We start from the raw sequence: 55,706 nt of genomic DNA, 5'->3' as shown, positions 1-55,706 counted from the left end.
GACATGGACGGCCTGTCGTCCGTCCTGGCCGGTGCCCGGATCCGTGGGGTGCGGACCGCGATCCTCAGCAACGATCCCGGTGGTCCCGGCGCGCAGTGGCTGCGGGAACTCGGTGACGGCCGGCTGGTCGATCAGGTCGTGCTGTCCGGGGATGTCGGTGTCGCCAAGCCTGATCCGCGGATCTACCGGATGACGGCCGACGCGCTCGGTCTGACCCCGGGGGACTGTATCTTCGTCGACGACCTGTCGGTCAATGTCCGGGGTGCGGTGGCCGTCGGGATGGTGGGTATCCACCACGTCGACGGCGGCGCCACCGCGGACGAGATAGCGATACTTCTCGAGGTCGATCGAGACGGGATGCAAGGGGGACAGGCGCCGACATGGTGACGAGACTGACTACGCAGGACGCGTCGTTCTATTTTCTCGAGGCGAGCAGTACGCCGATGCACGTGGGGTCGCTCGCGATCTTCCGCAAGCCGCGAAACGGGTTGTCCTACGAGGAATTACTGAGCCTCGTCGAGGAACGGCTGAGCCTGGTGCCGCGCTACCGGCAGAAGGTGCGGGAGGTGGCGCTGGGACTGTCGCGGCCGGTGTGGGTGGACGACCAGGACTTCGACATCGAATACCACGTCCGGCGGTCGGCGCTGCCGAAGCCCGGATCGGATGCCCAGTTGCACGATCTGGTCGCGCGGCTCACGTCCCGGCCACTCGACAACACGCGACCGCTGTGGGAGATGTACCTGGTGGAGGGGTTGTCGAACAACCGCTTCGCCATCTTCACGAAGTCCCATTCCTCGCTGGTCGACGGCGAGACGGCGCTCGAGATCGGTCAGGTGATCCTGGACCCGGCGAAGACCCGGCGGCCCATGGCCGAGGAACTGTGGATGCCGAGCCCCGCCCCCAGTGAGTCCACTCTCATCGCCGGGGCACTGGCGGAGATGGTGGCGAGGCCGGGCGAAGGGTTGGCGGCGCTGCGGATGACGTTGGGTGACATGGCGTCTGCGCTCGGCGAGACAGTGCGCGCCGTCGGCAAGGTCGCCGCCGTCGTGCGCACCGCCACGCAGGTGGCGCCGGCGAGTCCGCTGAACGCGACCATTTCGCGCAATCGACGCTTCGCGGTGGTCAAGACCGAACTGGGTGACTACCGGAAGATCCGCGCGCAGTACGGGTGCGAGGTCAACGACGTCATCCTCGCCGTCGTATCGGGCGCGATGCGGTACTGGCTGCTCTCGCGCGGCGAACCGGTGGCCGAGTCGACCACGGTCCGGGCCATGGTCCCGATGTCCGTGTACGCGACGGATCCCGAGGCCGACGACGAGGCGTCACGCCGCGGTGAGTGGGCGGATCCGCGAAGCATGGTGTCGTCGTTCCTCATCGACCTGCCGGTCGGGGAACCGAATGCCGTGGTGCGGCTGTCTCACGTGGCGCACGCCATGGAGGCGCACGCCAAACAGAGTCAGCGGGTCACCGCGGAGACCCTGGTGCGTTTGTCGGGTTTCGCGCCCGCCACGCTGCACGCGATGAGTGCCCGTGTCGCGAGCAGTTTCTCGCAGCGGATGTTCAACCTGATGATCACCAACGCACCGGGCCCGCAGCTGCCGCTGTATGTCGGAGGAGCGCGGATGCTCGAGATGTATCCGGTGTCGCCCCTGCTGAAAAACCAGACTTTGAGCATCGGCCTGACGTCCTACGACGGCAACGTCTACTACGGTTTGAATGCAGACCGTGACGCCATGGCCGACGTGGACGTGGTGGCGGCGCTGCTGTACGAATCTCTCGAGGAGTTGTTGGATGCCAGCCGGTGAGAAGTCCGCGGTGCGAATGACGGGTGACGCATGACGAGGGTGTACGTTCCCGCGACGATCGAGATCCTCCACCGGCTCGTCACCGACCGGGAGTTCGATCCAATGAGCCGTACCGCCTTCGCCGTCACCCCCACGCTCCGCGAGGCGTACTCGTCGGGCGACGACGAAGAACTGGCCGAGGTCGCGATGGCCGAGGCGGCCCGGGCCTCGCTGCGACTGATCGCCGGCCGGGTGGGGGAGAGCGGGAGCGACGGGGTTCGCTTCCGTCGCGCCGTGGTCGCGGCGGACGTAGACGACGTGACGCCGCGGCCGGACCTCGACGACGCCGTGGTCCGGTTGCCCGGTCCCGTGACGATCGGCACGGTCGCGTCGGTGCACGTGGACCTCGCGGAGGCGGAGCCGGACATCGAACGAGCCGTGTCGGCGATCGACGAGGCCGATCTCGGGGACCCGGACGCCGAGTTCGTTCTCGGTGACGCGGAGGATCATGTGCTGGCGTGGTACGCCACCCAGGAGCTTCCGTTCCTGCTCGAACTGCTCTGACCGGCACGTCCTCTTACTTCGGGGTAACCTACGGTACCGTAACTTGATAACCTACGGTAGCGTAGGTCGTGACGGAAAAGGTGGAGGTCGGATGGGTCTGAAGGATTGGATCGAGGCGCCCGCAGCAGCGGTCGTGCCCGCCAAGCGGTCCAAGCTCAATTGGTTGCGGGGCGCGGCGGCACGGCTCACGACGCCGTTGCTGCCCGACGACTACCTGCATCTGGCCAACCCGCTGTGGTCGGCTCGTGAACTGCGTGGGCAGATCGTGGAGGTGCGCGCGGAGACCGCGGACTCGGCCACGATCGTCATCAAGCCGGGCTGGGGATTCGACTTCGACTACGAGCCCGGCCAGTACATCGGCATCGGTCTGCACATCGACGGACGCTGGCACTGGCGCTCGTACTCGCTCACCTCGCCGCCGAACTGGGACGACAAGCTCATCTCCATCGCCGTCAAGGCGATGCCCGAGGGATTCCTGTCGAGTCACCTCGTCAACGGTGTGCCCTCGGGAACGATCGTGCGGCTCGCGACCCCCACGGGCAACTTCGCGCTGCCCGACCCGCCGCCGGAGCGGATCCTGTTCCTCACCGCGGGCAGCGGCATCACGCCTGTCATGGCGATGCTGCGCACGATGAACCGGCGCGGTCAGCTCCCCGACGTCTTCCACGTCCACTCGGCACCCACCGACGCCGACGTGATGTTCGCCGACGAGCTGATCCAGCTCCACGAGGAGCACGACGACTTCCGGTGCAAGATCCAGCTCACCCGCAGCCAGGGCAAGTTCGCGTTGTCCTCGCTCGACGAGGTGTGTCCCGACTGGCGTGAACGGCAGACGTGGGCCTGCGGGCCGCTGCCGATGCTCGACGAGATCGAGACGCTGTGGCGCGACGAGGGCATCGAGGGCAAGTTGCACCTCGAGCGGTTCGCCGTCTCCCGCGCGGACACGTCCGGCGAGGGCGGGACCGTCACGTTCGCCAAGGCAGACAAGACCGTGACGATCGACGGCGCCACCACTCTCCTCGAGGCCGGTGAGCAGGTTGGTGCACTGATGCCGTTCGGCTGCCGGATGGGTATCTGCCAGACCTGTGTCGTGCCGATTCTTGCCGGGCACGCCATCGACCTGAGGTCCGGCAAGCAGCACGCCGAAGGTGACCGAGTCCAGACTTGTATCTCCGCGGCGGCAGGGGACTGCACGCTCGACGCGTGAGCGTGAGCGTGTTGTTCACCTGACTCCGCTATTCTCGGACTCTCACCAGACGGAGGAGCACGGTGGCGATCACCGACATCAAAGAGTTCGCGCATCTGACCGAAGCGGACATCGAATCGCTCGGGCGTGAGTTGGATGCGATCCGGCTCGACGTGGAGGATTCGCGGGGCGTTCGCGATGCCCGCTACATCCGCCGGGCCATCAGGGCGCAACGGCTGTTGGAGCTCGGTGGCCGGCTTGCGTTGTTCGGAAGCCGCTACCGCCCGGTGTGGCTTGCGGGCACCGCCTTGCTTTCCCTCTCGAAGATCATCGAGAACATGGAACTCGGTCACAACGTGATGCACGGCCAGTGGGACTGGATGAACGATCCGGAGATCCACTCCATGTCGTGGGAGTGGGATCAGACGGGCCCCTCGGAGCATTGGAAGCGGGCGCACAACTACTCCCACCACACGTTCACCAACATTGTGGGAATGGACTCCGACGTCGGATTCGGCATCCTCAGGATGACCCGCGACGAGGAGTGGCGGCCGATCAATCTGCTGCAACCCGTCGCCAACGTCATCCTGGCCGCCACGTTCGAGTGGGGGATCGCGCTCCACGACCTCACCTTCGCCGCCGAACTCGAGGGTGCCGAGAAGGGGCAGCTCAATTCTCAGGCCAACAAGGATTTCGCTCGCAAGATCTTCCGCCAGGTCGGCAAGGACTTCCTCCTGTTCCCGGTGCTCGCGGGGCCTGCGTGGAAGTCGACGTTGTCGGCCAACGCCACCGCCAACCTCGTGCGGAATCTGTGGGCCTATGTGGTGATTTTCTGCGGGCACTTCCCGGACGGTGCCGAGAAGTTCACAGTGGACGAATACGAGAACGAGACCCAGCACGAGTGGTATCTCCGGCAGATGCTCGGTAGCGCCAATTTCGACTCCGGCAAGATCATGGGATTCATGAGCGGCAATCTCAGCTACCAGATCGAGCATCACCTGTTCCCGGACCTGCCGAGCAACCGGTACCCGGAGATCGCGGTGAAGGTCCGGGCGCTGTGCGAGAAGTACGACCTGCCGTACACGACGGGGTCACTCGCCAAGCAGTACCTGCTGGCTCTGCGCACGATCCACAAGCTCGCCCTGCCCGACCGGTTCCTGCGGGCGACGGCGGACGACGCCCCGGAGACGTCCTCGGAACGCAAATTCCGCGACGCCCGTGATGCGGGTGCCGCCATGGTCGAGACGTTGCGCACGGATCCCGTCACGGGGCAGCGGCGGGGTCTGCTGTCGGCGTTGCGCGCCCGCGCGGAGGCCAAGATTCCTCGACGCCGACGGTGATTTCACTCACACCTACACTCAGGTAACCTACGGTGTCGTAACTTACGGTACGGTAGGTCGAGTCAGCGCCTATCGGGTGTGAACTGTCGACCCAGCCAGGAGGAGGTCCCCCATGGCGATTGCAGACGTCAAGGAATACGCACATCTCACCGAAGCCGACATCGAGTCGCTCGGACGCGAGCTCGATGCGATCCGGCGCGATATCGAAGAGTCCCGCGGGGAGCGTGACGCGCGCTACGTGCGAAACACGATCAGACTGCAGCGTTCCCTCGAAATCGGTGGCCGAGCCGTCCTCTTCGCGAGCAAGCGGCGTCCCGCCTGGCTGGCGGGCACGGCCTTGCTTTCCCTCTCGAAGATCATCGAGAACATGGAGCTCGGCCACAACGTCATGCACGGCCAGTGGGACTGGATGAACGATCCCGAGATCCACTCCACCTCGTGGGAGTGGGACGTCACGGGACCGTCCGCTCACTGGAAGCAGACGCACAATTACATTCACCACAAGTACACCAACGTCCTCGGCATGGACGACGACGTGGGATACGGGCTGCTGCGCGTCACGCGGGACCAGCGGTGGAAGCCGTTCAACGCCGGCAATCTCCTGTACAACACCCTGCTTGCGCTGTTCTTCGAGTACGGAATCGCGGCGCAGCATCTCGAACTCGGCAAGGTCGCCAAGGGGCGCGTGCCGAGCGAGGAGACCCAGCGCAAGCTCCGCGAGGTGGGCGAGAAGGTCGGCAAGCAGATCCTCAAGGACTATGTCATCCACCCCGCGGTCACGGGTCCCGCGTGGAAGAGCACGCTCACTGCCAACATCGCCGCGAACATGATCCGCAACGTGTGGACCAACGCGATCATCTTCTGCGGGCACTTCCCGGACGGCGCCGAGAAGTTCACCAAGGCGGACATCGACAAGGAAACGCCGGCCCAGTGGTACCTGCGGCAGATGCTCGGTAGCGCGAACATCGAGGGCGGCAAGCTCATGGACTTCATGTCCGGCAACCTCAGCTACCAGATCGAGCATCACCTGTTCCCCGACCTGCCGAGCAACCGCTACGCGGGGATCGCCGTGCGGGTGCGGGAACTGTGCGACAAGTACGACCTGCCGTACACGACCGGGCCCTTCCTCGTGCAGTACGGGAAGTCGTGGCGCACCATCGCCAAGCTGTCGTTGCCGAACAAGTACCTCAAGGCGACCGCGGACGACGCACCGGAGACGGCGTCGGAGCGCAAGTTCGGTGGAAACACCACGGCGACAATCGATCCCGTGACCGGCCGCCGTCAGGGTCTGAGTACCGCGATCAAGCGCACCCGCAAGCGCCGCGGTCTGCGCGCGCTGCTGTCGCGCTAGAAAGTTCCGCTACAGACGCGGTTCGTCCCTCACCAGGCTTCGTTGGACGCGATGGCCGTGAGGAGGTGACGGACCGCGTCGACGCGTTTGGCGGCCTTGCCCTCCAGTTGGTCGAGCGCGCATTCGGGGTCCGCGGGCGGGCCGAGGTGGGTACATCCTCTCGGGCAGTCCTCGATGGCCGCGGCCAGATCGGAGAACGCGGCCACCACGTTCTCCGGGGAGATGTGGGCCAGTCCGAACGACCGGATGCCGGGAGTGTCGATCGCCCAGCCGCCCGTCGGAAGCGGCAGCGCGACCGATTGCGTGGACGTGTGGCGGCCCTTGCCGACGCCGGAGACCACGCCGACAGCCCGGTCGGCATCGGGCACGAGGCGGTTGACGAGAGTCGACTTCCCGACCCCCGAATGGCCGATCAGCGCAGTGAGTCGGCCCGACAGCATCGACAGGACCTCTTCGACCGGATCGTCGCGACCGGCCACGATGACGGGGACGTCGAGGTCGGCGAACGCGCTCGCGAACTCCTCGGGCGGTTCGAGATCGCTCTTCGTCAGGCACACGATGGGACTCAACCCACCCGCGTACGCGGCGACGAGCGCACGTTCGACGAATCCGGTCCGTGGCGGCGGGTCGGCGAGCGCCACGACGATCAGCAGCTGCTGGGCGTTGGCTACGACGATCCGCTCGTACGGATCGGTGTCGTCGGCGGTGCGTCGCAGCACCGTGGAGCGTTCGGCGACCCGCACGATCCGTGCCAGGGTGTCGGGCTTGCCGGACAGATCACCGACGACGCTCACCTCGTCGCCGACCACGATCGGGGTGCGGCCCAGTTCCCGGGCGCGCATGGTGACGAGGGGACGCTCTGGGTCGCCGCCCAGCACGCAACCCCACCGGCCGCGGTCGACCGAGACGACCATCGCCGACTCCGCGGCGAGGTGCTCCGGCCGGGTCTTCGTGCGCGGGCGCGTTCCTCTGCCCGGGCGTACCCGGACGTCGGACTCGTCGTACTGCCTGCGACTCAGAAGCTCGCCTTCCGCTCGGTGCCCGAAGCTGCGGACAGCATTGTGGCCCAAAGGTTCTCGAAGCCGGGCAGGGTCTTGGCCGTGGTGCCGACATCCTCGATCTCGATGCCGTCGACCCGCAGCCCGACGATGGCACCCGCGGTCGCCATGCGGTGGTCGGCGTAGGAGCGCCACGTCCCGCCGTGCAGCTCTGCCGGGACGATCGTGAGGCCGTCCTCGGTCTCGGTGACGTTTCCGCCGAGCGAGTTGATCTCGTGTGCGAGTGCGGCCAGCCGGTCGGTCTCGTGACCGCGCAGATGCGCGATGCCCCGCAGGTGCGACGGCCCGTCCGCCAATGCGGCGAGCGCCGCGACGGTCGGCGTGAGTTCGCCCACGTCGTGCAGGTCGATGTCGATGCCGGTCAGCTGCTGCGGGCCGCGGACGGTGAGGTTCGCGCCGTCCAGCCGGACGTCCGCGCCCATCGCAAGGAGTATCTCGCGGATCGCGTCTCCGGGTTGCGTGGTCCTGCTCGGCCACAGGGGAACGGTCACCTCACCGCCGGTGACGGCGGCGGCGGCCAGGAAGGCGGTGGCATTCGACAGGTCGGGTTCGATGGCCCGGTCGACGGCCCGGACGACACCGGGGCTCACCCGCCACGTGTCGGCCTCCCCGCCCGTCGCCGGGGTCGTGACCTCGACACCCGACTCGCGCAGCATCTCGACCGTCATGTCGATGTGCGGCATGGACGGGACCGTCTTGCCGTCGTGATGCACCGTGATGCCCTCGTCGAAAGCCGCCGCCGACAACAACAGCCCGGAGACGAACTGTGACGAGCCGGACGCGTCGATCGTGACCCGTCCACCGCGCAGCGAACCCGCACCGCGGACGGTGAACGGGAGGGAGTCGCCGTCGATGTCCGCTCCGAGACCGCGCAGCGCGTCCAGGATCGTGTCGAGGGGCCGGGTGCGCGCCTGCTCGTCCCCGTCGAAGTGAACCGTTCCGCTCGCAAGCGCGGCGACCGGCGGAAGGAACCGCATGACGGTGCCCGCGAGGCCGCAGTCGACCGCACCACCCTGGAGGGGTCCGGGGGTGACTTGCAGCGTCGTGTCGGCGCCGGCCGTTTCGATGCTGATGCCGAGCGTGCGGAGCGCGCCGATCATGAGGTCGGTGTCCCGGCTGCGCAGTGCCCCGGTGAGGGTGGACGGACCGTCCGCGAGTGCGGCGAGGATCAGTGCGCGATTGGTGATCGACTTCGATCCGGGGAGGGCGACCGTCGCGACGACGGGCGCTTCGGCACGGGGGGCGTTCCACAGGCTCAGGCTCACGGTCTCCATCTTCGCCTATCGGGCGGGTCGCCGGGCCGGGTGGGCGGCGTATCGCGGGTGTCGGTGGTTCGTGCCACTCTGGTGGGCATGTGCGGCAGGTATGCGACCACTGCGAATCCGGCGACACTCGCGGCCGACCTCGATGCGATCAACGAGGCGGGCGAGGAGGAGGGTCCGCCCGACTACAACGTGGCGCCCACCACGCAGGTCCTGACGGTGGTCGACCGCCACGACGCCAGGCGGATCCGGCGGATGCGGTGGGGGCTCGTGCCGTGGTGGACGAAGGAGCTCGGCAAGGGGCCGGTGCTGTTCAACGCGCGAGCGGATTCGGTCGACAACAAACCCGCCTTCCGGAATGCGTTCAAATACAAGCGCTGCCTGGTTCCGATGGACGGCTGGTACGAGTGGCAGACCGAGGTCGATGCGGCGGCCGCAGGCAAGAAGACCGGCAAGGCGAAGAAGATCCCGTACTACATGTCGCCGGAGGACGGCTCCCGCCTGTACATGGCTGGGCTGTGGTCGGTCTGGCACGATCCCGCGGTCGAGGAGTCGCCCCCGGTCCTGAGCTGCAGCATCATCACGGTCGACTCCGCCGCCCAGCTGGAGGACGTGCACGACCGGATGCCGCTGGTCATGCCGCGCGACCGGTGGACCGCGTGGCTCGATCCCGAGCATCCCGCGTCGACGGATCTGCTCGCGGTGTCACCCGACGCCATCGCCGACATCACCGTCCGGCGGGTGTCCACACTGGTGAACAGTGTGAAGAACAACGGACCGGAACTCCTCGACCCCGACACGGCCGGTCGTGACGACGCGCAGGTGGGGGAGCAGATCAGCCTGCTGTGACCGCCGCGGTGACGGCTCCGCTGAGCCGCACCAGGTCTGCGGGCGCGAGTTCGATCTCGAGTCCGCGCCTGCCGGCGCTGCACAGTACCCGGTCCCAGTCGAGCGCCGACGCGTCGACGACCGTCGGGAGTGCCTTGCGCTGTCCGAGCGGTGAGATGCCACCGAAGACGTACCCGGTGGAGCGCTCCGCCTCGGTGCGTTCCGCCATCACGGCCTTGCCCGCGCCCAGCGCCGCGGCCGCCGCTTTCAGCGACAGTTTCTCCGGCACCGGCACGACCGCCACCGCCAGCTTGCCGGTGTCGAGTTTTATCACCAGCGTCTTGAACACCTGGTGGGCGGTGACGCCGACCGTCTCGCCCAGGGCGTCGACGGCCTCCGAACCGTACGATTCCGCCCGCACATCGTGCGCGTAGCTGTGCACGGTGTGGTCGATACGGTGTCTGACGAGCAGCTTCGTCGCGGGAGTGGCAGTTCCGGCCATGGACAGACACTCTGCCACGCGGTCGGGAACACAGCGGACGGGAGGCGTGTTGGTACCTGCAGAAGAACAGTGCATCGAAGGGAGTGGTCCGTATCGTGATGTCCTCGGTGATGGAGCCCACGTCGCGTCTGCAGTTGGCGGTAACGTTGACGCCCACGGCGACCGAAGGGATCAGCGTGCAGGAACATGACCGTCCGACGGCAGACCAGGCCGAGCCACAGGACGAGTTGATCGCGCGTTTCGAAAGGGATGCGCTCCCACTTCTGGATCAGCTGTACGGCGCTGCTCTGAGGATGACCAGGAACCCGGCGGACGCCGAGGACCTCGTGCAGGAAACGTATGTGAAGGCCTACACGGCGTTCCGTTCGTTCCGCGAGGGCACCAACCTCAAGGCGTGGCTGTACCGGATTCTCACGAACACGTACATCAACTCGTACCGCAAGAAGCAGCGCCAGCCCGCGCAGTACCCCACCGACGAGATCACCGACTGGCAGCTGGCGGCGACGGCGGAACATTCGTCGACCGGTCTGCGGTCCGCCGAGGTCGAGGCCCTGGACGCGCTCCCCGACGACGACATCAAGGAAGCACTCCAGGCCCTGCCCGAGGAGTTTCGGATGGCCGTCTACTACGCCGACGTCGAGGGATTCCCGTACAAGGAGATCGCCGAGATCATGGGCACCCCGATCGGGACCGTGATGTCGCGACTGCACCGCGGGCGCAAGCAGCTCCGGGGTCTGCTCGCCGATGTCGCACGCGAACGTGGATTCAACCGTGGGGAAACCGGCGAGGTGCCCGGCGGCAGTGTAGTGAGCGCGGAGCAGGAGGTTTCTCGGTGAGCGAGCAGGACGAATTCGAGCAGCTCGATTGCTCCGCCGTCATCGCGGACGTCTGGCTGATGTTGGACCGTGAATGCGACGAGGCGTCGAGGGCGCGGCTGCAGAGGCACCTCGACGAGTGCGGGTCGTGCCTCGAGGCGTACGGGATCGAGGAGAAGGTGAAGAGCCTCGTGAACCGCAAGTGCGGCGGTGAGCACGCACCGGAAAGCCTGCGTCAGAGGCTCTCCATCGAGTTGCGGCGGACGATCCTCATCACGAATACCGAACCTGACGCATAACCCGTCAGAACAGCAATCAGGGGCCGGAAAGCAGTGATGCTTTCCGGCCCCTGGTGCGTTCTACGGCGCGTCAGGCGTTGGGACGCTTGCCGTGGTTTGCGGCGTTGCCCTTGCGACTGCGCTTCTTACGACCACGCTTACCCATGAGTAGATCTCCCTTCTTTTCACCACAGTCTTCCACGTGTGGTTGGGTGTCCTTGCAACAGGGCTTTCTCGATACCCGGGAGTGAAGGATCACAATGGCAGAAGACGTGCGCGCCGAAATGGTTTCGACGGTGTATCAGGTTGTGGTGAGCGCGGGTGACGAGGTGAAGGAGGGCGACACCCTCGTCATCCTCGAATCGATGAAGATGGAGATCCCCGTCATCGCCGAAGAGCCCGGCACGGTCACGTCCGTGGACGTCAAGGTCGGCGACGTGATCCAGCAGGGCGATCTGATCGCAGTCATCTCCTGAGCTGACACCCACCGACGATGTCCACACTGAGCGACCTGCTCGCCGAACACACCGACCTGCCCGGCGAGGCCGTCGATCATCTCCAGCGAGTCGTCGGCGAATGGCAGTTGCTCGCCGACCTCTCCTTCGCGGACGTTCTGCTCTGGGTCGGAACGGATTCCGCCGCCACCAACCCGACCGGCACCGTGATCTGCGTCGCGCACTGCAGGCCCACCACCGCGTCGACCGCATTCCCCGAGGACGTCGTCGGGACCGTCGTGTCGGAGTCGGAACACCCGCAGGTGCTGCAGGCGCTGCTCGAGGGCAGCGTCGTCCGCCCCGAGAACGGCGGCGGGCACGCGGGTCTGCCGCCGCGCGGGGAAGCGGTCCCGGTGCGGTGGAACGGCGAGGTGATCGCGGTCCTGAGCCGGGACACCAACCTGTCGCACCAGCGGGCGCAGAGCCCGCTCGAGGTCGCGTATCTCGACTGCGCCGAGGATCTGTGCCAGATGATCAGCGACGGCACCTTCCCGATCCGGGAGGCCCGGTCGGACACCAACTCGAGTCCCCGTGCCGGCGACGGCTTCATCCGCCTCGACACCGACGGCAGCGTGGTCTACGCGAGTCCCAATGCGCTGTCGGCCTATCACCGGATGGGTCTCAGCTCGGACCTGATCGGTCAGAACCTCGCCGCCACCACACGGTCGCTCGTGACGGACCCGTTCGAGTCGCAGGAGGTCGCCGGGTACATCCGCGACACCATCGCCGACAAGCCGGGCCGCCGCATGGAGATCGAAGCCAGGGGAGCGACCGTCCTGCTCCGGGCGCTGGTCCTCAAACCCGGCGGGAAGCGGGTCGGCGCCGCTGTCGTCGTGCGGGACGTCACCGAGGTGAAGAGGCGGGATCGCGCCCTGCTCAGCAAGGACGCGACGATCCGCGAGATCCATCACCGGGTGAAGAACAACCTGCAGACCGTGGCGGCACTCCTGCGACTGCAGGCACGGCGCACCAACAACGAGGAAGCCCGGCAGGCGCTGAGCGAATCGGTGCGCCGTGTCACGTCGATCGCCCTCGTGCACGACACGTTGTCGATGTCGGTGGACGAGGAAGTGAACCTCGACGAGGTCGTCGACCGCCTCGTGCCGATCCTGTCCGACGTGGCGACGGTGAGTACGCCGATCAAGGTCCGCCGGGAAGGCAGCTTCGGGGTGTTCTCCGCGGAGCGGGCCACGCCGCTGGTGATGGTGCTGACCGAACTCGTGCAGAACGCGATCGAGCATGCCTTCGAACCCGGCGCTCCGGGCACGGTCACCATGCGGGCCGAACGCTCTGCGCGGTGGCTGGACGTCGTGATCCACGACAACGGCAGGGGATTGCCGCCCGGTTTCAGCCTCGAGCGGTCCGACCGTCTCGGTCTGCAGATCGTCCGGACCCTGGTGGCCGCCGAGCTGAACGGTTCCCTCGGGCTGCATCCCGGGGCGGAGGGTGGAACGGATGCCGTGTTACGCGTACCGCTGGGGCGTCGTGGGCCGCGGTACTGACCGGCGGGCAAGCAAAAGGCCCGGCACCATGTGGTGCCGGGCCCGTCTTCTTCGGAAGTATCAGACGGTGGTGCGGGCACGCGTCCGAGCGTTGCGACGCTTGAGTGCGCGTCGCTCGTCTTCGCTCATGCCGCCCCACACACCGGCGTCCTGGCCCGACTCGAGTGCCCACGAGAGGCATTCGGCGGTCACCGGGCAGCGGTTGCAGACAACCTTGGCATCAGCAATCTGCGCGAGAGCCGGACCGCTGTTGCCCACAGGGAAGAACAACTCGGGGTCTTCGTCGCGACAGATTGCCTTGTGGCGCCAGTCCATCCTTCTGCTCCTTAACTGGGTGCGTAGTGCACCATTTCGTCTTCATGAGTTCATGTGTGCGTAGAGAATGTTTCCGCACTGTTGCTTGTGAATGCTTTCACGAACTGGCGGGATGTCAATAGAAAACCGCCGCACCGTGGGGGAGCTCACGTAGTTAGGCTGCCCTTCGAGGCGCGCCGTCCTTTGTACCCCATGCAGGCACTTCCCGCTAGGTGAAAACGGGGATTCTCGAGATCTGCTCAGGCTCGCGCCGGCGCGACCACATCCAGCGCTTCGGGCACCGACACGAACTCGACGACCTTGCGAAGTCCGATGTAGTCGCCGTCCATCTGCAGTCCGATGGGCTCCGACGCGGAGATCCGCACGCACGGCACGTCGTCGACCCGGACCAGCTTCTTCGCCTTCGGGCGGGTTCCGGGGGTCAGCAGCTGGCGGGCCACCCGCAGCGTGGTGAGGATCGCGGTGGACCGCATCGCGAAGACACCGAGGCCGGTGTCGTAGGTGGTGTCGGGATTCGTGTGGACCTCCCGCTTGTTCAGATACGTCCAGGGACTCGCGTTCGACACGAATGCGTAATGAACGCCCTCGACCGGATCGTGATCGGGAACCTCGACGGTGAGCGTCGGCTCGGCGTATTTCGATCGGAAGAACACGCGCACGGCCGCGCGGACATAGTGCGCCGGCGTGGCCGGCCGGCCGTTCTTGCGGTGCATGTCGACCGCCTCACACACCTGGGCGTCCCAGCCGAGACCGGCGTTGAACGCGAACCAGCGGTTGTCGCAGTGGGCGAGACCGATCCTTCGCCGCTGTCTGCGGGCGAGGAGATCGATGAGCTGGTTGGTGGCGTCCACCGGGTCGGGCGCGATGCCGAGCGAGCGGGCGAATACGTTCGCCGACCCACCGGGGACCACGGCGATCGGGGGAATCGGCCCCACCGTCACCGCGCTCATCGACTTCGGTGCCGGGGTGCCGAGCAGTCCGTTGACCACCTCGTTCACGGTGCCGTCTCCGCCGTGGACGATGATCAGGCCCATCCCGTCCACGCAGGCCTGCTGCGCCAGTTCGGCGGCGTGGCCGCGGTGTGTCGTGTGCGCGACCGTCAACCGCACCCGGCTCGACAGCGCGTGGGCGAGGAGATCACGCCCGGCCGGGGTCGTCGATGTGGCATTCGGGTTGACGATCAGCAGCGCGCGCACGGGGCCCAAGCCTAGCGGGGGCGGCACGCGTCACCATCCGAGGCCGCCGGCGACGGGGTGTTCTAGGCTGGCCGACGTGCCGAAGCCGTCTCTCAGCAAGTCCACGCCCACCACGGTCCGCGCGGCGGGCGCCCTGGTGTCGCTCGAGGGCGCGGTGGCGGTCGGTGTCGCCGTGGTGCTGGTGATCCGGGGACTGCTGGGGCACGACCAGAGTGTCAGCAGTGGATACGGCACCGCGGCCTGGTTCGCGATTCTCGGTGGCGCCGTGCTCGCCGCCGGGCTCGCCCTGATCTTCGGCCGGCGCTGGGGGCGGGCGATCGCGATCGTCGCCCAACTGCTCCTGCTCCCGGTGGCGTGGTCGCTGCTCACCGATTCGCACCAGCCGTTCTTCGGTGTGCTGCTCGGAGTCGTCGTCGTGGCGGCCCTCGGGTGCCTGTTCAGCAGTCCCACGTCGAAATGGATGGCTGCCGAGTACGGCCAGGAGGCCGACGCCGACGGCGACAATTCGTCGGACCGCTAGCTCACCTCGGACGCGAGGCGGCCGAGCGGATCCCCGGTCAGCCGGTACGTGGTCCACTCGTCCTGCGGGTGGGCGTCCAGCGACTCGTAGAACGCGATCGACGGCTTGTTCCAGTTGACCACCGACCACGACAGTCGCGTGTAGCCGTTGTCGACGCATTCCTTCGCGAGTGTGGCGAGCAGAGCCTTGCCGTGCCCGGAACCGCGCTCGGACGGGCTGACGAACAGGTCCTCGAGGTAGATGCCGTGTGTTCCGTCCCAGGTGGAGAAGTTCCGGAACCACACCGCGATCCCGACGACCCGGTCGTCGTCGTTCGCCGCGACGTGGGCGAACGTGGACGGGTGCGTACCGAACAGGGCGTCGTCGATCTGGTCGGCGGTGACGGTGCACTCGTCGCGGGCCCGCTGGTGTTCGGCGAGTTCGTAGATCATCGCGGTGATCGCGGAGACGTCCTCGGGTACTGCGCGTCTGATCATCGGGCACCTTCCTCGCTTGTCACGTTGTGGCTGACCACCTGTTGCGCCCCGTGCTCGAAGCCGAGGACGGAGTACGCGCCCGGCGACATCGCGAATCTGCGTCCCTCGCTGATGGGAAGCTCCGCCCAACGGGCGATGAGCGCGCGCGAGAAGTGGCCGTGCCCGACGAGGATCACGTCGCGGTCGACGAGTTGCGAATGCGCGACGGACAGTACGAGGTCGCACCGGGTGTGGACCTGCTCGGCCTGCTCGCCGCGAGGGCACGGATGCGTCCACACCGTCCAGTCCGGCACCTGCTGCCTGATCTCGGGGGTCGTCATGCCCTCGTAGATCCCGTAATCCCATTCGGCGAGTGCATCCCAGGTGCGCTGGATCTTCAATCCCGCCAGCTCCGCCGTCTCCTGGGCGCGTTGCCGCGGACTGACGATGACGAGGGGGTCGCGCAGTTCGAGGGCATCCATTGCCGGGCCCACCCGCCGCGCCTGGGCTTCACCGAGTTCGGTGAGGTGGATGTCGGTCCGACCGGTGTGTTTACCCCAACGGGCCCATTCCGTTTCGCCGTGTCGGAGGAGGACGATCCGACGGCCGCGCGGCGAATCACTGGGTGGCATCCATCCATCATGTCAGTCAATCTGCGTGTATGGCTCGCCTCCGGCGACGAAGTAGGTAAGGATCGAGCCGTGACAACGGTTCTTGCAGTGGCAAATCAGAAGGGTGGGGTCGCGAAGACCACCACGGTCGCTTCTCTCGGCGCAGCCCTCGTCGGGCTGGGCCAGAAGGTTCTGGTGGTGGATCTCGACCCGCAGGGATGTCTGACGTTCTCCCTCGGACACAACCCGGACCGCCTGGACGCCTCCGTCCACGAGGTGCTGACGGGTGATCTGGCGGTGCAGGACGCCGTGATCGACACCGAGGACGGTGTCGCCCTCCTGCCTGCGACGATCGACCTCGCGGGCGCGGAAGCGTTGCTGCTCATGCGCCCCGGTCGCGAGTTCGCCCTCAAGCGCGCTCTGGCGCCGCTGCTGGACGACTACGACACGATCATCATCGACTGTCCGCCGTCTCTCGGTGTGCTCACGCTCAACGGGCTCACGGCGGCGCAGTCGGTACTGGTGCCGCTGCAGTGCGAGACGCTCGCCCACCGTGGTGTGGGGCAGTTGCTGCGGACGGTCACCGAGGTACAGCAGATCACCAACCCCGACCTGGTCCTGCTCGGAGCGCTGCCGACGCTGTACGACGCCCGCACGACGCACAGCCGGGACGTGCTCTCCGACGTGTCCGACCGCTACAACCTGCCGGTCCTCGCTCCGCCGATCCCGCGGACGGTGCGATTCGCGGAGGCGACGGCGTCGGGTGCCACCGTGCTGGCGGGGCGAAAGAACAAGGGTGCCCAGGCGTACCGGGACCTGGCCGAGAACCTCGCCAAGCACTGGGCGGGATCCGAACTCGCTACGTTCTCGCCTGGAAGTGCCGTGTAAGTTCTTCCGGCGTCGGATTCCACGCGGCGGGCCAATCCTGTTGGCGTAACTGGGCGTCCGTGCCCCCGTCGGCGAAGACGATGCTGCCGCAGAACAGTGTCGACCCCGGTCCGAGCAGGAACTCGACGAGCGCGGCGATCTCGTCAGGACGTCCGCGTCGGCCCAGCGGCACCGGATAGAAGTCCAGCGCCTTCGCCAGTTCGGGGTCGAGGTCGTCCCCGCTGGTCATCGGTGTGTCGATCATGCCCGGCGCGATCGCGTTGAGGCGGATGCCGTTGCCGATCCACTCGGGCCGTACCGCTTCACGTCGAACCCACCAGGCCAGCGCGAGCTTGGACGCCGGGTACGCCGGGATGGCGGTCACCTGGTCGCCGATGCGCACAGCCTCCGCCTCGTCGCCGTCGAGGCACGCGGTCACCAGATTCCCGGGTATCCCCGGCTGCGTGGTGGTGCTGCTCGACGAGATCACCACCACCGAGGCGCCGCCCGCGCGCTCGAGGGCGGGCTTCAGGGCCGTCACGAGTTCCACGGCCCCGAAGTAGTTGACGGCGACGAGCTTGCCGCCCGGGACGTGCGACAGCGACCCGAGTCCGGCGCAGCAGACGAGACCGTCCACGACGCCGCCGCTCGCCTCGTTCACGGCGTCGGCCGCCGCGGTTCGTCCGCCGGGGGTCGACAGGTCGGCGGTCACATCGGTGTGCGCGAGGTCGACTCCGATGACGGTATGACCGCCCGACTCGAGTGTGCGGCGGCTCGCCGCCCCGATGCCCGAGGCGGCACCGGTGATCACGTAGGTTGCCATGCCGTGAATTAGAACACGTTACAGATCGCACTGGTGCGGACTTCGTCGGCGTAGTGGGCGCGCAGGCCCGTGACGCCCGGCGCCCGGTCCTCGTGCAGCACGAACCGGGCGTCGTAGTCGCCGCCGTTCTGTGAGCGGAAGGGCAACGGCGCGTCGGTGAACAGGCCGGACAGGCGATCGATCAGCCGGGCCGCGACGCCGGGGTAGTGCTCGGCGGGCAACCGGTCCGCGCTGTCGATCAGGACCGGGGGCAGCACGGACATCCCCGTGTACCAGAAGATTCCGTGGTGGATCGGGAACAGGAGTTCGTCCATCTGGCCGTTGATCCCCCGCGGGCCCGCGCTGTCGGCGCTGCCGCCGAAACTGACGACCGTCATCGCCCGCTTGCCGGCGAGGGTTCCGTCGCCGTACCGCCGGGTGGAGCCGTCCTCCCGGCGTAGTCCGTAGCCGTAGCCCTCGACGAAGACCCGGTCGAACCAGCCCTTGAGGATCGCGGGCATGCCGTACCACCACAGCGGGAACTGCACGATCACCGCGTCGGCCCACGCGAGTTTGCGCTGCTCGGCGCGGATGTCGGGGGCCAGGGTGCCCTCGGTCAGGGCCTGACCCGACCGCGCGCCGACCAGGAGGCGATCGTGGGGGTCGTGTCCGAAATCGTCTGCCGTCACCACCGGGTTCCATCGCATCCCGTACAGGTCCGAGGTCCGGATGTCGTGGCCGGCGCCGCGCAGTGCCGCGAGGGCATCGCTGCGGAGTGCCGCATTCAGGGACTTCGGCTCGGGATGTGCCGATACCCACAGGATCTTCATGGTCCACCTTCCACTCGGTCGTCCTGACCCCTTCGATCATGGACGCGCGGCGGTGGTCGCGACAGTGGCCCGCCGGACGATATGTGAAAGAATCGGGCCATGTCAGAATCGAGACGCGGGCGGACCGTGCACCTTCATCGCGTAGTCGTGTTCGTGCGCGACGGTCTCCTCCCGATCGAGTTCGGGATCGTCCATCGGCTGTTCGGTGAGGCGAGATCGCGCGATGGCGAACCGCTGTACGAGGTCCTCACGTGCGCCCTCACCCCCGGTGCCGTCCGGACCGACACCGACGTGACCATCTCGGTCGAGCACGGCCCGGCGCTGCTCGCCACGGCCGACACAGTCGTGATCCCGGCATCCGATCAGGACTACGACCCGCCGGAGGACGGGCGCCTGCCCCGTCGCCTCGCGGACGCCCTCGCGCACATCCGTCCGGGCACGCGGGTGGCATCGATCTGCACGGGTTCGTTCGTGCTCGCGGCGGCCGGCCTTCTCGAGAATCGGCGTGCCACGACGCACTGGAAGTCGGCGGACGCGTTCCGGCGGCTGTACCCGGACGTGCACCTGGACCCCGGCGTGCTCTACACGCACGACGACGGCGTGCTCACCGCCGCCGGCGTCGCATCCGGAATCGACTTGTGCCTGTACATGATTCGTCTCGACCACGGTGCGTCGGTGGCCAACGAGGTGGCGCGGGGAACGGTCGTGCCGCCTCATCGCAGCGGCGGTCAGGCGCAGTTCATCACCGAGCCCGTCCCGGAGGCCGACGGTGCGTCCACGGCGCGAGCGCGCGCCCGGGCGCTGTCACATCTCGATCGACCGCTGTCGCTGCGGGAGCTGGCCGCGTGGGAGTCGATGAGCGTGCGCACGTTCACCCGGCGATTCCGGGCCGAGACGGGGGTGTCGCCGACGCAGTGGATTCTCGAGCAGCGGATCATCCGCGCCCGCGAACTGCTGGAGAACACCGACATGCCGGTGGACGACGTGGCCGAGGCCGCGGGATTCGGCACCGCGACGTCGCTGCGACAACACCTCTCGCGCACGGTCGGCGTCTCGCCGTCCGCGTACCGCGCCACTTTTCGTTGACGGCATGCTCATTCGTCCAAGTGCTGAGGAGTGCACGGCGCTAACGTCGGGGCCATGACAGTCTCGGATACGCCTCGGAGCAACACCCTGACGATGCGGGCTCAGCCGCTCCTCGCCGTCGACGACGTCGAACGCGCAGGCGAGTGGTACCGGAAGATCCTGGACGCGCGCAGCGGCCACGGCGGACGCGACTACGAGCAACTCCGCGTCGACGGGCACATGATCCTGCAACTGCACCGGCTCGACGAAGGCCACCACCACGGCGCCCTCGGCGATCCTTCGCTCCCGCGCGGAAACGGGGTGGCGATCTGGTTCGAGACCCCCGACTTCGACGGCACCGTCGCGCGGGTGCGGGAGGCGGGCGCCGACGTGGTCGCGGACGAGCACGTCAATCCCAATGCCGGACATCGCGAGATCTGGATCCGCGACCTCGACGGCTATCTCGTGGTGTTCGCCGAACCCGCGTGAGGGGTGACCTCAGCGCAGCGCCACGACATCATTGCCGCGCTGTTCGAGCACGACGTCGCCGGCCACCGTCGTCGTGATCGGCCCCGCCGCGACGTCACGCGTCACCGGGATCGTGCGCAGCAACGCGCCGGTCGACAGGTCGAGCACGGCGATGCCGGATTCCACCGGAACCAGCAGGTTTCCGGCCATCACGGCGCCCGGGCCGAGAGCGCCGGGGAAGATCCAGCGCGGTGCGAGATCGGAGGCACCGAGAGACACCACGTCCGAACCGGTCCACCAGGTGACCACCGAACTGCTCGTCGACGTGACGGGATCCGGTCCGACCCGGAGGGAGAGCGCGTATTCGGACACGGCGTTGCCGGTGCCGTCGAACAGGCCGATCCGCGGTCCGTACGACGTGCCCGCGGGGAGGTAGACGGCCGTGGTCTCGCCCGACACCCCGAGGATGCGCGCACCCTCGACGCCGGCATCCACCCCCGCCAGGACGCTCGACCCGTATTCCTCGGGTTCCTGATTGTCCTTCGGCGACGGGTTCATGACCGTCAGGCGATCGGCCACCTCGCCGGGGCAGCGCTCGAGAACGGACAGCCGGCTGCTGCTCGAACCGACATCGATCAGCGTGCATCCGCTGCGTGGCTGCTTCTTGGGATTCACCGGCGCGTCCACCCGTCCGTACTCGACGGTGCGGACGAGGTCGGAGCGCCACAGTTCCAGCCGGCGGTCGCCGAGGGACGCCACATAGGTTCCGTCGGCCTTCAGCGTCACCCCGGAATCGGCGTCGCTGCTCCGCTGCGCCAGGCGCTCGCCGGTACCGCCGTCGAGTTCGGTGACCTGGGAGCAGCCGCGGTCGTCGCGGTAGGCGGCCACGACCTTCTCCCACGACGCCGTCACACCGCACAGGTCGAGATCACGCTCGTACCGCCACAGCTCGGTACCCGACATCCGGTCCCGTCCCACGACGTCCCCACCGTCGGCGGTGACGACCGCACCACCCACGACGAGGGGTGCAGTGGTGGTGGAACTGGCGGAGTCCCAGATCGGGCTCAGCGTCTCCGGAACCGTCAGGGCCGTGACGAGCCCAGGCGGCGGCTCGGCGGCGGTGACCGAGGTGGTGCCCCGGGCATCGCTGCGGAACCACACCACGGTGAGGGCGACCACCACCGCAGCAGCGATTCCGGCAGCGACGACGAGATCGGCGCGCGAGCGCCGCTCAGGTGCGAGCACGGTGGTTGTTTACTCCGCGTTCGTCGCGGCGGCGCCGACCTTCGTGGTCCGGCGGCGACGACGCCGGCGGGGCTTGGAGGCACCCTCGCCGTCGGCGTCTCCGCTCGCAGCGGCGGATTCGGGTGCCGTCGGCTCCGGCGACACGGACTTGGGGCCCACGGAGTCCGCGGGGCGGCCACCACGGGTGCGCCGGCGGGCGCGGGTGCGTGCCGGACGTTCCGTGCGCTCGGCCTTCTCGCCCTGCTCGGTGTCCGTGTTCTCGCTCCGCTCCGGTGCGACCTTCTCGGTCTTCTCCACCCGGGGGCGCTTGATCGTGCCGGTCGCGTCGGCCGGGATCGACAGCTCCTCGAACAGGTGCGGGGAACTGGAGTACGTCTCCGCCGGATCGGGGAGGCCGAGGCCGAGAGCCTTGTCGATGAGCTGCCAGCGCGGGATGTCGTCCCAGTCCACCAGCGTCACGGCGATACCGGTGCGGCCCGCCCGGCCGGTGCGGCCGATCCGGTGGACGTACGTCTTCTCGTCTTCCGGGCACTGGTAGTTGATGACGTGGGTGACGTCGTCGATGTCGATACCGCGGGCCGCGACGTCCGTTGCGACCAGCACGTCGATCTTGCCCGTGCGGAACGCCTTCAGCGCCTTCTCGCGAGCGACCTGATTGAGGTCGCCGTGGACGGAGCCGACGGAGAAACCGCGCTCGGCGAGATCGTCGGCGACCTTCTGGGCGGTGCGCTTGGTGCGGGTGAAGATCATCGTCGCGCCGCGGCCGTCGGCCTGCAGCACGCGGGCCACCATCTCCGCCTTGTCGAGCGCGTGGGCCCGGTAGATGTGCTGGCTGGTCCGGTCGTGCACCGCCGAGTCGTCGGCCTGCTCGGCGCGGATGTGCGTCGGCTGGGTGAGGAACGTGCGGGCGAGCGTGATGATAGGACCCGGCATGGTGGCCGAGAACAGCATCGTCTGACGCTTGTCCGGCACCATCCCGAGGATGCGCTCGATGTCGGGCAGGAAGCCCAGGTCGAGCATCTCGTCGGCCTCGTCGAGGACGAGGACCTCGACCTTGCCCAGAATCAGATGACCCTGGTTGGCGAGGTCGAGCAGACGGCCCGGGGTGCCCACGACGACGTCGGCGCCCTTCTGGAGGGTCGCGATCTGCGTCTCGTAGGGACGGCCACCGTAGATGGCGAGGACCTCGAGCTTGTTCTTCTCGCCCTTCAGGTACTTCGCGGCGCCCTCGAGGTCCTTGGTGACCTGGATGCACAGCTCGCGGGTGGGGACGATGACCAGCGCGCGGGGAGTGCCGTCGAGTGCGGCCGTCCCGGTGGTGCCGCTGGAGATGCGGTGGAGAAGCGGGACGCCGAACCCGAACGTCTTGCCCATGCCCGTGCGGGCCTGACCGATGAGATCGTCGCCGGCGAGGGCGAGGGGGAGCGTCAGCTCCTGGATCGCGAACGTGCGCTCGATGCCGATCTCGTCGAGTGCGCGGACGATCTCGTCACGAACTCCGAGCTCGGCAAAGGTGGGGGCGACGTGCGTGGAGTCGAGTTGCGCCGACAGCGTGGTCTCGGTTGCGTCGTCTTCATGGTCGACAGTGATCTTGCTCAGGGGACTGGCCTTCCTCGTAGCTGCACGCACGCACGAGGTAAGGGCCAGGCCGCTGGTCGGCCCGATTTCCCAGTCGACGCTCGTCGATGTCCTCTTCCGAGTCGATCCTGCCTCTGCCTCAGCGCAGAAATCGAAGATTTCGGCGAGGCGCGGCTGGGACCGTCGATCAGGTGCGCGCACATTATCGGTGGGAACCGCTGATCGGATCGTGATCGATCATCACTCAAACCGCGTTCTCCGTGGAGACGAACGTGGTGACGAGCGGTTGCCCATGATCATTGTAGCCGGAGAACGCCCCACAACCGGTTACGCATGGCAAACATCACTGGCCGACGCACTAGGCTGTGGCGCCATGGAGCCCAACACGCCTGCATCCTCTGATTCCACCATTCCCGCTGATCACCCCGGCGTCAGTGAACTCTTCGCGGTCCTCGCGTACGGCGAGATCTCCGCGTTCTACCGGCTGTCCGAAGACGCGCAGATGGCGCGGACCCTGCAGGGCAAAGTGGCGCTCGCGAGCATGGCCGCCGCCGAGATGGGCCACTTCGAGATGCTCGAGACGGCGCTGACAGCGCGCGGGTTCGACATCTTCGAAGCGATGGATCCGTTCGTTCGCGCCCTGGACAACTACCACGCGTCCACCACCCCGTCGACGTGGCTCGAGGCACTGGTGAAGGCGTACGTCGGCGACGGGATCGCCGCCGACTTCTACCGTGAGATCGGACACTCGCTGCCCGCCGAGGTCTCGCGGACGGTCGAGGAGGTGCTCTCGCAGACCGGCCACTCGGAGTTCGTCGTCCACGAGGTGCAGCAGGCGATCAAGGCCAGTAACCGCGACAAGGACCGCCTCATGCTGTGGGGCAGGCGACTGCTCGGCGAGGCCATCACCCAGGCACAGTTCGTCCTGGCGCAGCGGGAGGCGTTGACCGAACTCGTCATCTCCGCGTCCGGCGACCTCAACGGCGTCGTCGCACTGTTCGACCGCATGCAGGAGATGCACGCAGAACGCATGGCCGTGCTGGGCCTGGTGTGACGGCACCGCCGCCGTGCCTGGTGTGACGGCACCGCCGCCGCACCTTGTGTGACGGCGCCGCCGCCGTGCCTGGTGTAGCAGGCGTGTTCGCTCAGGGCACAGCCCACAGACGCGCACCGGTGGCGGCCGCTGCATTAGCCTGGCCTGGACAGCTGATGTTTCTCGGAGAGTTCGGAGGTTGACCGTGGAGGTCAAGATCGGTGTAATCGACAGCCCGCGTGAGCTCATCGTCAGCAGCGAGCAGACCCCGGACGAGGTCGAGACATTGGTCTCGGACGCCCTCACCGGTGGCGACGGGATCTTGTCTCTGCAGGACGACAAGGGACGCAAGTACCTCGTGCAGTCAAGCAAGATCGCCTACGTGGAGATCGGCCCGTCCGATATCCGCAAGGTCGGATTCGCTCCGACCAAGTGAACACATGAGAAAGGGCCCGCAGTCGACTCGACTGCGGGCCCTTTCTCATGCTCGGTGTCAGCGCTGTTCGGGATGCAGCGGCACGCGGGACAGACCGCCCCACGCGAGCGTGACCGTCGTGTCGACCGCTTCTTCCTTCGGGATCGGGCGCGCCGCCTCGAGCCAGTACCGCGCGGTGAACTGGCTGGCGCCGACGAGGCCGACAGCGAGGATGCGGGCGCGGTAGGGGTCGAGACCGGAGTCGTGGCTGACGAGGTCGAACACGGCGTCCACGCACGCCTCGGTGGCCTGCTCGACGCGGCTCTGCACCTGCGGCTCACCCATGAGGTCCGACTCGAACACGAGCCGGAAGCCCTGCGAGTCGTTGTCGACGAAGTCGAAGAACGCCTGCACCGCGGCGCGGACACGCTGCTTGTTGTCCGTCGTCGAGCGCAGCGCCTGCCGGACGCCGGATATCAGGCTGTCGACATAGCTCTGCAGCACGGCCACGTACAGCTCGAGCTTGCCTGGGAAGTGCTGGTAGAGGACGGGCTTGCTCACACCGGCGCACTCGGCGATCTCATCCATACCGGCAGCGTGGTATCCGCGTGTGACGAAGACCTCGCTGGCTGCGGCGAGTAGCTGCAGTCGCCGGGCGTCACGGGGGAGTCGCGTGCTGCGACGAGCCCCGGTGCCCTTTCCGGGGGTGGCATCGCGATCGGAGTTCGTCCGATCCGCGAGTTCAGTCATAGCGCTTCCAATCTGCACAAGTATTCCGCGTCACATTCTGTGTAACCCTGTGAACGATACCCGCGCGTAGTGAACCGTTCATGGTGGACTCGCTGGACTCGCCCGGTCAAGGATATTGCCTGACCGGTAACTGGGGCCCTGCAGGGGTCGGGGACACCTGGTGATCCGGGTAGCCGCGACGTTGCGGATCGTATCCGCGTGACACGCCGAATGACCTGCAGACGGTGCGCTGGGACGAGGCGGTGCCGGACTGTGAGATTCTGGGCTGCGTGACTGACCGAGGAGGACCGCGTGTTCGCGGCCGGGCTCCCCAGAGCTCCGAGGACGGGGAGCGACGATCGCGCAGCATCGACCAGCGTGACGTCCGTCCCCGCGCTTCGCAGTCGGCACCGGGGGCGCAGTCGCATCAACCACTCCGCGCGCAGTGGGACCCGACCAGCCGCGAAGTCGGCAGACCCCGGAACCCGCGCCCAGAGCGGCAGGCGAGGAAGCAGAGCCGCATCGGCCGGTTCGTCTCCACCTACGGCTGGCGGGCCTACGCGATCCCGATCCTGCTGGTGGTCTCCGTTCTCGTCGTGGTCGACGCGGTCCGGGACACCGGTGGCAGCGAGACGACGGCCGAGACCGACACCCCCGGATTCGGCACCCTCACCCGGGACACCGACGGTTCGAGCGTCATCGGGATCCCGCCGGAGGCCGACGGAAACTTCGCCGCCGAACTTCCCTCGGGCGCGCTGCCCGAGGGAGGACCGTTCACGGCGGTGGGCGCAGGCACCTGGCACGTGGTTCCCGGAAGCGGGACCAAGGTCGGGCAGGGCACCGAGCGCGAATTCACGTACAGCGTCGAGATCGAGGACGGGGTCGACACGTCCGGATTCGGCGGCGACGAGTCGTTCGGCCGGATGGTCGAACAGACGCTGTCGAATCCGAAGAGCTGGACGAAGGACCCGCGGTTCGCGTTCCGCCGCGTCGACCAGGGCGACCCCGACTTCCGGGTGTCGCTGACGTCGCAGATGACCATCCGCGAGGCGTGCGGCTACGACATCCAGCTGGAGGTGTCCTGCTACAACCCCGGCATCGATCGCGTCGTCCTCAACGAGCCGCGCTGGGTGCGGGGCGCGATCGCGTTCCAGGGCGACATCGGGTCGTACCGGCAGTACCAGATCAACCACGAGGTCGGGCACGCCATCGGCTACCAGGACCACCAGCCGTGCGAGACCGAAGGCGGCCTCGCACCGGTGATGATGCAGCAGACGTTCGGGACGGCCAACAACGACATCGCGCAGCTCGACCCTGAGGGTGTCGTCCCGATGAACGGTCTGACCTGCCATTTCAATCCGTGGCCGTTCCCGAGGGCGTGAGCGGGGGCCGCCCCGCGCGACTGCCGGCGGGAGGGGAAGAATGGACCCCGTCGGGGCGTTGAAGTCAGTGCTGCCCGACGTATCGGAAGCTGTCGCGCAATCGTCAGGAGTGGACCGTGTCGCTTGACCGTTCTGTGAAGACCACCGAGGCACTGCCGCCGCTGGTGGAACCGGACGCCGAACTTTCCCGCGACGAGGTGGCGCGGTACAGCAGGCACCTGATCATCCCGGACGTCGGCATGGCGGGGCAGAAGCGCCTTAAGAATGCGAAGGTCCTCGTCATCGGCGCGGGCGGACTCGGCTCACCCGCCCTGCTGTACCTGGCGGCGGCGGGTGTCGGGACGCTCGGCATCGTCGAGTTCGACGAGGTCGACATGTCGAACCTGCAACGACAGGTGATCCACGGCCGGTCCGACGTGGGCCGTCCCAAGGCCGAGAGTGCGCGCGACTCGATCCGCGAGATCAACGACAACGTCGACGTCCGGTTGCACGAGTTCCGGCTCGAGCCCGACAACGCCGTCGAATTATTCGAGCAGTACGACCTGATCCTCGACGGCACCGACAACTTCGCCACCCGGTACCTCGTCAACGACGCCGCCGTCCTGGCGCACAAGCCGTACGTGTGGGGCTCGATCTACCGATTCGAGGGCCAGGCGTCCGTGTTCTGGGAGGACGCGCCGAACGGTCGCGGACTCAACTACCGGGACCTGTACCCGGAGGCGCCCCCGCCGGGCATGGTCCCGTCGTGCGCCGAGGGCGGGGTGCTGGGTGTGCTGTGCGCGTCGATCGGTTCGATCATGGCCACCGAGGCGGTCAAGCTGATCACCGGCATCGGGGAATCGCTGCTCGGACGGCTGATGGTCTACGACGCGCTCGACATGACCTACCGCACCATCACGTTGCGCCGGGATCCGGCGCGGACCCCGGTCACCGAACTGATCGACTACGACGCGTTCTGCGGCGTGGTGTCCGACGAGGGGCAGGCGGCGGCGGCCGGTTCGACCATCACGGCCACGGAGTTGCGCGATCTCCTCGACTCCGGCAAGGAGATCGAACTGATCGACGTACGCGAGCCGGTCGAATGGGACATCGTCCACCTGCCCGGTGCCGTGCTGATCCCGAAGGACCGCATCCTGTCGGGGGAGGCGCTGTCGGAGCTTCCGCAGAACAAGCCGATCGTGCTGCACTGCAAGACCGGGGTCCGGTCGGCGGAGGCGCTGGCCGCACTGAAGAAGGCGGGCTTCTCCGACGCCACGCATCTGCAGGGTGGCGTGATCGCGTGGGCCAAACAGGTGGACACGAGCCTGCCCGTCTACTGACCTCCGTCGCGGCGTGATTGCCCTCTCCGGGCCAGCGCGCCTTGCAGTGTCACCGGCCCACCCGGCGGTAGCGTTGAGTCCGTGAGCACAGGCCAACCCCCTCAACACGTGTGCTCCACGTTCGGCCTCCGGGAAGTCGAGCCCATCCCGCTCGGTGCGGACTGGGACGGCGGGTGGCTCTGTGGAGACGTAGTCCTGTCAGCCGTCGCCGACCACGCGCGCGCCGCATGGTCCGCCAAGGTACGTGAGACGCTCGAGGTGGACGGGGTGCGGCTCGCCCGTCCCGTGCGGTCCACCGACGGCAGGTACGTGGTGTCCGGGTGGCGCGCCGACACGTTCATCGAGGGCACACCCGAACCGCGTCACGACGAGGTCGTGTCGATGTCGGGGCGGCTCCACGCCGCCACCTCGCAGCTCGACCGTCCCCGGTTCCTCGTGCAGCCCCCGGTCGCGCCGTGGGCGGAGGTCGACGTGTTCGTGGCGGCGGATCGGGCCGCCTGGGAGAAGATCCCGCTGCGCAGCGCGAAGGGTGCGGACCAGCTCGAGACGCCGTCCCCCGACGGTCGCAAGAGTCTGGAGCTGATCACCGGGCTCGCGACGCTGCGCAAGCCCGTCACGAGCCCGGACCAGCTGGTGCACGGGGACCTGTTCGGCACCGTCCTGTTCGCCGGTGCGCTCGCACCCGGGATCACCGACATCACTCCGTACTGGCGTCCCGCGTCGTGGGCGGCGGCAGTCGCGGTGGTGGATGCCATTTCCTGGGGTGGAGCCGACGAGACCCTCATCGGCCGCTGGGAAGATCTGCCCGAATGGCCGCAAATGCTTCTGCGTGCGGTCCTGTTCAGGCTCGCCGTCCACGTGCTGCACCCCCGGTCGACCGCGGAGGCGTTTCCCGGACTCGCCCGCACGGCCGACGTGGTACGCCTCCTGCTCTAGGTGAGCAGCTCCGCGAACAGATCGCGGGCGGCCGTGGTCGCGGCGGGCTCGTCCCCGTCGATCACCGCCTGGATCAGACGCCCGTGCTCGTCGTGAAACCCCGCACCGGTCGCGTGCACGTGGCGGTCGACGGTCTGGGCGATCGAGGGCAGTAGCGAGTCGTAAAACTCCAGGTACACGGCGTTGTGACTCGCTTCGACGATCGCGCGGTGCAGGCTGATGTCCGCCGCGACGGCGGCCTCGGTGTCGGATTCGGCCCAGCAACGGGAGCGCTCGTCGAGGAGGCTTCTCAGGCGTGCGACGTCGTCCGGGGTGCGACGCCGGGCGGCGAGGGCGGCGGCGGTGACGTCGAGCGCCTGCCGCAGTTCCGTGACGTCGCGCTCGTGCGCGCCGGCGAAGTACTTGCCGAGTGTTCCCCCGACGTCGGAGGTGGCGACGACGTACGTGCCGGATCCCTGCCGCCGTTCGAGCAGTCCGGTGTGGACGAGGGCCTGTACTGCCTCGCGGACGGTGTTGCGTCCAGTTCCGGTGAGTTCGGACAGCGCAGTCTCGGTAGGGATCTTCGCGCCGACCGCCCACCGACCACTGCAGATCTCGTCGCGCAGTTGCTCGGTGACCTGTGAGATCAGACTCGAGCGGCGCACGGGTTTTCCAAAGGTCATCCTGTCATCCTATGATTTCTCTTGTGACTCTTCTACGCGGCCGCCTCCTCGTCTTCTGTGCGATCGCCATGTCTGCCCTCGTGCTGAGGCTGGCGGTCACCTCGTTCTCCCCGCTGGCCTCGCAGATCCGGGAGGACATCGGATTCTCGCCGACGGTTGTCGGGGTGTTCGGGATGGTGCCGACGGCGATGTTCGCGCTGTTCGGGCTGGGAACGCCGCTCATCGCCAAGCGGTGGGGACTGGAACGGACCGCCCTCGTCGCGATGCTGATGGCCGCGGTCGGCATGCTCACGAGAGCCCTGATGAGCGACACCTGGTCGTTGCTGGCGCTGTCGGCGCTCGCGCTGGCCGGCATGGGGATCGGCAACGTGGTGATTCCGCCGCTCGTCAAGCGCTACTTCTCCGACCGGCTGGCCGTGATGAGCTCGGTGTACATCGTCGGCGTGCAGATCGGCACCATCGCGCCCGCGTTCGTGGCCGTCCCACTCGCCGAGGCATTCGGCTGGCGGTTCTCGATCGGCGTCTGGGCGCTCCTCGGCTTCGCCGCGGCCATCCCATGGATCCTTCTTCTCACCCGCGAACGCCGTCGCGCCGTGGTCTTGACGGCGCAACCGCCCGCGGACGTTCCGGCCGACCGCCCCCACGGGAAGGCCTGGCGGTCGCCCGTCGGCTGGGGAATGGCCGGCATGTTCGGGATGACGTCGATGATCACGTACTCGATGTTCACCTGGATCCCCGACATCCTGTCCGACGCGGGCGCGAGCGAGGCGTTCGGCGGCGCCATGGTGGGACTGTTCTCGTTCATGGGCCTCGTCGCGGCGTTCGGCGCCCCCACGCTGTGCGCGCGCATGCGCAACCCGTTCCCGATCGTGATCGGGTGCGCGGTCTGCTACCTCGTGTCCTTCAGCGGACTGCTGCTCGCCCCGATGAGCGCGCCCATCCTGTGGATCGTGCTGCTCGGGCTCGGGCCCAGCACGTTCCCGATGTCGCTGACACTGATCAATCTCCGCACGCGCAGCCACATCGGCTCGGCGACGCTGTCCGGTTTCACCCAAGGAGTGGGCTACGCCGTCGCGTGCCTCGGACCGTTGCTGTTCGGGGTGTTCCACGACGGCACCGGCGGGTGGACCCTGTCGTTCGGATTCTTGACGTTCGGCGTGGTGATCCTCCTCATAGCAGCGTTCCAGGCGTGCAAGCCGCGCATGCTCGAGGACAGCTGGCACGTCGATTCGGAGCCGCAGGACGCTCTTCGACACGCCTAGGAAACATGCAGGAAACCTCACATCGGCCCAGCCGAAAAGTGAGGATCAGTTGACGCCCCGGTCACCGACCGCAGCACCGCCGCAACACCGGTTTTCTACCTTTGGGTCTCCCACACAACGAGGAGGCCCGGGTGAACAAGCACTACATCGAGCACTGGGACGCGGAAGACGTCGACGCCTGGGAGGCGGGCGGCAAGGACATCGCCAAGCGGAACCTGATCTGGTCGGTAGTCGCTGAGCACGTCGGCTTCTCCGTCTGGTCGATCTGGTCCGTCATGGTGTTGTTCATGCCGACCGACATCTACGGGATCGACGCGGCGGGCAAGTTCTTCCTCGTCGCGGTCCCGACCCTCGTCGGCTCCATTCTGCGAATCCCGTACACGGTGGCGACGGCCCGCTTCGGCGGCCGCAACTGGACAGTCTTCAGTGCGCTCGTCCTGCTCGTGCCGACGCTGTTCACTCTGTACCTGATGATGAACCCCGGCGCGTCGTACACGACGTTCATCCTCGTGGCCGCCCTCGCCGGCGTCGGCGGTGGCAACTTCGCCTCGTCGATGACGAACATCAACGCGTTCTACCCGCAGCGCCTCAAGGGCTGGGCACTCGGCCTCAACGCCGGCGGCGGCAACATCGGCGTCCCGATGATCCAGGTGATCGGCCTGCTCGTGATCGCCACCCTGGGTAACACGGAACCGTGGATCGTCTGCGCCGTCTACCTGGTCTTCATTGCCGTCGCCGCGGTCGGCGCCGCCCTGTTCATGGACAACCTCGGCAACCAGAAGTCCGATCTCCGGTCGATGGCCAAGGCGCTGAAGTTCTCCGACTCGTGGGTCATCAGCTTCCTCTACATCGGCACGTTCGGATCGTTCATCGGATTCAGCTTCGCGTTCGGTCAGGTGCTGCAGATCAACTTCCTCGCCGGTGGCGCCACCCCCGCGGAGGCTGCGCTGCGCGCCGCGCAGATCGCCTTCATCGGACCGCTGCTCGGCTCCATCGCGCGACCGATGGGCGGCAAGCTCGCCGACCGCATCGGCGGCGGCAAGATCACGCTGTACACGTTCGTCGCGATGGCGCTCGCCGCCGCAGTGCTGGTAACCGCGGGGACCGTCGACGACGGCACGCCCGGCGCGGCCACGGCCGGAGTGCTGGTGGCATTCGTGTTCGGCTTCATCACCCTGATCCTGCTGGCCGGCATCGGGAACGGCTCGGTCTACAAGATGATTCCGTCGATCTTCGAGGCCAAGGCGCAGGGACTCGAAGGCGTCAGCCGGGAGGCCAAGGCGGCGTGGTCGCGGGCGATGTCCGGTGCCCTCATCGGTTTCGCGGGCGCCATCGGTGGCCTCGGCGGCGTCGGCATCAACCTGGTGCTTCGCGCGTCCTACGGCGGCACCGCGAAGTCGGCGACGATGGCGTTCTGGGTGTTCCTCGCTTTCTACGTCGCCTGCATCTTCGTCACCTGGTTCGTCTTCCTGCGCCGCCCGTCCGACACTCGTGGGCTCACCGTCTCCGATGGCGACGACGAAAAGGTGTCGGTCTCGGCGTGACCTCACGCAGTACCGCATGAACTCGAGCAATTCAGCTAGAAGGAGCGACGGCATGAGCCGCAAGTCAGCAGTGGTCATCGGACACGGAATGGTCGGACATCGATTCGTCGAGGCGTTGCGTGCGCGCGACGAGTCGGACGACTGGTCGGTGACGGTGCTCTGCGAGGAGCCCCTCCCCGCGTACGACCGGGTGGGACTGTCCTCCTACGTGGGGGCGTGGGACCCCAAGGAGCTTGCGCTCGCGGGTAACGACTACCCGGACGACGCTCTCGTCGACCTCCGGATCGGCCGCCGGGCCGTGACCATCGATCGGGAGTCCCGCAAGGTCACCACCGATTCGGGCGAGGTCGTCGCGTACGACGCTCTCGTGATGGCCACCGGTTCGTACCCGTTCGTGCCGCCGATCCCCGGGCACGACCGACCGGAGTGCTTCGTCTACCGCACGCTCGACGACCTCGACGGAATCCGGAAGCGTGCCGACGCGGCCGGCCCCGGCGCCGTCGGTGTCGTCGTCGGCGGTGGTCTGCTCGGACTCGAGGCCGCGAACGCCCTCAAGCTGATGGGCATGACACCGCATGTCGTCGAGTTCGCGCCCCGGCTGATGCCGCTGCAGGTGGACGAGGGCGGTGGGGCGCTGCTCGCCAACCTGGTCACCGACCTGGGTGTCACCGTCCACACGGGTGTCGGCACCGCAGGCATCGCCGAGGGTCCGGACGGGATCAACGTCGAACTGTCCGACGGTTCGGTGATCGAGGCCGCGCTGCTGGTGTTCTCCGCGGGTGTGCGGCCGCAGGACCAGCTGGCCCGCGACGCCGGACTCGACGTCGGCGAGCGGGGTGGGATCATCACGGACCTCGGCTGCCGCACGTCCGACGAGAACATCTACGCGGTCGGCGAGTGCGCCGCGGTGGAGGGACGGTGCTACGGCCTCGTCGCTCCCGGCTACACCACCGCGGAGATCGTCGCGGACCGGCTGCTCGGCGGGGCGGCGGAGTTCCCGGGCGCCGACCTGTCCACCAAGCTCAAGCTGATGGGTGTGGACGTCGCCAGCTTCGGCGACGCGCACGCTCAGACAGCCGGCGCCCTGGAGGTGGTCCTCAGCGACGCCGCCAAGGGCACCTACGCCAAGCTGGTCGTGTCCGACGACGCGAAGACGCTGCTCGGCGGCATCCTCGTCGGCGACGCCTCCGCGTATGCGTCGCTGCGCCCGCTCGTCGGCCGCGAGCTGCCGGGTGATCCGGCGTCGCTCATCTCGCCGGCGGGGGAGAAGCCCGGCGCCGGGTCCCTGCCCGACGACGCCGAGGTCTGCTCGTGCAACGGCGTCACCAAGGGTTCGATCTGCGGGGCCATCGCCGACGGAGCCTGCGACATCGCGCAGGTAAAGAGCTGCACCAACGCCGGCACCACGTGCGGCGGCTGCCTGCCGACCATCAAGCAGCTCCTCGCGTCGTCCGGCGTGGTGATGTCGAAGGCGCTGTGCGAGCACTTCGAGCAGTCCCGCGCCGAGCTGTTCGAGATCGTGCAGGCCACCGACACGCGCACGTTCTCCGCGCTCATCTCGAAGTACGGGAAGGGCTCGGGCTGCGACATCTGCAAGCCCGTCGTCGCGTCGATCCTGGCGTCCACCGACTCGGACCACATCCTGCACCGCAATCAGGCGGGCCTGCAGGACACGAACGACCACTTCCTGGCCAACATCCAGAAGAACGGCACCTACTCGGTGGTGCCGCGCATGCCCGGCGGCGAATGCACGCCCGAACAGCTCATCGTCATCGGCGAGGTGGCCCGCGACTTCGGCCTCTACACGAAGGTCACCGGCGGTCAGCGCATCGACCTGTTCGGCGCCCGCGTCGAGCAACTGCCCGCGATCTGGAAGCGTCTCGTCGACGCGGGCATGGAGTCGGGTCAGGCCTACGGCAAGTCGCTACGCACCGTGAAGAGCTGCGTCGGATCGACCTGGTGCCGGTACGGCGTGCAGGACTCCGTCGGTATGGCGGTCGATCTCGAAAACCGGTACCGCGGCCTGCGGTCCCCGCACAAGATCAAGTTCGGTGTCTCGGGTTGTGCCCGCGAATGCGCCGAGGCGCGCGGCAAGGACGTCGGCGTCATCGCCACCGAGAACGGCTGGAATCTGTACGTCGGCGGCAACGGCGGTCAGTCCCCGAAGCACGCCCAGCTGCTCGCCGGTGGGCTCGACGACGAGACCCTGGTCCGCTACATCGACCGGTACCTCATGTTCTACATCCGCACCGCGGATCGTCTTCAGCGCACTGCACCGTGGGTCGAGTCCCTCGAAGGCGGGCTCGACCACCTCAAGGCCGTGGTGTGCGAGGACAGCCTGGGCATCGCCGCCGACCTCGAGGCGGCCATGGCCAAGCACGTTCTGAGATACAAGGACGAGTGGGCGGGCGTGCTCGAGGACCCGGAGAAGCTGTCGCGGTTCGTGTCGTTCGTCAACGCGCCCGAGGAGGCCGATCCGACCGTCTCGTTCGACGACACGGGCGTCCGGAAGGTCCCGGTGTTGATGGGAATGCCGAAATTCGCAGCTTCTACATCGGAGTAATCCCCGCTTAACGCTGCGGAAACACCGACCACGAACGATGTATCCAAGCACGGATACACACCAGCCCGAAGGAGGACTGTGATGACCGTCGTCGACATGAACGTGCACAGTGCCAGTGGAACCAGGCGTGAGAGCGTCAAGTCAGGCCGTCTCGAATGGACGTCCGCGTGTCCGCTCAGCCAGCTGATTCCCGGTCTCGGGGTGGCGGTGCTGCTGCGGGGCGGGGAGCAGGTGGCACTGTTCCTGCTCGAGGACGGATCACTGCGTGCCGTGGGCAACATCGACCCGTTCGGGCGCGCCGCCGTGATGTCCCGCGGTCTCGTGGGTGACCGGGCCGGCGAGCCCACCGTGGCGTCGCCGCTGCTCAAGCAGGTTTTCTCGCTGGTCGACGGTCGCTGCCTCGACGACGAGTCGGTGCGGCTGCCCGTGTACGACGTGCGGGTGTGGGCCGGCGTCGTCCAGGTTCACAGCACGAACGCGTGAACGACGACGCGCCGCTGTGCGGGTTCACGATCGGGATCACGGCGTCCCGGCGCGCGGAAGAGTTCGCCACGCTGCTGACGCGGCGCGGTGCCACCGTGGTGCACGCTCCGGCCATCCGCATCATCCCGTTGGCCGACGACACGGAACTCGAGCGCGTCACACGCCAGATCATCGACAATCCGCCGGAGATCGTCGTCGCGACGACGGGGATCGGCTTCCGCGGCTGGATGGAGGCCGCGGACGGCTGGGGTGAAGCGGAGGAGCTGGGCCGCGCACTGGCGTCGAGCCGCCTGCTGGCCCGCGGACCCAAGGCGAAGGGCGCGATCCGGGCCGCGGACCTGCGGGAAGAGTGGTCACCCGCCTCGGAGTCGTCGGCGGAGGTGCTCGATCACCTGCTCGGTGAGGGCGTCGACGGCAAGCGCATCGCGGTCCAGCTGCACGGTGCCACCACGGAATGGGAGCCGGTCGCCGACTTCTGCGAGGTGCTCCGCTGCGCGGGCGCCGACGTGATCGCCGTCCCCGTCTACCGGTGGACGCCGCTCGAGGACCAGGCCCCGATGGACCGGATGATCGAACTGATCGCCTCCGGCGGGCTGGACGCGGTCAGCTTCACCAGCGCACCGGCGGTGGCCTCGCTGCTGACCCGCGCCAAGGAGACCGGAATGATCGAGATGGTGCTGCACTCGTTCCGGCACCGAGTTCTCGCGGCCTGCGTGGGGCCGGTGACCGCCGGACCGCTGCGCGAACTCGAGGTGCCGACGACGATGCCGGCGCGCTCGCGGCTGGGGGCGCTCGCCCGGCACATCGCCGACGAGCTGCCGAGACGGGCGAACAAGATCCAGACCGCCGGACACGAGCTGAGCATCCGCGGCGGCTGCGTCGTCGTCGACGGCGAGGTGCGGCAGCTGCCCCCCGCCGCTATGTCGCTGATGCGCACGCTCGGCGCCCGTCCGGGCCGGGTCGTTCCGCGGGACGAACTGCTCGCAGCGCTGCCCGGTGGCGGCGGCGACACCCACGCCGTGGAGACGGCCGTGGCGAGGCTGCGCGCGTCCCTGGGCGCACCGAAAGCCGTCCAGACGGTGGTCAAGCGGGGATACCGCCTCGCTCTCGATCCCGTCGACTGCGTCGATTCACGTGAGGAGGGACAGCAATGAACGAGACAGCACTGGTACTGGTGGCACACGGAACGCGGAGTCCCCGAGGCGTGGAGATGATCGCCGCGCTCGCCGACGCGGTCGCCGAGCAGGTCGGACCCACCCGGGTGTCCTTCGTGGACGTTCTCGGGCCGTCGCCTGCCGAGGTGCTCCGCGATATCCCCGGCCCCGCCGTCGTGGTGCCGGCGTTCCTCGCGTCGGGTTACCACGTCCACACCGATGTACCGCGGGAAGTCGCGGACAGTGGTCACCCCTCGGCGGCCGTGACCCGGGCGCTGGGACCGGACCCCGTTCTCGCGGAGGTCCTGCTGCGGCGTCTCGTCGACGCGGGCTGGCGGCCCGGCGACGCGGTCGTGCTCGCCGCGGCCGGATCGTCCGACCCGCGGGCCCTGCGAGACGTCCGGCGCGCCGCGGCGCTGCTGTCGGAACTCGTGGCGTCGCCGGTCCGGATCGGGTACGTGGCGACAGCGCAGCCGCGCGTCCCCGACGTGGTGGCCGGATTGCGTGCGGGCGGCGAGAAGCGCGTGTTCGTCGCGTCGTATCTCCTGGCCCACGGACTGTTCCACGCGCGTCTCGCCGATGCCGGAGCGGACGGAGTGGCCGAGCCGCTCGGTGTCGATCCGGCCATCGTCGACCTCGTGGCGGAGCGCTACCGCAGCGGAATTCCGGCCGCGCTGCGCACACTGTCGTTCCAGCGCTGACCTGTCAGCGCGGTAGCGGCACCAGCTCGGCCAGATCACCGTCGGCCGCCCCCGCCGGGACCAGCGCCAGCGCGTCGCGGTCGATCAGGCCGGCGAGATGCGCGGTCCGGATTCCGGGGTCGACGCGCCACGTGCCGTCCGGTTGCGGGACCGCGGGCAGGATCCGGGTGGCGTCACCACTGACCTCGGACGCATTCGCGATCCGCGCCAGCTGACGCGGTGACGGGATGCGACCCGTGAGTGCGGCGGCGATGGACGGAACCGTGGTCAGGAGCGTCACGACCGCGGCGTACGGGTTCCCGGGCAGCCCGAGCACCACCCGTCCGTCGGGCAGCAGTGCGGTCACCTGCGAACCGCCCGGGCGGCACCGCACCCGCCCCACCACGATCCTGGCCTCCGCCCGGTCGAGCGCGGCACGCAACTGGTCGGCCGCGCCGCCGCCGGTGGCCCCGACGATCACGATCAGATCGGGCTGGCGGACTTCCCGGAACAGTTCGTCGAAGCTGTCGGACGTGTCCCGCAGGTGGGTGTCCGCGACCGTCCGGATGCCGCACCACGAGAGGAACTGGGGGAGAACGGGTCCCAGAGCGTCCCGCGTCTGCCCTCGTCGCAGCGGACCTTCCCGCCGGATCTCGTCCCCCGTCACCACTACGTGTGCGCGGACGGGTCCGCGGACCCCCGCGCTGGTCACCTCCGCGCTCGCGGCGGCGGAGACGAGGGCGGGCGTGACGGCCGTGCCCTCCACCGCAAGCCGGTACCCCTCGTGCCAGTCCTCGCCGCGCCGTCGCGCGTCGTCGCGCACGGGGGCGTCCTCCCTGCGGGACAGTCGCGGTCCCTCGGATGTGTCTGTCGCCATGGCGAATTCGTCCCGCACGACGGCGGTGGCACCGCTGGGGAGGTGCGCTCCCGTCGCGATCCGGGCCGCCTCGCCCTCCGTCAGCTCGAGTTCCTCGGAGCTTCCCGCATACCGGATGTCGTCGCGCAGCACCCACGGACCGTCGCCTGCGACGGCGTATCCGTCCATGGCGGAGACGGCGATGCGCGGCAGAGCTTCGGCGGCGAGCAGCGGCTCGGCGAGTGTGGCGCCGAGCGCCGTGCCGAGCGCCGCGGACCGGGGTGGGAGTGGGGGGACACTCGTAAGGATCGCGTTCCTGGCCTCGGCGACCGTGACCGGCGTCGCCGCGGCCCTGCTCCGGGCCAGCTCGACGTCCTCCGGTGTGTCGCAGTCGGTGACGCCGCGGAAGAGGACCGTGTCGAACGTGTCCGGAACGAGCGCCTTCATGGGCTGATTGACCGCCGACCCGAGCGAGCGCACACGATCGGTCAGCGCGCCGACGCGCCACGCGGACAACAGGAACTGCAGGCGGCCCGATTCGTCGATCGCGAACACGGTGTCGGCGCCCTGCACGGCGGCGGCGAGGGCCTCCACCATCGTGGGTTCCGCGAACGGCAGGTCCGACGCGAGCAGAATCACCCGGTCTTCCGGTTCGGCGTCGAGCACCGCGAGTCCGGCGGCCACCCCTGCGACCGGTCCGGCGCCCGGGGGCGTCTCCTGCGTCTGGAGCACCGTCGAATCCAGGTCGGCGCGCCGGGGTCCCACGACGACGATGCGCTCACAGTCGTCGACGGCGTCGAGAGCGGTGTCGAGCATCCGGCGTCCGCCGACCACCACGGCCGGCTTGTCGACGCCGCCCATCCGGGTGGCTCGTCCACCGGCGAGGACGATCGCGTGAACGGGTGCGGCAGAGTTCATTCCCTCATGCTGCCGCACACCCTCAGTCGCTGTGCAGGTGGCTGCGCGGAGGTCCGGCGAGCCCGGACCGTCCGCCGTGCGCCGTGCTGACGCAGAGCCAGGCCACCGACGCCAGGCTGAGGGCGAAGAGGATTCCAATTACCAACATGTGTCGATTGTCGGTGCAAAGTGGCCCGCAATTTCCAGTCCTCTGTGGGAAAGTGGCCTGTATGAGTGTTGAACCAGTCCGAACCGTGTCGGCAGCCGAGTTGGCGGTGCTGCTCGGTGCGGCGCCCACCGGCGGACAACCGCTGTACCGCGGGCTCGCCGACGCCCTCCGCGAGAGGGTCGCCGACGGGTCGATGGCCGTGGGAGTCCGGCTGCCCGCCGAACGGGCTCTCGCGGAGGAGCTCCGGCTCAGCCGGGTGACCGTCAGTGCCGCGTATCGCGAACTGCGCGAGGCCGGTTGGGCGTCGGCGCGCCACGGATCGGGGACATTCGTGGCGATGCCGTCGGGACCGCCGGCGTGGGGAAGCATGGTAGGCGCGCCGGTGGACGGTGTCATCGACCTCGTCAACGCCGCGCCGGCAGCCGCCCCCGAGCTCAGGGAGGCCTACCTGGACGCCGTCGACGAGTTGCCCCGTTTCATGCCCCAGCACGGATACCATCCCGGCGGACTGACGACGCTCCGGGCGGCGATCGCAGGCCACTACACACGCCGGGGTCGCCCGACCACCGCGGACCAGATCCTCGTGACCGGTGGCGCGGGCGATGCCACCGAGGTGGTGTTCGAGGCTCTGGTCGAGGCGGGCGATCGCGTCCTGGTCGAACATCCGACCTACCCCGGCGCGGTCGAGTCCGTGCAGGCGGCCGGCGGCAGGCCTGTTCCGGTGCCGATCGATGCGACCGACCCGGACGCGTTCGTCGCCGAGGCGGACCGGGCCGCGCGGCAGAGCGCCCCGACGGTGGCGTACCTGATGCCGGACTTCTCCAATCCCTCGGGAGCCAGGGCGACTCCCGAAGGCAGGCGGCGGCTGGCCGCGACCCTGGCCCGCCACGGCGTGGTGACCGTCGTGGACGAGGTGTCGGCGGAACTCGTGCTGGACGGCTCGGACGACCTCGAGCCGTTCGGCGTCCCGGTCCCGGAATCGTCGACGGTGGCGATCGGCAGTCTCAGCAAGACCGTGTGGGGTGGTATCCGCATCGGCTGGGTGCGCGCCGAGGCCGCCCGTACCGCGCAGATGGCGAAGATCATGGCGCGCAGGCAGTTGTCGGTCTCGGTGCTGGATCAGCTTGCGGCCGTGCGCTTGTTCGCCCGGCACGACCGTCTGGTCGCGCAGCGCCGCCGCGACCTCGGGGTGCAGCGGGACGCGCTCGCGGCGGCGGTCGACGAGCGGTTGCCCGGGTGGGAGTACGTGCTGCCCGCCGGGGGGCTGTCCCTGTGGTGCATGCTCCCCGCCGGAACGAGATCGACGGAACTCGTCGCCGCCGCGCGGTCGAGGGGCCTGCTACTGGCTCCCGGACCCCGATTCGGCACCGGCCATCTGTTCGACGACCACCAGCGGTTGCCCTTCACGCGGCCGGTGTCCGAGTTGACCGCGGCCGTGAATATCCTTGCCAACCTGGTCGTGTCCGGGGACGCGTCGATGTCTGCGACGCCGACGCTCGTCGTGTGACGCGGGGGCGTTCGACGGCAAAGTACCCGTGAATTCAAGTATCAGTCAGAGACCAGTTCGGTACCGGGAAAGGTGCTGATCTTTATCGACGCTCTGGCATAGTGATGCCGTCGACCCGCTCGCTGAATTGTGGGGTATGTCATGGGCTCGTTGTTCCGCAGATCCTTCGGCACCGCTGTACTCGGCTCGGTCCTCGCGATGACTGCCGCCCTCGTGGGCGCAGGCACCTCCGCGGCAGAACCACCGTTGCTGTTGCCCCCCTTGCTGTCCCCACCCGCTGCCGACGCCATCTTCCCCGTCGCCGACCCGGACCCCTTCTACATCCAACCCACGGATGTCGCCGACCATGCTCCGGGCGACGTCCTGAAGATCCGCCAGCTGCCGCCGTCGTACTACTTCCCCGGTAGCGCGATGTGGGAGCTGCTGTTCCGGACCACCGACTCCGAGGGCAGGCCGATCGCGGCGAACACCACGTACGTGCTGCCCCCGAACCACGTCCAGGACGGCCCGCTGGTGTCGTACCAGCACATCATCAATTCGCTGGGCAACAAGTGCAAGATCGCCACCGAGCTCTACACCACCGACCCCCTGCACCAGATCCGCGAGGCCGCCGCACTCAACATCGCACTCGCGCGCGGGTGGGCAGTGGCGCTGCCCGACCATCTGGGACCGAGGATGGCGTACGGCGCGGCGAAGCTCGGTGGCCAGATCACCCTCGACGGCATCCGCGCCGTCCAGCGGGTCCCCGAACTGCAGGTGCAGGACAGCAAGGTCGGACTGGGCGGATATTCCGGCGGCGGCATGGCCACGGCCTGGGCGGCGGCGCTGGCACCGAGCTACGCCCCCGAACTGAACATCGTCGGCGCCGCCGAGGGCGGAACCCCGATGAACCTGGTGAAGATGGCGGAGGCACTGGGCGCCAACCCGCACCCCGCGTTCGGTCTCGCGATGGCCGCCGCGCTGGGCCTGGAACGCGAATACCCGGACCGCATCGACGTCAGCGGCCAGCTCAACGATGAGGGCCGCTTGATGAAGCAGATGATCGGCAACGGATGTACCAACGAGATCATGCTGTTCGGACTCGGACACAGCGCATCACAGATGACCGACAACAAGAACTTCATGGATGATCCGGAAGCGTGGAAGGTGATGGAGGAGAACAGCCTGGAGCTGTATCCGGGCGTGCCCACCACGCCGATCTTCGAATGGCACAGCCCGACGGACGCACTGATCCCCGTCGATTCGATCGACACCACCCTGCGGCGGTACTGCGACGCGGGCACTCCGGTGCAGACGCTGCTCACTCCGACCCCCGACCACCTGTCGGCGGCGGCGCTGGGACTGCCTCAGGCGCTGGACTGGATGGACGCCCGGTTCCGCGGTGATCCCGCGCCGAGCACCTGCTGACGCGGGCGGGACTCAGCCGGACCGATCGAACCGGTGCCGGGCCGCCGCGAGATCCACGCGGCCGTCCCGGATGGGAACACCCTCGAGTTCGAGCTTCGCGATCTGCCGGTGCGCGAGGTGCGGCGCCGGTCGTCCCGAAGCGCCCAGCACCCGGTGCCAGGGGAGGTCGGCGGAGTCGGTGCGCATGATCCAGCCGACCGTCCGCGCACTGGACAGCCCTGCCGCCGAGGCGATGTCGCCGTAGGTGGCCACCCGGCCGGGTGGAATCGACGCGACCAGCGCGCGGACCGCCTCGACCTGTTCCTCCGTCGTCGCGACCATCAGAGGAGCGTGCGGACGAGCTCGGCGACCTCGTCGGGCCGGGCCTGCGGCACCATGTGATCGCAGTCGAGGTCGACGGCGGTGAGGTTGTCGCCCAGATGGTCGGTGAGAGCCTTGCGGAACTCGGGTGTGACGTACGGCGGCTGCACCTTCGACGCCTGCACGAGGACGGTCGGCAGGTGCGCGGGCGGCAGGACGGCCTCGCGTGCGAGCTCGCCCCACGCCGTGACGACGGCGGGGGTGGACAGTCGCCAGTTGACCCGGCCGTTCGCCAGCGGCACCAGGTGTTCTGCGATCTCGTTCTCGAGGACGTCGCGGGCTACTTCACCCCACGAGCCGTGTACCTTCTCGGACCGGGCCTCCGCGATGTCGGTGTAGTCGGGGGAGGAGATGGTGAGATCCGCCACGGACTGCATCAGCTCGGGATCGAGCCCGATCGCGGGATCGAGCAGCACGAGTCCCCGGACGCGGTCGGGGACTGCGCGCGACAGGTGCAGCGCCAGGGCGCAGCCGAACGAGTGGCCCACGACCAGGACGGGTCCGTGGGCGTGTGCGTCGAGCGTGTCGACGAGGCTGGCGACGTGGGCCTCGAGGTTCCACGGCGGCGACCACGTGGAGCGGCCGTGCCCGAGTAGGTCGGGGGAGATCCAGCGGGCGTCCGGCAGCTGGTCGGTGGCCAGCGCCTCCCACCGTCTGCCGTGACCGGTGAGTCCGTGCAGGGCGAGGATCTCCGTGCCGTCCTCGGCGCCGAACAGGTACGTATTCAGTGCTGACACGTGACCCATGATGCCGGATCGGGTCGCTGCACGAGATGTCGGACCGTTCTGGTGGAATGCCACCCATGACGGAATCGGCGGTGCGCACCAGGACGTCGGTTCCCCGTGCCAGGCTCGTGCACCGCCGGAACCCGGTCCGCGAGGCCCGGGTGTGGGACGACGCCACGCGGCGGGTCCCCACCGCACCGTCCCTCGGCCTGGGCTGGAATCCCTGGCAGGTGCTCGGCGGCCCGGGAACGGGCAAGACGTCGCTTCTCGTCGATGTCGCGGTGGACCGGATCGCCGGCGGCGAAGACCCGGAGTCGGTGCTCGTCCTGACGCAGTCGAAGCGAGCGGCGAGCCGGGTGCGCGAAGAGGTCACCGCGTCCCTCATCGGCCACGACGAACACCACGGCCCCCGGGCCACGCGCGAACCACTCGTACGCACCGTCCACTCCTACGCCTTCGCTGTGCTGAGACTGCAGGCCGCCGCCCACGGAAATCCGCCCCCGCGCCTCATCACCGGCGCCGAACAGGACGCCGTGCTGCGCGAGATGCTGCACGGCGACATCGCGGACGGCGGCGAGATGTGGCCCGAACGTCTGCGTCCCGCACTGGCACTGGGCGGCTTCGCCGTCGAACTGCGCGACCTCATGCTGCGCTCGAGCGAGCGCGGTCTCGGCCCCGAAGATCTGATCAGGCTGGGACAGCGGCACGCCCGTCCCGAGTGGGTGGCGGCGGGAATGTTCGCCGCCCGGTACGAGCACGGCATGCTGCTACGCGGTGCCGTCGGTGTCGAGGCCCCCGAGGCCACGGCGCCTGCGCTGGATGCCGCCGAACTCATCGGTGCGGCCCTCACCGCCTTCGCCACCGACCCGGACCTGCTGCGCACGGAGCGGGCCCGGGTGCGGCACCTGCTCGTCGACGACGCCCAGCACCTCGATCCGCAGGCCGCGGAACTCGTCCGGCTCGTCGGCACCGGTACCCGCACCACGGTCGTCGCCGGCGACCCGGACCAGTCGATCTACGGCTTTCGCGGAGCAGACCCGACATTCCTCGCCGAGCTGGCCGACAAGGGCGATCCCCGGCAGGTGTTGCTACCGGTCAACTTTCGCAGTTCGGCGGAGGTCGCGACCACGGCGGCCCGGATCACGTCCCGGCTTCCGGGTCATCTGCCGCATCGGATCTGGAGCCCGGCGCAGGACGGCGGACGGACGTCGGTCCGGGTCCTGAGCACGGCGGCGAAGGAGGCTGCGCTCATCGCCGACACCCTGCGTCGCGCCCACCTCCTCGACGGGGTGCCGTGGTCGGAGATGGCGGTGATCGTGCGCTCGGTGCCGCGCGCCCTCGCGCCGCTGCGCCGCGCCCTGCTGGGTGCGGGTGTGCCTGTCACCACCGCGGCGTCCGAGTTGCCGCTGGCCCGTCAGCACGGGGTGTCGGGACTGATGCTGGTGCTGCGGGCACTGTCGGGGCAGGAATTCACGGGCGAGGACGCTCTCGCTCTGCTCGCCGGCCCGGTCGGCGGCGCAGAACCCGTGGCGCTCCGGCGTCTTCGCCGGGGACTGCGGCGCGCCGAGCTGGCGTCCGGCGGCGACCGCGACTCCGCGGAGCTCCTCCGTCTCGTACTGGTGGGCGAGACCGACAGCACCCGCAGGGTCACGGCCAAGCTGACCGACGTCGAAGCGGCATCCCTGAACCGGGTGCTGTCCGTGCTGCGCAAGGCGAAGGTGCCCCTGGACCGTGGGCGCGGCATCGAGGACGTTCTGTGGGCGGCATGGCAGGCCACCGGACTCGAACGCCGCTGGTCGGCGGCCTCCGCTCGCGGGGGTCCGATCGGGGCACAGGCCGACCGCGACCTCGACGCCGTGGTCGCCCTGTTCGACGCCGCGGCGAGTTACGTCGACCGCCTCCCGCGCGCGCAGCTCGCCGGGTTCGTCGACTACCTCACCGGGCAGGCCATTCCCACCACGCGGAACGTCTCCGCCGTTCCGGTCGACGCCGTCTCGGTGCTCAGCGCCCACTCGGCTGCCGGCCGCGAATGGGATGTCGTCGCGGTCGCGGGTGTGCAGGAAGGGTTGTGGCCGAGTCTGCGGGCCCGCGGAAGCCTGCTCGGCACCGAGGCGCTGATCGACCTGACGGCCGGAGTGTCCGACGGCAGCGAGACGGCCGCCGACCGGATGTCGCGCACCGCACCGCTTCTGGCCGAGGAACGCAGGCTGTTTCTGGTGGCGTGCAGCCGGGCGAGGCGGAGTCTGCTCGTCACCGCGGTCGACTCGGCCAGCGGCGACGCCGATCTCGTCCACTCCCGATTCGTCGACGAACTGCTCGCCGGAGACCAGGATTCGGACGTCGAGGAGGCGGTCGTGCAGGCGGAGGATCCGGCGACCCGGGTCCTGGCCCTGCCCGCCCTCGTCGCCGAATTGCGCAGCGTGGTCTGCGATCCGGACGTCGCGGAATCCGATCCCGCCCGACAGGAACGCGCGGCGCGCCAACTCGCCCGGCTCGCCGAAGCCGGAGTGCGCGGCGCACACCCGGACCAGTGGTACGGCACCGCCGAACCGAGCACCGGCGTGGCGTTGTGGAACGAGGAGGACGGGCCGGTGTCGCTGTCGCCGTCCACCATCGACCTGCTCAACACGTGCCCGTTGCGGTGGCTGCTCGAACGCCACGGCGGGACGGACGGAGACAACACCCACGCCATCGCCGGTACGCTCGTGCATACGCTGGTGCAGGCGCTCGCCGGGCGGATCCCGCCCGATCAGGTGGAACGCGCGCTCGAGAACGCCTGGGAGTCGATCGATCTGGGATCTCAGTGGTACTCACGGCGCGAACTCGACCGCACCCGGGACATGCTCGCCACGTTCACTTCCTGGCTGGGCAACACCCGGTCCGAACTCACCGAGGTCGGCGTCGAGGTGGCGGTCGACGGCGTCCTGGAACCGCGGGAAGAGGGTTCCCCGACGATCCGGCTGCGGGGGCGGATAGACCGGCTCGAGCGCGATGCCGAGGGCAGGCCCGTCATCGTCGACGTGAAGACCGCCCGCTCACCGGTCACCAAGGACGACGCCCAGCAGCACGCCCAGCTGGCGGCGTACCAGGTGGCGGCGGCGACCGGCGCGATCGACGGGGAGCCGGCGTCGAAACCGGGTGGGGCGCGGCTGGTCTTCGTCGCCAAACCGCACAAGAAGGAAGGCGCGACCCAGCGGGTGCAGGCACCGCTGTCGGACGAGGACCTCGAGACGTCGCTCGCGGTCATCCACGCGGCAGCGGCGGCCACCAAGGGGCCGGAGTTCCTCGCCCGCGTCAACGACGGTTGCCGGCACTGCCCGGTGCGCACGAGTTGCCCCGCGCACGACGAGGGACGGCAGGTGACGTCGGAATGATGATCCGTATCGACCCGGTGGAACTCGCTGTCGGCCTGGGGCAGCACCCACCGACTCCGGAGCAGGCCGCAGTCATCGCGGCCCCCCTCGGCCCGACCCTCGTCGTCGCGGGGGCAGGCGCGGGCAAGACCGAGACGATGGCGGCCCGCGTCGTCTGGCTGGTGGCCAACGGTGTCGTCGACCCCGAGGCGGTGCTGGGGCTGACGTTCACCCGCAAGGCGGCGCAGCAGCTGACCGCCCGGATCAGGAAACGCCTTGCCCGGCTGGCGGGGTCGGACCTGCTCCGCAGGGTCGACCCGGGCGGCGACCTGCGATCGCGGATCCTCGCGGGCGAACCGGAAGTCAGCACCTACCACTCCTATGCCGGGCGACTGCTGTCCGAGCACGGGCTCCTGCTGCCCATCGAACCGTCGGCGACGCTCCTGTCGGAGACGGAACTGTGGCAGCTGGCGCACCGGGTGGTCAGCTCGTGGGACGGCGACCTCGACACCGACCGGAACCCGGCGTCCGTCACCGAAGCCGTGCTCGCGCTGTCCGGGCAACTGGCCGAGCACCTCGTCGAACCGGACGATTTGCGGGAGGCGCACACCGAGCTCGACAAGCTCGTCCACACCCTGCCCGCCGGACCGCGGCAGCGCGGCGGCCCCGGCAAGGAACTGCTCGACATCCTCGACACCCAGCACCGCCGGGTGGAGCTTCTTCCGCTGGTGCAGCGTCTCGCGGACACGCTGCGCCGGGAAGGTGCGCTCGACTTCGGCAGCCAGATGTCGCTGGCGGCACGGGTCGCCGCGGACCATCCCGAGGTCGGACTCGCCGAGCGCACACGTTTCCGGGTGGTGCTCCTCGACGAATACCAGGACACGGGACACTCGCAGCGGGTGCTCCTGTCGTCGCTGTTCGGCGGCGGTCTCGACGGCGAACTCGCGCTCACCGCGGTGGGCGACCCCATGCAGTCGATCTACGGCTGGCGTGGTGCCTCGGCGGCCAACCTGCCCCGCTTCGCGACGGATTTCCCGCTGGCGAACGGAGATCCGGCGCCGACCCTGGAACTGCTCACGAGCTGGCGCAACCCGCCGGAGGCCCTGGCGCTGGCCAACATGGCGTCGGCGTCCCTGCGTGAGCGGGGCGTGCCGGTCAGCACGCTGCGGGCACGACCACAGGCCGTCCCGGGCGATGTGCGGCTGGCCCTCACCGGTGACGTCGTGCAGGAACGCGAATGGGTGGCCGACCGCATCGCCGAACAGTACGCGGACGCCACGAGCCGGGACGAGGACCCACCGACCGCCGCGGTGCTGATCCGCCGCAACGCGGACGCCGCACCGATCGCGGAGGTCCTGCGGTCCCGGGGGCTGCCGGTCGAAGTGGTCGGTCTCGGCGGACTGCTCCACACGCCCGAGGTGGCCGACGTGATCGCGATGCTCCGGGTGGTCGCCGACCCGATGGCGGGCAGTGCCGCCGTGCGGATGCTGACCGGGGCGAGATGGCAGATCGGGGCGGCCGACCTGACGGCGCTGTCGCGGCGAGCCTCCGAACTGGCCATCGGAACCGGCTACGGCACCACCGGCGCCGTCACCGATTCGTCCGCTCTGGCCGACGCCGTCGGCGAGGCGCTTCCCGGTGAACACGCGGAGCAGGCCGGGCTGGCGGACGCACTGGCGGATCCCGGTCCCGCCGAACGTTATTCGCAGGTCGGCTACGCGCGGATCACCGCCGTCGCGGCGGAGTTGGCGTCTCTGCGTGAGCGGATCGGGCAGCCACTCACCGAGCTGGTGGCCGAAGTCGAACGGGCGCTGGGTATCGGCATCGAGGCACAGGCCCGGACGCGTCGGTCGGCGCAGGGGAGTGCCGGCCGTGAACATCTCGACGCCTTCGCCGACGTCGTCGCCGGATACGCGAGCCGCACGTCGGCCACCGTCACCGGCCTGCTCGCGTTCCTGTCCGCCGCGGAATCGGTCGAAAAAGGTTTGGCGCCGGGCGAAGTCGAGGTGGACCCGCACCGCGTCCAGGTGCTGACGGTGCACTCCGCCAAGGGGCTGGAGTGGGAAGTGGTGGCGGTACCGCACCTCACGGCCGGCGTCTTTCCGTCGCGGACGGCGTCCGGGTCCTGGCTCGGTGCCGTCGGTGAACTGCCGCCCTCACTGCGCGGCGATCGTGCGCGGCCGGGGGAGTCCGCAGACGGCGTGCCCGTTCTCGAACTCGAGAACCTGTACGACCGGAAAGACCTCGAGGAGACCGTGAAGGCCCACAAGGCGGCGCTGGCCGCGCGCAAACTCGACGAGGACCGCCGGTTGTTCTACGTCGCACTCACCCGGACCGAACGGGTGCTGTTCGCTTCGGGTCACCACTGGGCAGAATCGGGAACCGAGCCGAAGGGTCCGTCGGAGTTCCTCACCGAACTACGCGAAACGGTGACCGACGAGGAGCACGAGGGAATAGGGGTCGTCGACATCTGGGCGCCCGCACCAGAACCCGAGGAGCAGAACCCGCTGACCAGTACCCCCAAGTCGGCGGTGTGGCCGCGGGATCCGCTCGGGCTCCGTCGCGAGTCGGTCGAGCGGGGCGCGGCGCTGGTCGTCGCGGCGCTGAAGAGCGTCGGTGAGCCGGTGCCGGCCGGCGAGGACGACGATCCCGAGAACTGGGCAGCCGACGTCGACGCCCTTCTCGCGGAGCGGGAAGCGCGGGCGAACGCCCGCACCGAGGTGGTGTTGCCCGGTCAGTTGTCGGTGAGCCAGCTCGTCGAACTCGAAGCCGACCCGGACGCCCTGGCCGCCCGGCTGCGGCGTCCGCTGCCGTACCCGCCGAATCCGCTGGCCCGGCGCGGCACCGCGTTCCACGCCTGGGTGGAGCGCCGCTTCGGGGCCACCCGGCTGCTCGACCTCGACGAGCTGCCCGGTGCCGCCGACACGGGTGCGGGCCCGGACATCGACCTCGCGACCCTGCAGGATGCGTTCCTGCGCTCGTCCTGGGCCGACCGCAACCCGACCGAGGTCGAGGTGCCGTTCGAGACGTCGGTGGCCGGGACCGTGCTGCGCGGCCGGATCGACGCGGTGTTCACCGACCCCGACGGCGGGTGGACGGTGATCGACTGGAAGACCGGAGCCGAACCGAGCGCGGCCAACGAGAAGGCCGTCGTGATGCAGTTGGCCGCGTACCGGCTGGCGTGGGCCGAGCTGGTGGACGTTCCGATCGAGCGGGTGCGCGCCGCGTTCCACTACGTGCGGACCGGACGGACGATCGCGCCGGACCACCTGCCCGACGCCGACGCGCTCGCCCGTCTGCTCCGTTCGGCCGGTTCTTCCGAAGCGGAGATCAGGCCTGACGCCGAGCCTTCAGCGACTCGGTGACCAGCGGGATCTGCAACGGAAGGCGCAGCAGTGCACCGGCTTTCTGCACGTTCGTCGTCTTGGAGCTCTTCAGCCAGTCCACCGCCATGTTGACGTTGGCGGGGAAGACGGCGACGAACAGCAGAGCAGCGAGGCCGCCACCGAGCCTGCGGGTTCGCGGCACGGCGAGCGCGGTACCGATGGCGAGCTCGCCCACCCCCGACACGTACGTGTAGGTGCGGGCCTCGCCCGGAAGCTGGGTGGGGACGATGGAGTCGAAGAACTTGGGGGCGACGAAATGCATCGTGCCCGCGCCGAGCAGCAGCGCGGCAAGGCGGAGTGCGGGCTTCTGGCTCGGTCGTGGTGTGTGGCTCTCTCGTTGCATGACGCCAGCTTGCCCGAACAACTCGGTTCGCGACAACGAGGCTCCGACATGTCACCGATGGGGCAATCGGGGATAGGCTGCCAGCCGATGTCGGAGTTCAGTGCAACGTGGAGACGAACATATGGCCGGTAGGCTGCGTGAGAGATTGAGCAGGTCGGACACCCTGACCGACCGGCCCGACTTCGCGTTGGTGGGTGTGCTCCGGATTCCGGAGCTGCAGACCAGTCCGGCGCGGGCGATCTACCGCCGCGTGGGTATCGCCCTGGCGGCGTTGGGGTTGGCGGTTCTCATCGTGTACATCGACCGGGCGGGTTACCGCGACGCGCAGGACAACGAATTGTCGCTGCTCGACTGCATCTACTACGCGACGGTGTCGTTGTCGACGACGGGCTACGGCGACATCACGCCGTTCACCCCGTCCGCGAGGCTCGTCAACGTTCTCCTGATCACGCCTCTTCGAATCTTCTTCCTCATCGTCCTGGTCGGTACGACTCTCTCCGCGCTCACGCAGAGCTCCCGGCAGGCGTTCAAAATTCAGCGTTGGAGGCAGCACGTGCGCAATCACACCGTGGTGATCGGCTACGGAACCAAGGGACGCACCGCGATCGACGCGATGCTCGGCGACGACGTTCCGCCATCGGAGATCGTGGTGGTCGACACCGACCACGCGGTGCTCGACTCGGCGGCCAGCAAGGGCCTCGTCACGGTCCACGGGTCCGCCACCAAATCGGACGTGCTGCGGTTGGCGGGCGCGCAGAATGCGTCGGCGATCATCGTCGCGGCCAACCGTGACGACACCGCGGTGCTGGTGACGCTGACGGCCCGCGAGATCGCACCGAAGGCGAAGATCGTCGCGGCGATCCGCGAGTCCGAGAACACACATCTGCTCCGGCAGTCCGGCGCCGATTCGGTCGTCGTGTCCTCCGAGACCGCGGGCCGGCTCCTCGGCATCGCCACGAAGACGCCGAGCGTCGTCGAGATGATGGAGGACCTCCTGACTCCGGAGGCCGGTTTCGCCATCGCGGAGCGCCCGGTGGAGCGGGACGAGATCGGCGGCTCCCCGCGTCACCTCGCGGACATCGTGCTCGGTGTGGTGCGGGACGGGCGGCTGATCCGGGTCGGCTCACCGGAGGTCGATTCGATCGAGGAGAACGACCGACTGCTGTACATCCGTCGGGTCGCGAACTGATCGGCAGTAGTGTCGACGGCGTGACTGCATTCCGGCTGAACGACACCCCGCTCCTGTCCCGCTCCGCTGTCGGGCGGGCCGAGGAATTGCGTTCGGACACGGACGCGCTGCGAGCGGGCTGGCGGGATGCGCTGCTGCTGCGCGTCAATCACCGCGGACAGGTGCGGGTAGGCGACGACGGACTGGTGTTCGCGGACGCCACCGAACTCGGCCCGGAACCGCAACGGGGGGCGGTGTTCCTCGGCATTCGCAAGGACCGGCACGTGTGGGCGGTGCGGGTGCAGGCGCTGACCGGCGAGCTGGCCGATCTCCGGATTCTGGGCGGGACGCTGGACGACGCGGACGCCGGCGTGCTCACGGGGGCCCTCGCGATGCTCAATTGGCACGACAGCGCAGGTTTCAGCGCGCTGGACGGTGCGCCGTCGGAGCCGACGATGTCGGGGTGGTCGCGGATCTCGACGAGCACCGGGCACGAGGAGTTCCCCCGCACCGATCCGGCGGTCATCTGCCTCGTGCACGACGGCGGAGATCGCGTCCTGCTGGCCCGGCAGCCCACGTGGCCGGCGCGGCGGTTCTCGATCCTGGCCGGATTCGTCGAGGCCGGTGAATCGCTCGAGACGTGCGTCGTGCGGGAGATCAAGGAAGAAGTGGGTGTCGACGTCCGTGACGTGCGTTACCTCGGCAGTCAGCCGTGGCCGTTTCCCCGTTCGGTGATGATCGGGTTCGCGGCCGTCGGCGATCCCGAGGCCCCGCTGACGTTCGCGGACGGCGAGATCGCCGAGGCCCGGTGGTTCACCCGGGACGAGGTGCGCACGGCACTCGAACTCGGCGACTGGGCGTCGGACACCGACGCCCCGCTGCTGCTCCCGGGCTCGATTTCCATCGCCCGCGGGATCATCGAGTCCTGGGCGGGAGCAGCGACGGAGTCCTAGACGCCGAGGAGCTTCTTGACCTGCGACAACGACGGGTTGGTCGCGGTGCTGCCGTCGGCGAACTTGACGGTGGGGACGACGTGGTTGCCGCCGTTGACGCTGCCGACGAACTCCGCCGATGCCGGATCGTCCTCGATGTCGATCTCCACGTAGCCGATGCCGGATTCGTCCAGCTGCGTCTTCAGGCGCCGGCAGTAGCCGCACCAGGTGGTGGAGTAGATGGTCAGGGCAGGGGTGTCGGTAGCAGTCACGGCGGATATAACACCACGACCCCGTCGTGTGTTCCCACTGCGGTGTTCGTCCGCTTCGCGCCGTGTCGGTTGCCCCTGTCATGATGGACGCCATGTCAGCAGCCGGCGCAGCAGAGGTGACGAGTACCGGTCTCGATCCCGAACAGTCCGCAGCGGTACTCGCTCCCCGGGGCCCGGTGTGTGTGCTGGCGGGGGCCGGAACAGGGAAGACCCGGACCATCACCCGGCGTATCGCGCACCTCGTGGCCAGTGGGCACGTCGCCGCGGGCCAGGTGCTGGCGGTGACGTTCACGGCACGCGCGGCAGGCGAGATGCGCGGCCGGCTGCGCAGCCTGGGGATCGGCGACGGGGGAGCGCAGGTCCAGGCGCGCACGTTCCACGCCGCCGCGCTGCGACAGTTGAGGTACTTCTGGCCGCAGGTGATCGGCGACACGGACTGGCGGCTGCTCGACCGCAAGTACGCGGTCGTGTCGTCCGCCGCCGGACGGGTCGGGTTGTCCACCAGCACGGAGAGCGTCCGCGACCTGGCGAGTGAGATCGAGTGGGCCAAGGCCTCGCTGATCGCGCCCGAGGACTACCCGCGGGCAGTGGCGAAGTTACGCCGGGAGGCGCCGGTCGACGCGGCGAAGGTCGCCGAGGTGTATCACGGCTACGAGCAACTCAAGGCCCGGGGCCAAGACGGGATGCTCCTCGACTTCGACGATCTGCTGCTCCACACGGCGGCGGCACTCGAGGAGCATTCGGCTGTCGCCGAGGAGTTCCGCGACCGGTACCGGTGCTTCGTCGTGGACGAGTATCAGGACGTCACTCCGCTGCAGCAGCGTGTCCTCGACGCCTGGCTCGGGGAGCGGGATGACCTCACCGTCGTCGGCGACGCCAACCAGACCATCTACTCGTTCACGGGCGCCACACCCAATTACCTGCTCGACTTCTCGCGCCGGTTCCCCGAGGCCACCGTCGTGCGCCTCGAGCGCGACTACCGTTCCACCCCCGAGGTCGTGTCGATGGCGAACCGGGTGATCGGAGCGGCCCGCGGCAGAATCGCGGGCACCCGTCTGCAGCTGATCGGCCAACGCGACTCCGGACCGGAGCCGAGTTTCGTCGAGTTCGACGACGAGCCGGCGGAGGCCGCCGGGGTGGCGCGCACGATCAAGCGGCTCATCGCGTCCGGCACTCCGGCCGCGGAGATCGCGGTCCTGTACCGGATCAACGCCCAGTCCGAGGTGCACGAGCAGGCGCTGACGAAGCTCGACATCCCGTACCAGGTGCGGGGCGGTGAGGGATTCTTCACGCGCACCGAGGTGCGTCAGGCGGTGGCGGCGCTGCGGCAGGCCGCGGGTCGCGACGACCTGCCGGATGCGGTCGGCGCCGACCTGGTCACGCTCGTCCGCGCGGTCCTCGCTCCGCTGGGGCTGACGGACGCGGAACCGGCGGGTGCGCAGGCTCGCGAACGGTGGTCGTCGCTGTCGGCGCTGGTCGCGCTCACCGAGGAACAGCTGACCCAGGATTCGGAGTTGACCCTCGACGCGCTGTTGCGCGAACTGAGCCTGCGGGCCGAGGCGCGGCACCCACCCGTCGTGCAGGGTGTGACACTCGCGTCCCTGCACGCCGCCAAGGGACTCGAGTGGGACGCCGTGTTCCTCGTCGGGCTCACCGACGGAACGCTGCCCATCCAGCACGTGCTCGGCGACGCCAACTCGGCACCGGACGAGGCGGCTGTCGAGGAGGAGCGCCGGTTGCTGTACGTCGGCGTGACCCGCGCCCGGGAGCACCTGCAGATGTCGTGGGCGCTCTCCCGGAACGAGGGCGGCCGCAAGTCACGGCGCCGTTCGCGGTTCCTGCACGGACTCATCCCTGAAGATTCACCTGCCTCGCGGATCGCGGCGCCCGTCAAGAGCAACAAGAAGCGTCCGCGGTGCCGGCTGTGCGGAAAACCGCTGATCGGGACGACCGCGACCATGCTCGGTCGCTGCGAGGGGTGCCCGTCGAACGTCGACATGGAACTGCTCGAATCGCTGCGGTCGTGGCGGCTCGAGAAGTCGCGGGAACTGAGTGTCCCGGCGTACGTGGTGTTCAGCGACAACACGTTGACGGCTCTCGCCGAGCAGCGGCCGCAGGACGATCGCGGGCTCGTCGCGATCCCCGGGATCGGGGCGAAGAAGCTCGAGCAGTTCGGCGAGGACGTCCTCGGTGTGATCAAGGGAAGCGGTAGTCGCTGAACGATTCCCACGGGGCAGGGAAGTAGTTCGCATCACTGCAGGTCAAAAATAGGTTGTGCGGTTCTGGAGAATTGCCTACTGTGGTTTCAGTGCGCGGGGAGACCCGTGTGGTTCACATCGGATCGAAAAGAAATGGAGGTGGCAGTGAAATGACGAAGTTCCAAGCACATGAGACGGCAGTCGCTGCTGCCCCCGCACTGTTCGGCATGAACGCGGCGGAAGCGGCACCGGCGATTGTCTGGTCGGCAGCCCGTCGTCGTCCCGCAGCAGCAGTCGAGTCCGTGTATCGGAGTTGTCGAGGAATTCCTCGGTAGATCAACTCCCACCGTCTTTTCAAGGCCACGGACCCGCATCGCGGACCGTGGCCTTTGTAGTTCGAGCACTTTTCCCGCTCGCAGCCTCGGCTCTGGTTCGCACCCACTTCATCGAACCGAAGAGATTGACCGTCGCAATGAGAGCAGAGGAGAAGGACGTGTCTACCGTGACATGCCGAGGGGTATCCGAAACCTCAACCGCCACAAGCGGATTTGTTCAGAAAGTGTCCGCCCGTGGTGACCTGCCCTGCCGGGTCGATGATCCCGACCTGTGGTTTGCGGACTCTCCCACCGAGCTGGAACAGGCGAAGGCGCTGTGCGCGTCCTGCCCGATCCGCTCCCGCTGCCTCGACGCGGCCCTCGATCGGGGTGAGCCGTGGGGCGTGTGGGGTGGGGAGATCTTCGACCAGGGTGTCGTGATCGCCCGCAAGCGCTCCCGGGGACGTCCACGCAAGACGGAGACTCTGGTCTGTGCGTAGAAACCGATACGGGGCGGGAGAATGCGGGCGTGGGGGCGGGGCCCCCCCCACCCGCGGGGGGCGCCGGCCCCCCCCGGGGGGGGGCGGGTGTCCGGGGGGGAGGTGGGGGGGGGCGGGGGGGGGGCCCCCCCCCCCCCGGGGCCCCCCCCGACGTATGTCTGGGGAACCTCCGCGTAGCTCCGCCGCCGTGCAGGTCACCTGCTTCGGTGTTGCGTCGACGCAATCACCGGCGACAGAATTG

General features: G+C 68.7%; 54 protein-coding genes (1 of these 54 running past the window's edge). 34 read left to right on the top strand and 20 right to left on the bottom strand.

Annotated elements, in window-relative coordinates:
- The 6 genes from ACFVJ3_RS36485 to ACFVJ3_RS36460 all read left to right on the top strand — a co-directional run.
- Positions 1 to 387 carry the 3' portion of an HAD-IA family hydrolase gene (locus tag ACFVJ3_RS36485; RefSeq protein ID WP_378456693.1) on the top strand. 51 nt of this gene lie to the left of the window's left edge, so 387 of the gene's 438 nt are visible here — the last part of the coding sequence; its start codon lies off the left edge, out of view; the stop codon is at positions 385 to 387.
- Complete coding sequence (locus ACFVJ3_RS36480; RefSeq protein WP_005240072.1) at positions 381 to 1,805, top strand: wax ester/triacylglycerol synthase family O-acyltransferase; 1,425 nt, start codon at positions 381 to 383, stop codon at positions 1,803 to 1,805. The genes ACFVJ3_RS36485 and ACFVJ3_RS36480 overlap by 7 nt, the downstream gene beginning before the upstream one ends.
- A 30-nt stretch (positions 1,806 to 1,835) precedes the next feature.
- Positions 1,836 to 2,348 (top strand): DUF6912 family protein, encoded by a 513-nt coding sequence (locus tag ACFVJ3_RS36475; RefSeq protein ID WP_378456692.1) that lies wholly within the window; start codon positions 1,836 to 1,838, stop codon positions 2,346 to 2,348.
- Between the two features lie 91 nt (positions 2,349 to 2,439).
- Entirely contained in the window at positions 2,440 to 3,555 is a 1,116-nt protein-coding gene (locus tag ACFVJ3_RS36470; RefSeq protein ID WP_378456691.1) for a ferredoxin reductase, read from the top strand.
- A 62-nt stretch (positions 3,556 to 3,617) separates the two neighbouring features.
- Positions 3,618 to 4,874: a fatty acid desaturase family protein gene (locus ACFVJ3_RS36465; protein WP_378456690.1), complete on the top strand. Its 1,257-nt coding sequence runs from the start codon at positions 3,618 to 3,620 to the stop codon at positions 4,872 to 4,874.
- A 112-nt stretch (positions 4,875 to 4,986) separates the two neighbouring features.
- Complete coding sequence (locus tag ACFVJ3_RS36460; protein WP_378456689.1) at positions 4,987 to 6,225, top strand: fatty acid desaturase family protein; 1,239 nt, start codon at positions 4,987 to 4,989, stop codon at positions 6,223 to 6,225.
- Between the two features lie 29 nt (positions 6,226 to 6,254).
- Here the strand turns inward: ACFVJ3_RS36460 and rsgA are convergent, their stop codons facing one another.
- Together rsgA and aroA are read right to left on the bottom strand one after the other, a co-directional pair.
- Positions 6,255 to 7,295 (bottom strand): ribosome small subunit-dependent GTPase A, encoded by a 1,041-nt coding sequence (gene rsgA, locus ACFVJ3_RS36455; RefSeq protein WP_378456688.1) that lies wholly within the window; start codon positions 7,293 to 7,295, stop codon positions 6,255 to 6,257.
- Positions 7,241 to 8,557, bottom strand: a complete 1,317-nt coding sequence (gene aroA / locus ACFVJ3_RS36450; RefSeq protein ID WP_378456687.1) for a 3-phosphoshikimate 1-carboxyvinyltransferase — start codon at positions 8,555 to 8,557, stop codon at positions 7,241 to 7,243. Before aroA ends, rsgA begins: the two co-directional genes overlap by 55 nt.
- Positions 8,558 to 8,635: 78 nt before the next feature.
- On the opposite strand from aroA, the gene ACFVJ3_RS36445 reads away from it, so the two are divergent.
- Entirely contained in the window at positions 8,636 to 9,394 is a 759-nt protein-coding gene (locus tag ACFVJ3_RS36445; RefSeq protein WP_378456710.1) for an SOS response-associated peptidase, read from the top strand.
- Here the strand turns inward: ACFVJ3_RS36445 and ybaK are convergent.
- Complete coding sequence (gene ybaK / locus ACFVJ3_RS36440) at positions 9,381 to 9,875, bottom strand: Cys-tRNA(Pro) deacylase (RefSeq protein ID WP_378456686.1); 495 nt, start codon at positions 9,873 to 9,875, stop codon at positions 9,381 to 9,383. The genes ACFVJ3_RS36445 and ybaK overlap by 14 nt on opposite strands.
- A gap of 98 nt (positions 9,876 to 9,973) precedes the next feature.
- Between ybaK and ACFVJ3_RS36435 the strand changes: the two genes are divergently transcribed.
- Together ACFVJ3_RS36435 and rsrA are read left to right on the top strand one after the other, a co-directional pair.
- Positions 9,974 to 10,711: a sigma-70 family RNA polymerase sigma factor gene (locus ACFVJ3_RS36435; protein WP_378456709.1), complete on the top strand. Its 738-nt coding sequence runs from the start codon at positions 9,974 to 9,976 to the stop codon at positions 10,709 to 10,711.
- On the top strand, positions 10,708 to 10,989 hold the full coding sequence (rsrA, locus tag ACFVJ3_RS36430; protein ID WP_005240092.1) for a mycothiol system anti-sigma-R factor: 282 nt from the start codon (positions 10,708 to 10,710) through the stop codon (positions 10,987 to 10,989). Before ACFVJ3_RS36435 ends, rsrA begins: the two co-directional genes overlap by 4 nt.
- Before the next feature lie 70 nt (positions 10,990 to 11,059).
- Here rsrA and ACFVJ3_RS36425 read toward each other — a convergent pair whose 3' ends face one another.
- Positions 11,060 to 11,134, bottom strand: a complete 75-nt coding sequence (locus ACFVJ3_RS36425; protein WP_022597109.1) for a 50S ribosomal protein bL37 — start codon at positions 11,132 to 11,134, stop codon at positions 11,060 to 11,062.
- A 94-nt stretch (positions 11,135 to 11,228) separates the two neighbouring features.
- On the opposite strand from ACFVJ3_RS36425, the gene ACFVJ3_RS36420 reads away from it, so the two are divergent.
- The gene (locus ACFVJ3_RS36420) at positions 11,229 to 11,444 is read left to right on the top strand and encodes a biotin/lipoyl-binding carrier protein (protein ID WP_005240095.1); all 216 of its coding nucleotides are present in this window, start codon (positions 11,229 to 11,231) and stop codon (positions 11,442 to 11,444) included.
- A gap of 17 nt (positions 11,445 to 11,461) precedes the next feature.
- Positions 11,462 to 12,964: a sensor histidine kinase gene (locus ACFVJ3_RS36415; RefSeq protein ID WP_378456685.1), complete on the top strand. Its 1,503-nt coding sequence runs from the start codon at positions 11,462 to 11,464 to the stop codon at positions 12,962 to 12,964.
- Between the two features lie 60 nt (positions 12,965 to 13,024).
- Here the strand turns inward: ACFVJ3_RS36415 and ACFVJ3_RS36410 are convergent, their stop codons facing one another.
- Complete coding sequence (locus tag ACFVJ3_RS36410) at positions 13,025 to 13,279, bottom strand: WhiB family transcriptional regulator (protein ID WP_005240099.1); 255 nt, start codon at positions 13,277 to 13,279, stop codon at positions 13,025 to 13,027.
- 239 nt (positions 13,280 to 13,518) lie between these two features.
- Complete coding sequence (locus ACFVJ3_RS36405) at positions 13,519 to 14,475, bottom strand: diacylglycerol/lipid kinase family protein (RefSeq protein WP_378456684.1); 957 nt, start codon at positions 14,473 to 14,475, stop codon at positions 13,519 to 13,521.
- A gap of 76 nt (positions 14,476 to 14,551) precedes the next feature.
- Here ACFVJ3_RS36405 and ACFVJ3_RS36400 point away from each other — a divergent pair, with 76 nt between their 5' ends.
- The gene (locus ACFVJ3_RS36400) at positions 14,552 to 14,995 is read left to right on the top strand and encodes a hypothetical protein (RefSeq protein ID WP_378456683.1); all 444 of its coding nucleotides are present in this window, start codon (positions 14,552 to 14,554) and stop codon (positions 14,993 to 14,995) included.
- On the opposite strand, the gene ACFVJ3_RS36395 is transcribed toward ACFVJ3_RS36400, so the two are convergent.
- Complete coding sequence (locus ACFVJ3_RS36395; protein WP_378456682.1) at positions 14,992 to 15,471, bottom strand: GNAT family N-acetyltransferase; 480 nt, start codon at positions 15,469 to 15,471, stop codon at positions 14,992 to 14,994. The two genes, ACFVJ3_RS36400 and ACFVJ3_RS36395, sit on opposite strands and share 4 nt — an antisense overlap.
- Positions 15,468 to 16,082: an acid phosphatase gene (locus ACFVJ3_RS36390; protein ID WP_378456681.1), complete on the bottom strand. Its 615-nt coding sequence runs from the start codon at positions 16,080 to 16,082 to the stop codon at positions 15,468 to 15,470. Before ACFVJ3_RS36390 ends, ACFVJ3_RS36395 begins: the two co-directional genes overlap by 4 nt.
- A gap of 69 nt (positions 16,083 to 16,151) precedes the next feature.
- On the opposite strand from ACFVJ3_RS36390, the gene ACFVJ3_RS36385 reads away from it, so the two are divergent.
- A complete protein-coding gene (locus tag ACFVJ3_RS36385; protein WP_378456680.1) occupies positions 16,152 to 16,949 on the top strand; it encodes a ParA family protein in 798 nt (265 codons plus the stop codon).
- Here ACFVJ3_RS36385 and ACFVJ3_RS36380 read toward each other — a convergent pair.
- Positions 16,921 to 17,751, bottom strand: a complete 831-nt coding sequence (locus ACFVJ3_RS36380) for an SDR family oxidoreductase (protein ID WP_378456679.1) — start codon at positions 17,749 to 17,751, stop codon at positions 16,921 to 16,923. The genes ACFVJ3_RS36385 and ACFVJ3_RS36380 overlap by 29 nt on opposite strands.
- Before the next feature lie 8 nt (positions 17,752 to 17,759).
- Positions 17,760 to 18,560, bottom strand: a complete 801-nt coding sequence (locus ACFVJ3_RS36375) for an NAD(P)H-dependent oxidoreductase (RefSeq protein WP_378456678.1) — start codon at positions 18,558 to 18,560, stop codon at positions 17,760 to 17,762.
- A gap of 99 nt (positions 18,561 to 18,659) precedes the next feature.
- Here ACFVJ3_RS36375 and ACFVJ3_RS36370 point away from each other — a divergent pair, with 99 nt between their 5' ends.
- On the top strand, positions 18,660 to 19,646 hold the full coding sequence (locus ACFVJ3_RS36370; protein WP_378456677.1) for a GlxA family transcriptional regulator: 987 nt from the start codon (positions 18,660 to 18,662) through the stop codon (positions 19,644 to 19,646).
- A 54-nt stretch (positions 19,647 to 19,700) separates the two neighbouring features.
- Positions 19,701 to 20,114: a VOC family protein gene (locus ACFVJ3_RS36365; protein WP_378456676.1), complete on the top strand. Its 414-nt coding sequence runs from the start codon at positions 19,701 to 19,703 to the stop codon at positions 20,112 to 20,114.
- 9 nt (positions 20,115 to 20,123) lie between these two features.
- Here ACFVJ3_RS36365 and ACFVJ3_RS36360 read toward each other — a convergent pair whose 3' ends face one another.
- Positions 20,124 to 21,338 carry a hypothetical protein gene (locus tag ACFVJ3_RS36360; protein WP_378456675.1) on the bottom strand — a complete coding sequence of 405 codons (1,215 nt, stop codon included), beginning with the start codon at positions 21,336 to 21,338 and terminating at the stop codon, positions 20,124 to 20,126.
- A gap of 9 nt (positions 21,339 to 21,347) precedes the next feature.
- Positions 21,348 to 22,967 (bottom strand): DEAD/DEAH box helicase, encoded by a 1,620-nt coding sequence (locus tag ACFVJ3_RS36355; RefSeq protein ID WP_378456674.1) that lies wholly within the window; start codon positions 22,965 to 22,967, stop codon positions 21,348 to 21,350.
- Positions 22,968 to 23,289: 322 nt separating this feature from the next.
- Between ACFVJ3_RS36355 and ACFVJ3_RS36350 the strand changes: the two genes are divergently transcribed.
- Positions 23,290 to 23,970, top strand: a complete 681-nt coding sequence (locus ACFVJ3_RS36350; RefSeq protein WP_037245178.1) for a ferritin-like fold-containing protein — start codon at positions 23,290 to 23,292, stop codon at positions 23,968 to 23,970.
- 184 nt (positions 23,971 to 24,154) lie between these two features.
- Entirely contained in the window at positions 24,155 to 24,385 is a 231-nt protein-coding gene (locus ACFVJ3_RS36345) for a DUF3107 domain-containing protein (protein ID WP_005259708.1), read from the top strand.
- A 57-nt stretch (positions 24,386 to 24,442) separates the two neighbouring features.
- Here ACFVJ3_RS36345 and ACFVJ3_RS36340 read toward each other — a convergent pair whose 3' ends face one another.
- Positions 24,443 to 25,114 (bottom strand): TetR/AcrR family transcriptional regulator, encoded by a 672-nt coding sequence (locus tag ACFVJ3_RS36340; RefSeq protein ID WP_005259707.1) that lies wholly within the window; start codon positions 25,112 to 25,114, stop codon positions 24,443 to 24,445.
- 224 nt (positions 25,115 to 25,338) lie between these two features.
- On the opposite strand from ACFVJ3_RS36340, the gene ACFVJ3_RS36335 reads away from it, so the two are divergent.
- The 3 genes from ACFVJ3_RS36335 (at position 25,339) to ACFVJ3_RS36325 (ending at position 28,730) form a co-directional block, all read left to right on the top strand.
- A complete protein-coding gene (locus ACFVJ3_RS36335) occupies positions 25,339 to 26,475 on the top strand; it encodes a DUF3152 domain-containing protein (RefSeq protein ID WP_378456673.1) in 1,137 nt (378 codons plus the stop codon).
- Between the two features lie 134 nt (positions 26,476 to 26,609).
- Positions 26,610 to 27,794 carry an adenylyltransferase/sulfurtransferase MoeZ gene (moeZ, locus tag ACFVJ3_RS36330; RefSeq protein ID WP_016883159.1) on the top strand — a complete coding sequence of 395 codons (1,185 nt, stop codon included), beginning with the start codon at positions 26,610 to 26,612 and terminating at the stop codon, positions 27,792 to 27,794.
- Positions 27,795 to 27,875: 81 nt separating this feature from the next.
- Positions 27,876 to 28,730, top strand: coding sequence for a TIGR02569 family protein (locus tag ACFVJ3_RS36325; protein ID WP_378456672.1), 855 nt, complete (start codon positions 27,876 to 27,878; stop codon positions 28,728 to 28,730).
- On the opposite strand, the gene ACFVJ3_RS36320 is transcribed toward ACFVJ3_RS36325, so the two are convergent.
- On the bottom strand, positions 28,727 to 29,392 hold the full coding sequence (locus ACFVJ3_RS36320; protein WP_378456671.1) for a FadR/GntR family transcriptional regulator: 666 nt from the start codon (positions 29,390 to 29,392) through the stop codon (positions 28,727 to 28,729). The genes ACFVJ3_RS36325 and ACFVJ3_RS36320 overlap by 4 nt on opposite strands.
- 11 nt (positions 29,393 to 29,403) lie before the next feature.
- Between ACFVJ3_RS36320 and ACFVJ3_RS36315 the strand changes: the two genes are divergently transcribed.
- From ACFVJ3_RS36315 to ACFVJ3_RS36290, 6 genes are all read left to right on the top strand, one after another.
- The gene (locus tag ACFVJ3_RS36315; RefSeq protein WP_378456670.1) at positions 29,404 to 30,654 is read left to right on the top strand and encodes a CynX/NimT family MFS transporter; all 1,251 of its coding nucleotides are present in this window, start codon (positions 29,404 to 29,406) and stop codon (positions 30,652 to 30,654) included.
- 131 nt (positions 30,655 to 30,785) lie between these two features.
- A complete protein-coding gene (locus ACFVJ3_RS36310; RefSeq protein ID WP_378456669.1) occupies positions 30,786 to 32,198 on the top strand; it encodes an MFS transporter in 1,413 nt (470 codons plus the stop codon).
- A gap of 52 nt (positions 32,199 to 32,250) precedes the next feature.
- Positions 32,251 to 34,761 (top strand): nitrite reductase large subunit NirB, encoded by a 2,511-nt coding sequence (nirB, locus tag ACFVJ3_RS36305; protein ID WP_378456668.1) that lies wholly within the window; start codon positions 32,251 to 32,253, stop codon positions 34,759 to 34,761.
- A gap of 81 nt (positions 34,762 to 34,842) precedes the next feature.
- Complete coding sequence (nirD, locus tag ACFVJ3_RS36300) at positions 34,843 to 35,244, top strand: nitrite reductase small subunit NirD (protein WP_011598289.1); 402 nt, start codon at positions 34,843 to 34,845, stop codon at positions 35,242 to 35,244.
- On the top strand, positions 35,241 to 36,398 hold the full coding sequence (locus tag ACFVJ3_RS36295; RefSeq protein ID WP_378456667.1) for a uroporphyrinogen-III synthase: 1,158 nt from the start codon (positions 35,241 to 35,243) through the stop codon (positions 36,396 to 36,398). Before nirD ends, ACFVJ3_RS36295 begins: the two co-directional genes overlap by 4 nt.
- Positions 36,395 to 37,099, top strand: a complete 705-nt coding sequence (locus tag ACFVJ3_RS36290) for a sirohydrochlorin chelatase (RefSeq protein ID WP_378456666.1) — start codon at positions 36,395 to 36,397, stop codon at positions 37,097 to 37,099. Before ACFVJ3_RS36295 ends, ACFVJ3_RS36290 begins: the two co-directional genes overlap by 4 nt.
- A 4-nt stretch (positions 37,100 to 37,103) precedes the next feature.
- On the opposite strand, the gene ACFVJ3_RS36285 is transcribed toward ACFVJ3_RS36290, so the two are convergent.
- On the bottom strand, positions 37,104 to 38,852 hold the full coding sequence (locus ACFVJ3_RS36285) for an NTP transferase domain-containing protein (protein ID WP_378456665.1): 1,749 nt from the start codon (positions 38,850 to 38,852) through the stop codon (positions 37,104 to 37,106).
- Between the two features lie 22 nt (positions 38,853 to 38,874).
- Complete coding sequence (locus tag ACFVJ3_RS36280; protein WP_378456664.1) at positions 38,875 to 39,000, bottom strand: hypothetical protein; 126 nt, start codon at positions 38,998 to 39,000, stop codon at positions 38,875 to 38,877.
- Positions 39,001 to 39,061: 61 nt separating this feature from the next.
- Between ACFVJ3_RS36280 and ACFVJ3_RS36275 the strand changes: the two genes are divergently transcribed.
- Complete coding sequence (locus ACFVJ3_RS36275; protein ID WP_378456663.1) at positions 39,062 to 40,507, top strand: PLP-dependent aminotransferase family protein; 1,446 nt, start codon at positions 39,062 to 39,064, stop codon at positions 40,505 to 40,507.
- A 141-nt stretch (positions 40,508 to 40,648) separates the two neighbouring features.
- Positions 40,649 to 41,914 carry a lipase family protein gene (locus tag ACFVJ3_RS36270; protein ID WP_378456662.1) on the top strand — a complete coding sequence of 422 codons (1,266 nt, stop codon included), beginning with the start codon at positions 40,649 to 40,651 and terminating at the stop codon, positions 41,912 to 41,914.
- Between the two features lie 12 nt (positions 41,915 to 41,926).
- On the opposite strand, the gene ACFVJ3_RS36265 is transcribed toward ACFVJ3_RS36270, so the two are convergent.
- Positions 41,927 to 42,235 (bottom strand): MGMT family protein, encoded by a 309-nt coding sequence (locus ACFVJ3_RS36265; protein WP_009479577.1) that lies wholly within the window; start codon positions 42,233 to 42,235, stop codon positions 41,927 to 41,929.
- A complete protein-coding gene (locus ACFVJ3_RS36260; protein ID WP_378456661.1) occupies positions 42,235 to 43,020 on the bottom strand; it encodes an alpha/beta fold hydrolase in 786 nt (261 codons plus the stop codon). Before ACFVJ3_RS36260 ends, ACFVJ3_RS36265 begins: the two co-directional genes overlap by 1 nt.
- A 56-nt stretch (positions 43,021 to 43,076) precedes the next feature.
- On the opposite strand from ACFVJ3_RS36260, the gene ACFVJ3_RS36255 reads away from it, so the two are divergent.
- Both ACFVJ3_RS36255 and ACFVJ3_RS36250 read left to right on the top strand, forming a co-directional pair.
- On the top strand, positions 43,077 to 46,373 hold the full coding sequence (locus ACFVJ3_RS36255) for an ATP-dependent helicase (RefSeq protein WP_378456660.1): 3,297 nt from the start codon (positions 43,077 to 43,079) through the stop codon (positions 46,371 to 46,373).
- Positions 46,370 to 49,717 carry an ATP-dependent helicase gene (locus ACFVJ3_RS36250; protein WP_378456659.1) on the top strand — a complete coding sequence of 1,116 codons (3,348 nt, stop codon included), beginning with the start codon at positions 46,370 to 46,372 and terminating at the stop codon, positions 49,715 to 49,717. Before ACFVJ3_RS36255 ends, ACFVJ3_RS36250 begins: the two co-directional genes overlap by 4 nt.
- On the opposite strand, the gene ACFVJ3_RS36245 is transcribed toward ACFVJ3_RS36250, so the two are convergent.
- The gene (locus tag ACFVJ3_RS36245) at positions 49,683 to 50,081 is read right to left on the bottom strand and encodes a hypothetical protein (protein WP_378456658.1); all 399 of its coding nucleotides are present in this window, start codon (positions 50,079 to 50,081) and stop codon (positions 49,683 to 49,685) included. The two genes, ACFVJ3_RS36250 and ACFVJ3_RS36245, sit on opposite strands and share 35 nt — an antisense overlap.
- A 121-nt stretch (positions 50,082 to 50,202) precedes the next feature.
- Here ACFVJ3_RS36245 and ACFVJ3_RS36240 point away from each other — a divergent pair, with 121 nt between their 5' ends.
- Entirely contained in the window at positions 50,203 to 51,270 is a 1,068-nt protein-coding gene (locus ACFVJ3_RS36240) for a potassium channel family protein (protein ID WP_378456657.1), read from the top strand.
- A gap of 20 nt (positions 51,271 to 51,290) precedes the next feature.
- Positions 51,291 to 52,202, top strand: a complete 912-nt coding sequence (gene nudC / locus ACFVJ3_RS36235; RefSeq protein ID WP_378456656.1) for an NAD(+) diphosphatase — start codon at positions 51,291 to 51,293, stop codon at positions 52,200 to 52,202.
- Here nudC and ACFVJ3_RS36230 read toward each other — a convergent pair.
- On the bottom strand, positions 52,199 to 52,453 hold the full coding sequence (locus ACFVJ3_RS36230; RefSeq protein ID WP_037245224.1) for a mycoredoxin: 255 nt from the start codon (positions 52,451 to 52,453) through the stop codon (positions 52,199 to 52,201). The genes nudC and ACFVJ3_RS36230 overlap by 4 nt on opposite strands.
- A gap of 80 nt (positions 52,454 to 52,533) precedes the next feature.
- On the opposite strand from ACFVJ3_RS36230, the gene ACFVJ3_RS36225 reads away from it, so the two are divergent.
- Both ACFVJ3_RS36225 and ACFVJ3_RS36220 read left to right on the top strand, forming a co-directional pair.
- Complete coding sequence (locus ACFVJ3_RS36225) at positions 52,534 to 54,672, top strand: ATP-dependent DNA helicase UvrD2 (RefSeq protein ID WP_378456708.1); 2,139 nt, start codon at positions 52,534 to 52,536, stop codon at positions 54,670 to 54,672.
- Between the two features lie 451 nt (positions 54,673 to 55,123).
- Positions 55,124 to 55,465: a WhiB family transcriptional regulator gene (locus tag ACFVJ3_RS36220; RefSeq protein ID WP_378456655.1), complete on the top strand. Its 342-nt coding sequence runs from the start codon at positions 55,124 to 55,126 to the stop codon at positions 55,463 to 55,465.
- The last annotated feature ends 241 nt before the right edge of the window (positions 55,466 to 55,706 follow it).

The sequence above is a fragment of the Rhodococcus sp. NPDC127593 genome (assembly GCF_042671975.1).
Taxonomy (GTDB): domain Bacteria; phylum Actinomycetota; class Actinomycetes; order Mycobacteriales; family Mycobacteriaceae; genus Rhodococcus_F.
This window is presented reverse-complemented; position numbering and strand designations above follow the sequence as displayed.

What these genes read in the sequence shown, in the direction of transcription:
- ACFVJ3_RS36480 (WP_005240072.1), top strand. Translation starts at nt 381, where the DNA reads ATGGTGACGAGACTGACTACGCAGGACGCGTCGTTCTATTTTCTCGAG.
- ACFVJ3_RS36475 (WP_378456692.1), top strand. Translation starts at nt 1,836, where the DNA reads ATGACGAGGGTGTACGTTCCCGCGACGATCGAGATCCTCCACCGGCTC.
- ACFVJ3_RS36470 (WP_378456691.1), top strand. Translation starts at nt 2,440, where the DNA reads ATGGGTCTGAAGGATTGGATCGAGGCGCCCGCAGCAGCGGTCGTGCCC.
- ACFVJ3_RS36460 (WP_378456689.1), top strand. Translation starts at nt 4,987, where the DNA reads ATGGCGATTGCAGACGTCAAGGAATACGCACATCTCACCGAAGCCGAC.
- aroA (WP_378456687.1), bottom strand. Translation starts at nt 8,557, where the DNA reads ATGGAGACCGTGAGCCTGAGCCTGTGGAACGCCCCCCGTGCCGAAGCG.
- ACFVJ3_RS36445 (WP_378456710.1), top strand. Translation starts at nt 8,636, where the DNA reads ATGTGCGGCAGGTATGCGACCACTGCGAATCCGGCGACACTCGCGGCC.
- ybaK (WP_378456686.1), bottom strand. Translation starts at nt 9,875, where the DNA reads ATGGCCGGAACTGCCACTCCCGCGACGAAGCTGCTCGTCAGACACCGT.
- ACFVJ3_RS36435 (WP_378456709.1), top strand. Translation starts at nt 9,974, where the DNA reads ATGTCCTCGGTGATGGAGCCCACGTCGCGTCTGCAGTTGGCGGTAACG.
- ACFVJ3_RS36420 (WP_005240095.1), top strand. Translation starts at nt 11,229, where the DNA reads ATGGCAGAAGACGTGCGCGCCGAAATGGTTTCGACGGTGTATCAGGTT.
- ACFVJ3_RS36415 (WP_378456685.1), top strand. Translation starts at nt 11,462, where the DNA reads ATGTCCACACTGAGCGACCTGCTCGCCGAACACACCGACCTGCCCGGC.
- ACFVJ3_RS36410 (WP_005240099.1), bottom strand. Translation starts at nt 13,279, where the DNA reads ATGGACTGGCGCCACAAGGCAATCTGTCGCGACGAAGACCCCGAGTTG.
- ACFVJ3_RS36395 (WP_378456682.1), bottom strand. Translation starts at nt 15,471, where the DNA reads ATGATCAGACGCGCAGTACCCGAGGACGTCTCCGCGATCACCGCGATG.
- ACFVJ3_RS36390 (WP_378456681.1), bottom strand. Translation starts at nt 16,082, where the DNA reads ATGCCACCCAGTGATTCGCCGCGCGGCCGTCGGATCGTCCTCCTCCGA.
- ACFVJ3_RS36380 (WP_378456679.1), bottom strand. Translation starts at nt 17,751, where the DNA reads ATGGCAACCTACGTGATCACCGGTGCCGCCTCGGGCATCGGGGCGGCG.
- ACFVJ3_RS36375 (WP_378456678.1), bottom strand. Translation starts at nt 18,560, where the DNA reads ATGAAGATCCTGTGGGTATCGGCACATCCCGAGCCGAAGTCCCTGAAT.
- ACFVJ3_RS36370 (WP_378456677.1), top strand. Translation starts at nt 18,660, where the DNA reads ATGTCAGAATCGAGACGCGGGCGGACCGTGCACCTTCATCGCGTAGTC.
- ACFVJ3_RS36365 (WP_378456676.1), top strand. Translation starts at nt 19,701, where the DNA reads ATGACAGTCTCGGATACGCCTCGGAGCAACACCCTGACGATGCGGGCT.
- ACFVJ3_RS36350 (WP_037245178.1), top strand. Translation starts at nt 23,290, where the DNA reads ATGGAGCCCAACACGCCTGCATCCTCTGATTCCACCATTCCCGCTGAT.
- ACFVJ3_RS36340 (WP_005259707.1), bottom strand. Translation starts at nt 25,114, where the DNA reads ATGACTGAACTCGCGGATCGGACGAACTCCGATCGCGATGCCACCCCC.
- ACFVJ3_RS36320 (WP_378456671.1), bottom strand. Translation starts at nt 29,392, where the DNA reads ATGACCTTTGGAAAACCCGTGCGCCGCTCGAGTCTGATCTCACAGGTC.
- ACFVJ3_RS36315 (WP_378456670.1), top strand. Translation starts at nt 29,404, where the DNA reads ATGATTTCTCTTGTGACTCTTCTACGCGGCCGCCTCCTCGTCTTCTGT.
- nirB (WP_378456668.1), top strand. Translation starts at nt 32,251, where the DNA reads ATGAGCCGCAAGTCAGCAGTGGTCATCGGACACGGAATGGTCGGACAT.
- nirD (WP_011598289.1), top strand. Translation starts at nt 34,843, where the DNA reads ATGACCGTCGTCGACATGAACGTGCACAGTGCCAGTGGAACCAGGCGT.
- ACFVJ3_RS36290 (WP_378456666.1), top strand. Translation starts at nt 36,395, where the DNA reads ATGAACGAGACAGCACTGGTACTGGTGGCACACGGAACGCGGAGTCCC.
- ACFVJ3_RS36285 (WP_378456665.1), bottom strand. Translation starts at nt 38,852, where the DNA reads ATGAACTCTGCCGCACCCGTTCACGCGATCGTCCTCGCCGGTGGACGA.
- ACFVJ3_RS36280 (WP_378456664.1), bottom strand. Translation starts at nt 39,000, where the DNA reads ATGTTGGTAATTGGAATCCTCTTCGCCCTCAGCCTGGCGTCGGTGGCC.
- ACFVJ3_RS36275 (WP_378456663.1), top strand. Translation starts at nt 39,062, where the DNA reads ATGAGTGTTGAACCAGTCCGAACCGTGTCGGCAGCCGAGTTGGCGGTG.
- ACFVJ3_RS36270 (WP_378456662.1), top strand. Translation starts at nt 40,649, where the DNA reads ATGGGCTCGTTGTTCCGCAGATCCTTCGGCACCGCTGTACTCGGCTCG.
- ACFVJ3_RS36265 (WP_009479577.1), bottom strand. Translation starts at nt 42,235, where the DNA reads ATGGTCGCGACGACGGAGGAACAGGTCGAGGCGGTCCGCGCGCTGGTC.
- ACFVJ3_RS36260 (WP_378456661.1), bottom strand. Translation starts at nt 43,020, where the DNA reads ATGGGTCACGTGTCAGCACTGAATACGTACCTGTTCGGCGCCGAGGAC.
- ACFVJ3_RS36255 (WP_378456660.1), top strand. Translation starts at nt 43,077, where the DNA reads ATGACGGAATCGGCGGTGCGCACCAGGACGTCGGTTCCCCGTGCCAGG.
- ACFVJ3_RS36250 (WP_378456659.1), top strand. Translation starts at nt 46,370, where the DNA reads ATGATGATCCGTATCGACCCGGTGGAACTCGCTGTCGGCCTGGGGCAG.
- ACFVJ3_RS36245 (WP_378456658.1), bottom strand. Translation starts at nt 50,081, where the DNA reads ATGCAACGAGAGAGCCACACACCACGACCGAGCCAGAAGCCCGCACTC.
- ACFVJ3_RS36240 (WP_378456657.1), top strand. Translation starts at nt 50,203, where the DNA reads ATGGCCGGTAGGCTGCGTGAGAGATTGAGCAGGTCGGACACCCTGACC.
- ACFVJ3_RS36225 (WP_378456708.1), top strand. Translation starts at nt 52,534, where the DNA reads ATGATGGACGCCATGTCAGCAGCCGGCGCAGCAGAGGTGACGAGTACC.
- ACFVJ3_RS36220 (WP_378456655.1), top strand. Translation starts at nt 55,124, where the DNA reads ATGAGAGCAGAGGAGAAGGACGTGTCTACCGTGACATGCCGAGGGGTA.